Below are 45,702 nucleotides of genomic sequence, written 5' to 3' on the forward strand. Positions count from 1 at the left end.
TTCCCGCAGTTGGGGCCCCGTCCTTGGTCACCTCGGCTGGCGCCTGGGTGACGGGCTGTGGTGGCGGTGCCAGGGGCATCGCGTCGAGGCCGTAGAGCTGCTCGGCGAGCGGCTCGCCCTTGATCGGCGGCGAGGGAGTGACTCCCTCTGCACCGCTGAACACGCTGTGCGGCAGTGGTGCGCCGGGCTCGGGCGCCGCCGTGGCGGGGTCGATTGTTCCGGCGACCGAGTACAGCGACGACAGCGGCACTGGGCCGGCGTGCGTGGTGAACACGAAACGGGGGACGGGCTGGCCGTCCGGCTCGGGGAGGCCGTAGCGCATCTCGCGGATGTCACTGGCCCCGATGACGCCCAGCTCTAGGTAGATCTTGTCCGCTTGGGCTTGTTCCAGGCGGTCGGCCTGCTCCTCGCCGAGGTCGAACGCGAAGTCCAACGGCAGCCCCAGGTCGTCCTGCAGGAAAGCCGACAGGACGTTCTGGATGTGGCGCAGGAGCGGCAGGTCGCCGATGCGGTGCTGGACGTCGGCCTGCGACTCCCCTGAGCTGCGGTTGACGGACTCAGTGAAGCCCATGTCCGACGGCACGACATGGAAAGCGGCGCAGGTCTTCCTCATGAGGAACAACGAGAAGTGGTCCTGGAAGTCCTTCTCGTTGGACCACTCGATCTTGCCGCCACCGGGCATCCACTTGATCTGGGCTTTGGCGGCCTGGTCGCCGAGCATCCAGGCGTCCCAGTACGTCTGGAATGCCTCGATCTGGTCCGGGGTCCATGTCTCCGGGGCGCTGGCGAACGCCTGCGGAATGTTGCCCTCAGTGAACCTCTGCAGGAAGTAGGCCTGAAACCGGAGGTCGGTGTTGGCGTTGAGGAGGATCGTCTCCAGTGGCGCCAGCCCATACGGGCTGTTCGCACGCTTCCGGAACGGCTGGTAGATCAGGTCGTTGCGGGTGAGCTGATCCCACGGCAGACCGTTCACGTACTGCACATAGGCCGGCGCGGGCGGCTCCGGAGGGTTTCCCCAGTAGTCCAACAGCGGGGCGATGGTGGTGCCATCCACCACGCGCAGGCCAATCGCGCGGCCGCCGCGGTTGCGCAGCCGATACAGGGCGCCAGCGTCGTAGGCGAGGATGTCGTACAGCCACGCGGCCAGCCACGCGCCGAACGGCTGCTGACGGTCCGGCTTGGCGAGCGCCTTCATGGCGACGGGGATCGCGTCGGTAATGTCGCCGCCGTACCCCGAGCGCGCGACTAGCGACCAGTCGAGGGAGCGAATCGAGTCGATGCGATGCCAGATCGCCATCTGGGCCACGTCGTAGGACTCGACCAGGCCGCGGATCGTATCGAAGCTGATCCGCTCGTACGTGCGGGGGCGGGTCGCGACGTTGTAGTTGGTGACGAAGTTCTCAGTACGCGGGGTACGTGAGAAGCCGTCGTAGGGGCCGAGCGGTGTGCCAGGGCTGAACGGCGACGCCGGCGTCATCTGGGCAGCGGCCTCGGCGGCGCGCATTGCCGCGGGCACGTTCGTTCCGTAGGTCTTGACCAAGCGGCGGGGATCGGGCACCAGGACCCCCTTATGCGGCTATCTGTACTGGGAGCGGTGGGCGGCGTTCCGGGCAGCCTGGCGGGCGGCGACCGGGTCTTCGGGGCCCTGACCGGCCAGGGCGAGTTCACCGGGGCCGGGGGCGGGCGGTGTCTCCGGCGTGGCGTCAGCCGTGGCGGCTTCGGCCTTGCGGCGCGCGTATTCGATCCACGCCTGGGCCTGATAGGCGTCTGTCAGCTCGGTCACTGCCCACACCAGCGCGTCAAGACGGTCCGGGCTCGTTCCGTCCAACGGTGTCCATGTCGTCATCTGGTCTTCGAGCTTCGGCAGCGCCCCGACGTGATGCACCCGCCCCTGCTCGTACAGTGCGGCGATCGGCTCGGCACGCTGCGCCTTGCCCCTCGACGCGGAGATCACCTTCACCGGGACATTCGGATCAACCTGACGGACCGTCGATTCGACCATGTCACCGCCGTAGTTCTTCTCCACGACGATGCGGTCCGCAGAGTACTCGCGGTACGCGGCCACGGCCCGGGACGCCCAGCCGTGCGGGGACAGCGAGCACGATCGGTCGGCGAGGACGTAAATGCCGCCATCGACACCGATGCCAGCGACGACGATGCCCTGCTCGTCGTGGTTGGGGCCTGAGCCGCCGGACGGGTCGATCGCGACCACGATACGGCGCATGTCCGGTGGGGCGTCCACCCGGGATTCGTCGAGAAGTGTGATGTTCCACAGGGCACCTTCGACATCGTCGAGGAGTTCGCCGAGGAGCTCCTGGCGGCCGATGCGGGTGCCCTCGTAGGTGGCGAGCACCTCGGCGCGGAAAGACGGGGCGAGGTTGCCGAGATTGTCGTAGGTGGAGCCGCGGGTGACGACGCTGGACGCTCGACCGAGGATGGTCCGGGTCAGCGCATTGGGCTTGGGGGTGGTGGTGACGACACATCGGGGCGAACTGCCAAGACGCAGCCCGAGCATGAGGTTGTTCCACGCGGTGTCCAGCGCGTCGCCCTTGGGAGCGTCGGTCCATGCCGCGGCCTCGTCCGCCCACGCGTAGTGGTGCTGGGGTCCACGGAGCTGGGCGGGTACCTCGGCTGAGTAGGCGTGGGCCGTGGAGCCGTTGGCCCATGTGAGGCGCCGTTTGGTGGACTGGTAGATGGGCGCGTCGTCGCGAGCGACGGCGATGATCCCGGACTCGCCTTCGATCATGACGTCTCGTACGTCTGCTGGCGTGCGGCCGACGAGGGCGATCCGAACGCCGGGGTTCTGCATAGCCTTCTCGTGGACCCATTCGGACGCCGAGCGGGTTTTTCCGGCGCCGCGGCCCGCGACATAGGCCCAGGTGAGCCATTCCCCTTCGGGGGCGAGCTGTTCGGGGCGGGCGATCATCCGCCAGGCGGGGGGCCTGACGATCTCGAAGTCCCGGGCGGCGTACTCAACCCAACCTGGGGGGGCGGTCATGGGCCGCCTCCTCGGGTCAGCGAGTCAGGGACCGCAGGTGCCGGGGGACGATCTCGGGGATGCGGGCCTGCTGCTCGGCATTGAGCTGCAGGTCGTTGAGGATGGAGCGGATGACCTGTGCGACGAGCGAACCCTGCTCTTCGGCGAGCTTGACGCGGCGTTCCTCGATGCCGGCGCGGATCGCTTCGGAGCACACGCGGACGAGGTGGGCACGCTCCTGCTGGTACAGCTTGATCCAGACGTTGGGGACGGCTTCTTCTGTCTCGCCCCAGTCTTCGCCGCCGGTCTTACGCCGGACGGTGCCCCACACGATCGGGTTGGTGTGGGTGCCGTTGGTGGCGTCTTCTTCGAGCTCCTGGACACGTTCACGGAGCCACGCGACGTGGCCGGCGGTCCACTGGACCTCGTCGAGGAGTGCCTCCGTTGCTGTCGTCTCGATCTTGCGGCCGTACGTTTCGACTAGCTTGCGGGCACGCACCTCGATGGCCCTCCGTTCGGCGGCCTTGAGGTTTTGCGGGGCCTTGCCGCCGTGGCTGATGCACAGCGTCTGGCCCTTCATCACGATCTGCCGGCATCGTTCGCCCGGATACTTCGGATGGTTCTTCGAGTACGGGTGAACGCAGCGCCGGTGGTCGGGGGGAACGCCGTCGGGGCCGTGGCTGTAGCAGTAGTCCTCGCCGTTGACGACGCGCTTGGTGCAGCGGGTGCCGGCCTTGGTTGGGTGGTCCTCGCTGAGGATGCCGTGGCATTGGCGGTCCGGTGGGACAGGGTGGGCGAGGGTCATGGCATCCTCCCGTCGCGTCAGCCGCTGCGTGGCACTGAGGTGATGAACCGGCTCGGGGTGGCGGTGAGCCAACTGCGGAAGACGGTGGCGGAGTTCGGCAGGGCTTCGAGTAGGTAGTTGTGCCCGGGGCCGGAGGATCCGGTGTTGTCGAACTCGAAGTACACGGCGGCTCTCGCGATCGGGTTGGCGTCCATCCAGCCAGTGAGGTTGGACATCCAGGTTGGCGAGTCTCCGGTCGCGCCGTCACTGAGGGCCCACTCGCAGAGCATCAACGGCTTGTTGTGTGAAGTGGCGAAGCTGGACCAGTAGTTCATGCCGTAGCTGCCGGTCTGCATGTACGTCCAGTCGGCGGCGCCGCCGTAGGCGTCCATGCCGATCCAGTCCACGTAGGCGTCGCCCGGGTAGAAGTCGGTAGGGAGGTACGGGCTGGTGCCGGCGGGGTTGCCCTGGATCCACAGGTGGGGGCACCAGACGAACGAGGTGTTCGGGGCGAGGCTGGCGAAGATGCTGCGGTAGCGCCGCCATGCGTTGATGTAGTCAGACGGGGTGCATCCAGCCCTGGGGTTGTTGTTGCTGTTGTACGGAGACCAGTTGTACCACCAGCCGTTCATCTCCCATGGCGGCCTGACGAAGATCGGCCAGCCCCAGTTGTACGCGTCCTGCGCGCACTGGGTGATGTAGACGTCATCAGCCCCGGCCGCGATGGACGCCTGCGTGCCCTGAGAGCCGGGGAGATTCCAGGTCACCATCGCCAGGCCGGCCTGGGCGCCGATCTGCAGGAGCGTCGTCCACCACGAGCCCATGGGGTTGGTGAACTGGTTGTAGACGCCGACGCTGCTCAACCCGGCTACGGTGAGCCAGTTCCCCAGCCCTACCACGGGATCCAACGCCTGCGCGCCGACATACAGCTGGCCGGCAGGCGGCACCCGCGGCGGGACCCGCGCGATGGCATGCGAAACTGCAGGCTGAGGCAATGGGTATGCGGTCACGCGGGAGAGAACTGGACGGCGGGAACGATGTTGTTCTCGAACCCTGTGGGTGTTCCCAGGCTTGCGGGGAGCGCGCCCGTGATGCCCGTGTACTGATAGCCGGCAACACTCGGGAACTGGTTGTAGCTCGTCCAGCCGACGGAGGGAAGTGGTTTCGCGTATCCCTGCACTACGGGGCCGCCGGTTGTGGTGGTGCCCTGCCAGACGGCGCCGATCCACAGCCGGTCGGGGCCCGCAGCCTGACTGACCGTGATCGTTTTGACGCCGGTGGTCGCGGCAGCCACGGTGCCCGCGTCGATGATGAGGTTCCCGATGGCACCCGCGCCGTCGGAGCCGTACACGCCCATGCGAATGACGGCGTCAGCCGCCCCCGCAGTCTTGACGTTGATGGCCAGCTTGGCGAGCGTGATCGCGCGCTGGCAGTCGAACGGCCAGATCCACATCATCTGGTAGGTCATGGTGAGTGACCCGCCGCCGCCGTCCTGCGGGTAGTACCAGCCGGACTTGAGCGGGAGCCCGATGTTCTGCCAGGTGGCGGACGTACTGCTTGTGGCGGTTAGAACCTGACCTGTGCTCGGTGAAGACGGGACCGACGTGCCGTTCACCTTGGCAACAGTGACCGAGCCAGGCAGCGTGCCGGCTAGGTCTGTGCCGGTGGCAGCGCCTGACTGGATGGCCCCGGTGATGCGACTGTCATTCCCCTGTGCCGCAGTGCCGGCCGTTGTGCCGTAGGAGACGGTGAGCGTGCGGTCGGCGGTGAGATCCCCACCGCCGGTGAGACCTGTGCCGGAGAGGATCTGCCGGCTGGACGGCGGGACGGCGAGATTGGTCCGCGCGGTGGCGGCTGAGCTGACGTCGGACAGGTTGTTCGAGGCTTGCAGCGCCCCGGTGATCCGGGCGTCGTTGCCGGCTGAGACCGTCCCCGCGCTGGTGCCGATCGCAAGAATCGGTGTCCACACGGCAGCGCCAGTGCTCGCGTTGGCGCACACATACTCGACGTTGCTGGTGGTGTTGATCCAGACAGAGCCGACACTGTAGCCCTGGGTGCCGTCGCTGCCGACCGTGGGACTGGTGGTGGCGGTCAGGTTGGTCTTGGCGGTGACCAACGACGAGAGGCCTAGGTTGGTCCGCGAGGTGGCGGCGGAGGCCACATCTGCGAGGTTGTTGCCGGCCTGTAGGGCGCCCGTGATGCGGCTGTCATTCCCAGCGGCGACGGTGCCCGTAGCGGTCCCAACGTTCAGCGTCGCTGCGCCACCCAGCCCGAGGTTGGTGCGGGCGGTGGCCGTGTTGGCGAGGTCGGACAGGTTGTTGATGGCGAGGAGGACACCGCTGACGCTTTGCAGCGTGATGCCGCTGCCCGGCCACGCACCTGCGGCCCGGGGGCCGTAGAGGACGGCGAAGGACGGGTAGCTCGCGATGTTGATGTAGTAGTCGCCGTCGATGCCGACGTTCGAGGCGGGTGCGCCGCTACCGGTCAGAACCGCGTTGCCGCGCGGCCCGGACGTGCCGGAAGAGGACACGATGACAGTGACCACGACGACCTCCTCCTCAGGCTGCGGCGACGAGGCTGCTGTAGAAGGTGCCGGACACGAGGTCGGTGGCGTCCGACAGGCCGGGGTCCATCCACAGGCTGTACGGGTAGGCGTTGTTCCCGAGGAGCGCGGTCGCGGTGGGGGACAGCACGACCTGCACGGTTGAGGTTGAGGTCGTAACCGTGATGTAGCCCTGCGCGGTGGCGGCGGTGGAACTGACGGCGATGAGTGCCGGCTCGGTCACGTCGGTGGTGGTGGGCCGCACCACGAACTCGAAGCCCTTACCGACGATGTTCATCAAGGTGCCGTCGTCGTTCTGCAGCACGTACGTCTGCACCCACTGCGAGCCAGCCGCCGAGGTGGTGTTGAGCTGGTTGGGCAGCGTTGGCATGACTGCCCTCCCCGGGCTCGGCGGGTCAGACGGCGGGAGCGGCCGGCGGCTCGACCAGCTCGACCGGGACGGCCGGTTCGGCGACGTCCTTGACGTCCGTGACGGCCTCGGTGGCGAGCTGCGCGGCATCCGACTCGACCTCAGCCACGACGGGTGCCGCGTCCGTCTCGACCTGGTGAACGTCGGCCTTGGCCTCCGTCGCGAGCTGCTGCTCGTCACCGACGAGCCTGTGCCACGCCGCGGTCAGTTCGGATCCGACCCGCAGGCCAGCGGCCTCGGCCTTGGCGACGAAGGCGTGGAACTCGGCGGTGAGATCAGTGAAGGCGGACATGCGGAACTCCTTGAGGGTGGGGGCGGTCAGCTCTTGTCGCCGGCGCAGCGCTTGCAGGGGAGCTTGCGGTGGTGCGTCTCGCAGGTCGGGTTGGCGGCCGGTTCGTGGCGCGGTGCGGGCCCGTTGTAGAAGGCGTACTCGCGGGCCAGCTTTCGGGAGCCAGCGCGGCGTTGTGATCGGGTGGGAAGGACGAGCATGAAGGCACTCCCGGGGTGAGGGTCAGTCGGGCTGGAAGTCGGCGGTCGGGCCACGCGAGGGGCAGGTTGGTCCGTCGTGCCACCAGCGGCGCTCACCCAGCCACGCGTCCTGGCCGCAGCGGGAGCACCGGCCGGGGATCGGATCCCACTCGTCGGGCACGGTGAACGGGGCGTCGAGGGCACGGTGTGGGTCGTCGTACAGGGTCAAGTGCCGGTCCCCTGCTTGCCAAGGGCGCCGATGCTGAAGGTTCCATCGGCCGCGAACAGGGCCTTAACATCGGCAAACGGTAGATCGGCCAGCATTACCCAGCACGAGCAGAGCTTGGCTGCCGACGACATCTGCCCGCAGTCCTCGCAGCGCCATGGCGGGCACTCGCCGCAGTGCTCGGCCGGGTAGAAGTCGGTTGGGTCACCGGTCGGCTCTGGCTTGGTGGCGCCACAGTTCAGGCAGGTCAGGATCACAGTCATTGACTGGGCTCCTCGCGTGCGTGGAGGAGTGCACACCGGGTGGAGCAGTACTCGCCGTCCATGTCGTCGGGCAGGCGTCGCCCGCACCACAGGCAGTCAGCCATTGCCGCTCCTCCCGGGACGAGGGTTGTGGGGCCCCGCTGTTGGCGTCGGCGCCCTCGGGCCGGACAACTGCGGGACCCCCAGGCCGTCGCGCCACCCTCGGGACGCGCGGCCGTCCCACCAGACGCCCGCGGGGGGTGCAGGCCGGCGGGAGTATCAGGCAGCGAGGCGACCGCGGGGAATGGCCAGCCGCTCGGGCGCCGCGCCAGAATGGCGAACGCCATCGGCGTCCTCCCACTCCGAGTGGAGCTCCAGAAGGTCGTAGCGGACCTTGCCGCGACCGCTGCCGTAGCGGGTGAGAAGACCCCGGACCGCCCAAGTGCGGATCGTGGCCGCCGGGTGGCCGCTGTACTTCGCGGCGACCTCAACGTCTACCAGGATGGCCATCGTGCACCCCCTGAGCATGCAAAAAGGGCCACCCGGATGGGGTGACCCTCAGACAAAGATCGCGACCATGATGAACGATAGGTTGCAGCAGGTCAGGACGTCAAGTCGCGCCGCAGTCAGCTGCTGGGCTGCACTAGCTTGACGAGCGCCACCCCGGACCGGGCGAACAGCATCCGGTAGTGCGAGCCAGGGTGCCGGGACTCCTCGGACCCGGCCAGCCCGGCCGTTTTGCCGTCGGCCGGCACGATGAGCGCGTATTGCGGTGGTCGTGGATCCCCGCCGATCCAATACACGGTGTCCCGCGCGGCCAGAGCGGCAAGCCCGGGGTGCCATGATTCGACTGTCACGCCGGACGGCACCATCCCCACCGCCGCTTTGATCGCCCGCCCTTCCGGCCCGGGATCCCAGGCGGCGCGGGTGAAGGCGGTAGCGCTTGGAAGCGGCCACGCGAAGAGTACGGTGGCGCCGATGCTGGCGATGACTGCCGGGCCTTGGATCGCGAAGCTGCGCATCCTGGGGTGGGTCGAGCGCCTCCACTGGGCGAGTGCGTCTGCGGCGGCCAGGAACATGATGGGCATCAGGACGGCGCTGTAGTGCCAGTAGGCCGTCCAGTATTGGTCGTCGGCGCCGAGCATGCGCCAGGCGAGGGTCGGCGCGGCGGCAAGGGCCAGCGGGGACCGTAAAGCGGTGAACGCGACGATGCCGAACGTCCAGCCCACGGTCTGCCACTTCACTAACTGGGTTACCTCCCAGCCGACAGTCCACCAGAAGCCGTGGCCGTGCGGGGCGAAGTGCCAGTAGTCGTAGCGGTAGCGCGGGTTGAATGCCGGAATGAGGACCGCGACTTCAAGGACGGTGCCGGTGATGCCGGCCGCTGCGGTGATCGCACCGAGTAGCCTGCGGCGGCCCCGCCACCAGATCAACACGCCCACTATGGCCACAGTCAGCCCGAGGTCCTCCTTGACGAGGAGCAGCGGCAGCGCCCACCAGGTGGCCCGCGCCCACTGGCGGAGCAGGAGTTGCCGGCAGGCCATAGCGATGAGGGGGACGGCGAACGCGATCTCGTGGAACTCCGCGCTGACTGCCCACTGCAGGCCGAAGCTGACGGTGTAGGCGGCGCCGAGGAGGAGCCCGTTACTGTGGCTCAGGATCCGGGCCGCCGTGTCGGAGACGATGCCGGCTGACCAGCCGAACAGGGCGCACTGCGCGGTAAGGAGCATCAGCGGGGACGGCCACAACCACCAGGCGGGCGTCAGGATCGCTAGGATCGGCGACCAGTGATCGCCGAGCAGGTTGAAGCTCGGGCCCTTGATGTCAACGGTCGGGGTCCCATGTGTGGCCCAGCCTTTGACGGCTTCGGTGAAGATCCCGAGGTCCCAGGATGCGGCGTCGGCCCGATGCCAGCGTGCTACGGCGGCGAGGAGATAGAGGGCGCCGGCGGCGAGGGCAAGAAGGACGTGGGGTTGCCAGGTGGCTTGGCGTCTTCGGGGGAGGCCCCAGGTGGGGCGCGCAGGTATGGCGGCGGCCATGCCAACTCCATTGGCTGGGCGGAGGGTTGAGTAACACTACCGCCCAGCAGGGACCGGTGGTGGTCAGTCGCCGGGTGCCCATTCGCTGCGGTAGTCGGGGTGGGCCTGGTGGGCGGCAGCCAGCTTCAGTAGGATGGGCCTGAGCGCGTATTCAACCGCGGTGGCGCCGGGCATCTCGGGAGCGAGCTTGGCAGCCTGGGTGTAGGTATCCAGGAGAAGCCGCTCCGCCTCGACCTCGGCCAACACCCGTTGAGGACTGTAAGTCTCGATCAGGGTGACTGCCGCATCCCCGTTGGGCACGTACGTGGCCCATTGCGCGTACCTTGCTCGGACACCTGGCAGGGGCCAGAAGGGTCGTCCCAGGTCTTCGGATTCTTCGTTACGGACGACGTGAGTGCTGGCGACGCGCTGCGCCAGGTCGGCTTCTTCGTCGAGCCGGGCCCGCAGGAACTCCACCAGATCGGCCGACATCAGTACTCCTGCGGGTAGTCGAAGGGCCGCAGGGCCTCAGCGAGCGACTCACTGAGACTGGGCGTAGGCATCGTCACAAGAACCTCGGGCGCCAGGTCCTTGACGATCGCATCGGCGAGAACCCGCAGCGTCTCGGCCTTCATGGCGTCCCGGTACTGCGTGCTGTCGTTCCAGTGATGCACGCTGGCGGTCGTAGTGGCCTGGAGCCTGCGCCCGTTGATCTCCACGGTTGAGTGCAGGACGACTTGGTCAGGGCCGAAGGAGGGCTGCTCGTTCATGCTGCTCATCCTTTCGTGGAAGCCCCGCGCTGGTCTCCGTCTTCCGGGGCGTCCAAGGCTATCTTGAGCAGCGCGTCCTGAATGCCCTTCAGGCCCTGTGCTGCTTCGCCGACCTGGGTCACGAGTTTGTCCATCGCACACTTGAAGCTGTCGGCGGTGTGCAGCCCGGTGGCCAGCTCGCGGGCCCTGCTGAAGTCTTGACCGGTCGGGGTGCTTCCGGCCCACGATCCCTGCGCCTGCTCGATGATCTCGTCCGCGCGCTCGCGGGACATGCCGAGCGCTTCGGTGAAGGCGTAGTAGTCCTCGGCTTCCGCCAGTCCCCGAGATGCCCAAGGGAGAAGGATCTTCTCAGGTCCCACCAGGTCCGCGGCCTCCTCCAGCGCGCCGCGGTACTGCCCCGTGGTGAGCGGCTCGACCGCGACCTCAGCGCCATGGGTTCTCTCGGCGTTCAGGAGCCACAGGTACAGGTCCGTCGCGTCGATGCTGTCCGGTGGCGTCAGGACAGCGAGCGCCGGGTGCTGCTGCAGGAGCCCGGATGCGCAGGCGTCCGTAGCTCGCGGCAGTTGGTGGGTTGCCAGGTTGTCGCCGGTCATGTGGTTGAGCAGCTGGTAGACGCCGGTCATGTGGTCGTGGGACAGCAGCTTGCCGGTGGTGATGCTCAGCACGTCGGCCAGCGGAAAGAACTGGGTGCTCATGGGCTCATCCTCTCGTAGAAGTGCCGCCGTGGCGCATCCCTTACGTCGGGCCTGTGCGGCTGGTCCAGCCGCCGAGCACATTGTCGTGGTGGTCGGTCCCTTCGTGGGGCGCCCAGTTGCAGATGACGACGGTGGGTTGCCCGTCGAGGGTGATGGTGCCGGTGGCGGTGCAGTCGGTCATGCGGTGCATCATCTCGCGGCTGCTGACCCCGGCGTTGGCCAACGTGCGGAGCCCGAGGAAGGCGTTGGCCGTGGAGCCCGGCTCGACTGGGATGCCGTAGAGATCGTGTTCGAGAACCTTGATCGCCGCCTGGCTGGCGCGGGGCTTTGGGGCCGAACGGCGGCGGTGCCACCAGCGGAGCCTCACCCCAGGGCCCGAAGGGCGAGATCGATGGCGATCGGGTTCATGTCGTGGATTCTCTCAGTTCCAGGGCGCTGGTCCGCCGCTTGCCCAGTTGGCGAGGGCGTGTTGGTCGTAGGTGCGGATGCCGACTCGTGTGGCGAGGTCGAGCGCGGGTTGGGTGAACCGGGACGTGGTGACGATCGCGGCGACCTGTGCGTGGTGGACGTCGCGGTAGGTGCCGTTGACCTTTTGGACATCGCCGCTGCCGACGGTGCTGCTCGGCCCGAACCGCTTCGCCTGGATGACGATCCGTCGCCCGTCGGGGGTGGTGGCTATGACATCGGCGGCGAGGTCGCCTGCGCCGCCGACGACTTGAACGTTGCGGCAGCCGTCGCGGCGGCACAGGTCGGCGAGGGCGTGCTCGAACTGCCCGGGGGTCATTGTCTGGTAGGCGGCGATGCTCGCGGGTCGGCGGCCGCCGAGGCGGTGCTGCTTGGTGCTGGGGCGGGTGAGCGACAGGCCGGCGACGATCAGCAGGAGGACGGGTATGCCGTAGGTGGGGGATCCGATCGCGAAGAGCAGTGCGACGCCGATGATGGCGGGCTTCCCGGAGGAGGTGCTTCTCCTCTTCGCCGGCCTGCGCCGGACGGTGCGTCGGCGTGCCAGGCGGTAGTACGTGCGACGGCGGCGCGGTGCCACAGATGTCCCCCTCAGGTCAGGGCCCATTCTCGTTCACCGCGCCGGCGCTCGGCGGCCGTTCAGTTGATCGTGCTGCTGGTCGTGTGGCTGCTGCTGGTGTTGATCGACCCGTTGGCGCGGCCGAACCAGCCGGTGGCGGTGTTGGTGACGTGCTGGTGGTATTCCTCGCGGCTGCTGATGTGGTTGGTGATCCTCTTCGGGGCTTTCAGCTTGGCGACGACGGCGAGCGCGGCTACGGCCAGGATCGTGCCTGTGCCGGCCCCGGCAATCGCTCCGACGACCTCACTCATTCCGAACCCGGCGCCGGCCGCGAACGCGCCACCACCAAGCATCTGGACGCCCTGGCCGATCCGGTCCACAGCGCGGGCCAGGGCCTGCGGGTCCGCGAGGAGTTGGGGCTGGGCGTAGATGATCGGCGCGTGCCCGTAGTAGGGGACGCCGTCTTCGGCGACGACGACACCGGGCTGCCCGTTGCGGCCGGGAATCACGGTCGGCTGCGGGGGCGGCACGTAGGGGGCGAGCTGGGCGGGGATCGTCGTGTTCGGCTGGATCAGCGCGGTGATCGCGGCGGTGTCGGTGTTCATGAGGGTGGTCTCCTGGTTAGTCATCGGAATCGGTGGTGGTGTTGGGGAGGTAGAACTGCTCGGCGCGGCCGGCCTTGCGAACGAGTACGCCGCGGGTCAGCCACATGTCCACGGCCCGGCGGACGGTGTCCCGCGAGTCGTAGGGGCCGTGCTCGACAAGGTCGTCCTTGGTGGCGTGGCCCTGCTCGGCGCACAGCTGGCAGAACACCCGGTACAGGTCGAGCCAGTCAGACCTGCCGACCTCACTGCCGTCCGGGAACAGCACCTTCGGCGCCGGCGCGGCCTTCGGGGGCTCCGACTTCACCAGCCGGATCGGCGGCACCGCCAGCAGTGGCTTCGCCGGAGCGGCCATGTAGTAGCTGGCCACGTCCTCCGCAATGTCCTCGTCCCGCACGAACTCGGCCCGGTGCCGCGGCGGGTTCTCCTGCGGCTGCTCTGCCGCCGCCAGATAGAACTCGCCCGGCCGGGTCAGCCTCTCAGGCGTGAACCCGTGCCCCTTGGCGCCCTCACCGAACACGAGCCGACCGTGCCCGGCCTCCCCCGCTCGGGTCGAGAGACGGTTTCCGTAATTCCCGCGGGCATCCGTGTTGCCGCCGAAGATCCGACTGCTGGGCTGCTGAGTGGCGGAAACGAACTGGAGACCAAGGAAGCGCCACATTGCCAGGGCTGACTCATAGCGGATCGGCAGCGGAACCTCGATCGGTGGGCCGAACTCGGGGTCGGCCTTGCGCATCTCGGCTTCCTGCTTGCGGAGCGCATCGTCCTGGCGGACCAGCTCGCCGAGCTCGTCGGTGATGATGAACGTGGTCGGTCCGTGGCCCCAGTCGGGGCTGCCGGCCGGCGCGGTCGGATCGCCGGGAATCCACTTCCGCAGTGGGGGCTTGCCGGCGGCGAGGGCCAGTTGGCGCTCTCGTTCCAGTTGGGCTCCCTGGCGGGTGGCTTTTGCTTCCAGCTCGTCGAAGAGCTCGCGGGCCTCCTCGGCAGTGCGGGCGAGCCGCTTCAGCTTGGGCTCCCATGATCCGAGTTCGGGGGCTCCGGGCTTGAGGTCGATGCCGTAGATCTCGACGTGCTTCTTCTTGAGGAGCTTCTTGATGATCAGGTTGATGATCCCGGACTTGCCCCAGTCGGAGGCTCCGGCAACGAGGGTGTGCCGGTACAGCATGACCATCTCGGTGCGGTTGCCGAACTCGTCCCAGCCGAGCCGAAGCGGGACGCGAATGTCGTCACTCGGGTCGTCCTCGTAGGGGATCACTTTGTCGTAGAACGGGTTGCGGAGCGAGGTGATGGGGGCGGTGGCGGGCAGGTAGACGCCGTCATCGTCGGGCTCCCCGCTGGGCTGGGCTGTTCCTTCGGCCTGCACGGTCGGCTGCGCGCGGAGGCTGGGAGCAGCTGTGGCGGTGCCGCCTTCGGCCCGCGCCGACGCCTGAGCGTGGGTGGCACCCTTCCGCTGCTCCTTGCGGTGCTTGATGAGCCACGGCACCAGGGCCGCGTAGCCGAGCGCGATGCTGATTGCTGACACCGTCATGGATGCGGGGGTGGCCCCGAAGTCGGTGGCGACGGCCACGTCGATCAGGGCGACGGCCAGTCCCGCCCCGCCGGCGAATAGGTGGTCGTGCTTGTGCTTGAGGCCGTGTGCTGCGGCGGTGCCGGCGAGCGCGGCGAGTGCGGCGGCACCGAGCGCCTCGAAACCGGCGTGGGCGGTGTAGTGCTGGAGCCAGCCGAGGCCGGTGAAGGTGGCCACGGCGGCTGCGGGTGCCGCTTCGAGACTGTAGGTGCGGGCGAGGGTGACGGTCGTGGCGCAGGCGGTCTTGAGGTGGGCTCGCGACGATTCCGACGTGTCACTCTGGGCAGCTTTCGGCGCCCGGTTTGTCACAGTAGGTGACTGAATATCCGGCGTCGTCGTCGGCGCCGTCGCCACGGTCGTCGGAATCGTCACGCGGGGGCCCGGCACGTCGGCGGGCGCCGGTGCGAGGCCGATGTACTGAGCCATCAGGAGTTCTCCTCGGTCGAATCTGGCGGTCAGGAGCCGGTCAGGGGACGGACGTTCTGGGAGCCGAGCGCGGCCAGCGCCGGATGATCCCTCTCGATCTCAAGCCGGCGGGCGTTAGCGAACTGGCGGGAGTGCGGAAGCTTCGCGGCCTTCAGTGCCGCGACCATCTCGGACTCCAGAGGGCGCTTCTGATTGGTTTCGTAGAGCGCCTTGATGGCGTCGCGCGCGGCGTCCCGAAGGTTCCCCTTGGGGCGCTTTGTGGCGACCGGTCGTGGCGCCTTGGAGGCGCTTGTCGTGGCGGGGGCGCCCGGCTGCGGGGGCGCCACGGTGGGCGCTGTGGTGGCGGCTGGCTGGGCGCTTTGGTGGCGCTTCGTCAGGCTCACTGGGGCGCTCTGGGTGGCGCCTTGGGGGCGCTTCACGAGACTGACGGTGGCGCTTTGCGTGGCGCTCTGAAGCCGAGGTTGGGGCGCTACCGTGGCGGTGACTGGGGCGCCCTGGGGGGTTGCCGCGCTGCCGCTCTGGGGCGCTTTGGTGGCGTTCGCTGTGGCGCTCTGGGGGCCCGACTGGGGCGCCCTGGGGGCGTCGGGCGTGGCGTCCGGAAGGTGCTGCGATCCACGGCTGTCGGGCGCCACGTCGTTGTGCTCGGAGAGCAGCGAGTGGACCTGGCGCATCAGGGCACCGAAGGCCAGGAGCGCGGCGGTCGGCGGGACCGCGGCGGTGACGTAGGCCAGTGGGTCGCTGCCGCCAACACCGAAAACGTTGAGGGCGATGGAGCCGCCGGAGCCGACGACGGTCAGGCCGATGGCCCACCAGTCGGTGGCGCGGGCGAGGGACGCACGGAGCATGAGCAGTTCGCCGGCAACGATGAACAGGTCGAGCGTGGCGGGCCATGCCCAGGATCGGGCGGGGGATTGACCGAGGCCGTGTTCGGCGGCGACGGCGTGCAGGTGGGCGTAGGAGAGCCAGAACGCTGCGACTGTGAGGGCGATGATGACGAGCGCTGCGCCGATGGCGAGGCGTTCGCGGTGGGCGGTCACGGCGGTGGGTCTCCTTCGGGTGGCTGGTGGTGGGTTAGGCGGGGATTTGGGGGCCGGTGGCGGGGGCGTGTTTGATGAGCGGCGCGGCGGCCGGGGTCTTGGGTTTGTGGCCGGTGATGAGGCCGGCGACCGAGCGGTGGATGCGGGCGGTGGTGAGGGCTTTGTGGCTGCCGGCGGGGTGGACGCGCAGGAGGAGAATCCCGGCGGCGACAAGGGCGAGCGCGACGATGTGCTGGAACGCGATGTTGAGCGGGGTAGGGCAGAACGTGGCGATGATGGCGAGGGCGGCGACGGCTTTGCGGGCGCCGGGGGAGAGCTGGCGGAAGTGCTTCATCGGGGGGTCTCCTTTCGGGTCGCGGTGGCGGGTCTGAGTGCCTGCGGCTGCCGCACAGGGATCAGGCTGTGCGGCGCCGTACGGCGATCAGGCCGGGCGGGTGTCAGCGGGGGCCACTGGGACCTGCGGCTTCGGTCGGGTGATGGCTTCGGCGGCGGCGAACAGCATGCCGAGCGCGATGGTGTACCAGCCGGCAACGGCGAGTAGAGGCCGGCCGTGCGAGCCCATGTCAGGCCGCCACGAGGTGTTCGACGGAGGCGGGGTACAGGTTCCGCAGCTCGGCCATGGCTTCGGCCGAGAACTTGCGGAACGCCCTCTCGTCCTCGGCGCGGTGGTCGGCGGCGGTCGGCATGCGCTTCGTGGTGAGCGGGCCGTTCTGGAACCAGATCGCCCACGAGTAGCCGCCGTGTTCGGCGACGAGCTGGTCGGCGTAGATGCCGCCGCCCCATCGGGTGAACATGTAGGGGGTGTGGACGGGTCGCTTGGTAAACGGGTCGTAGGTGGTGAACGGCTTGAGCGTGTAGTAGGTGGTGCCGAACTTGGCTTCTCGTACCCACTGGTCGTGTTCGCGTCGGATCTGCGTCTCGTGCTTCTGGATGGCCCGCGTGTCGATGGCGCGGCCGATGAGGCGGTGGGTGGTGTTGAGGAACGACATACTGGTGCTCTCCGATGCTCGTGATGGGTGCTCGGGGGTCCGGGGCGGCCGGCGGATCCGGCCAGAGAAGACGGCCGCCCTGGGCGCTCAGCCCTCGGAGGTGCGGCCCGGGAAGCGGAAGGCGGCATCGACGAGGAGGGGCCGGAGCGGCGGCTGGTCGGGGTGGGCCCGATCGTGCTCGGCCGCGTCCCGGAGGATCTCGGTGACCGTGGCGGTATCGCCCTCCATGCGGGCCCAGGTGTAGCGGTCGACAATCTGGTCGTAGCTGTCCATCGGGATCTCCTACGTATCGGTGGCGGTGCACGTTTTGGCGTGGACGAGTGCGGCGCTGTTGGTGTCGTACTGGCTGGCCACGATCTCGTCGGCGACGTGCGCGGGGTCGGTCTCGGTGTAGGTGGTGACCAGCTCGGTGGTGCCGCAGCCGGTGCAGGCGATCAGGCCTTCGATGACGACCCGCACGTGGCTTGTGGTGCGGCCGCCCGCCCGGGTGGGGTGACCGTCGAACGCGGGCGGCGGCGGGGTCTGGGGCACCTAGCGTCAGCTGTGGTCGTGGTCGGTGCCGCAGGTGCAGTCGCCGCCAGCGAGGCCGCGGATCGGGCTGATCACCGTGTTGACGATCGCATCAGCGACCCGGCCACCGGTCTTACCGGCGATGTTGGTGCCGGCCTCGTGGATGTCACGGGCGGCTGTGTCGAGGGCTTGGGCGGTCTTCTTGCCGAACATGGGTATCTCCTCTGCTGCTGAATGGTGGATCGGGCGTCAACGGCCGCGCAGGTACCAGGGAAGGTCGGGGTCCTTCGCGGCCGCGTCGGCGGCGGTATTCAACTCGCGGTAGGTGTCGGTCTCGTAGTCGATGCTGGCGTCCTGCTCGGCCCGCTGGTTGGCGTGGAGTGCGGCGTGTGTCTCCCGGTAGCGGGCGACGGCGGCGGCGCGGGCGGGGTTGGTCATGAGGGCGTCCTCGATGTGGTGGTGGTGTCGGCGCCGTAGCGGCGCAGGAGTTCCTGCGCGGCGGCGAGCGGGTCGAGATCGTCCTGGCCGACGGCGTCGTACAGGACACGCAGCTCCTTGTCGTGCTCGGCGACGGTGCTCACCGAATGACCTCGACCCCCTGGCCGTGACCGGTCTTCATGTTGAGGAACGCCTGGCCGGCGGCGATGAGGGCGTGATGGACGGTCGTCAGGGCCCCCCAGGCCGGGCACACTGGGATCGCCTTCTGCATGGCGTCGATCTCGTCGATCAGCCGGTACACGTCGGCGACGTGCGCGTCGATCTCGCTGATCGTGATGCTGGTCTTCTGCGCGGGCATGACGTCCCCTTTCAGGCAAGTCGGGCGAGGATGCGGTCGGCGCGGGCGCCGATGGCACGGTCGGTGGCGGTGACGCTCAACTCGGACTCCCGGAACGGTTCCTGGTCGCCGTCGTCGAGGCCAACGAGGAGCTGCTCGTCGCAGTAGGCGACGGTGCCGGTGAGACCGGCGAACTGGGCGTTGTGGGTCAGGGGATGGGCGATGGTGACGCGAACGCCGGGGCGGATGGTCACTTCGACTCCTGCGGGCTGGGCAGGGCGCGGCACGTCTCGGCGTGGGACTGAGCCCACTGCCGCACCGAGAATGGGTAGTTGGGGTTCTTCCAATCGCGGCCGCAGCCACGGCAGATGGCCGTACCGCCATCGTCGATGAGGTCAACGGCGATGGAGGGGTCGGCGAGGGCGACTCCGGCGACGGTCAGGTAGCGGGCGATCACGCCCTCGGGCCAGGTGCTGCTGCTCACCGTCCACCCCCGAGGCGAGTCGTCATCGTGGCCTCGAACAGCTCGGCGGCCTCCGACCCGTCAGTGGTACGGGTGTCGAACCGGGCCATGACCTCCGCGACGATCCGGCTCGCGGCGTCAGCGTCACCGGCCTCCTTCACCTCGATGTACTGGCGGACTGACTCATGCTGGGCGGTCACTGCTGCTCCTCTGTGGGTTCGCCGAACGCCCGCCAGGCGGCCGGCCGGGTGTCAGGGTCGAGCCAGAAGGTCTCGTCGTCGTCGGGCGTCTCGGCGAGCTGCTGGGCGATGTCACGTGAGGTGAGGCCCATCGTGCGGGCCCGATCCACGCTCACCGCAGGGCCCGCTCGATACGGGCAACCTCGGCGGTCGCGGCCTGAACGTCGTAGGCGAGATCGGCGCGCTGATCGGCGGTCAGGGATCCGTCGGTACGCAAACGCTCCGCGAGAGACGTCGCGCGGGACTGGGCATCCGTGAGGGTGATGCTGGGGTCGTCTTGGGGCCCCTGGACTGTGCTACGGGACCTGGCAGCACTACGATCGGTCATTGGATCGGCCTTCCTGTTGACGCAGGGTGTGCTGATCTAGGCCCCGGCTGGTGCGCTACCACCTGCCGGGGCTGTTCTGTTCGTGCAGTACGACACTAGCACCACCTAGCAATGGTGGACTAGTCTAGGAGAAACTTTCTTGGACACCCTGAAGGAGGGTCGATGACTGGGGATACATCCCGCCGTATCGCGGACGCCCTTCGCGCCGAGATCGAGACCGGCGAGCTCTCTCCTGGTCACGACCTGCCGAAGACGAAAGACCTGATGGAGCGCTTCGGTGTCGCGCGCGACACGGTCTACAAGGCGCTCCGCCTGCTAGCAGCAGAGGGGTACGTGCTCGTGGCACATCGTCAGAACGCGAAGGTGCGTGAACGGCCACGCAGTCGAATCGTCGTCCGGGACCGCACCGTCTACCGTGACGAGATCGGCTACTTCTTCGACCAGAACGCCAAGGACTGGGCGGCAGTTGAGACCCCAGCGCGCGGCGTCGCTATCCCACCGGATCACGTCGCCGACCTGCTCGGCATCCCCCGCGGACAGGACGTCCTCGTGCGGGACCGCCGGATGGGCCCCCGCGAACCGAAGCAGATACTGCAACTCGCCAGCAGCTACATCTCGATGTCACTCGTAGGAGAGATCCCATCCGTGGGCTCCGCCGATCCTGGGCCAGGCGGGATCTACGACCGCATCGAGGAGCACTTCCAGGCCCCGATCGAGTGGGATGAGACCGCCTGGACGCGGTCGCCAACGGAGGTGGAGCAGGCTCTCCTGAAGATCTCGAAGGCGATCCCGGTGCTCGTCGTAACCCGCACCAGCAGGATCCGGCGCGAGGACGAGATCATCACTGTCGAGGTCAACGAGACCCGCATGTCCGGCGAACGGTTCGCCCTCGCCTATCAGGTGCAGCGGGACTCCAGCGCTACGTGGCCCCGCGCGTAGCCATCCAAGTACGAAGGCGCCCACCGCGAGCTGCGGTGGGCGCCTTCTGCTGTGCCTACTTCGCCAGCGGGAGGAACCAGCAGAGCCGCGGGTCCTCGCCGTTCTCCTTGGCCTCCTGCTGCGCTTCCCGGTACTTCTCGACCAGGTCGGCGTGCTCCGGGTTGATCCACTCCTCGATCATTAGCTCGCCCTCACCCGGTTCTCGGGACTGTCCAGCCACGGGTGCTGTCCATCGCCATCGATGGTGAGACCGAACCGACCAAACTCGGGCCGGCCCGCATCCGTCCACCACTGGTAGGCGGCCTCGACCTCGTCCCACAGCCGGCGCGGACCGGACTGGCGGACGTCGAACTCCGTGTCACCAGGAACAGAGTCAACCGTCGCCCACGAGGTGACGCCGGTGTCGAACAGCCACCACGTCCAGCCGTCCCCATTCGGTGCCCGCCGGTAGTACACGTCGGGCAGCTGAAGGCCGATCGCGAACTGAGCCAGCCAGCTGATCGTCTCCGGATCCAGCGTGGTGCCGGACTGGTCGGCGTCGCCAGGCCATTCCCCAGGCAGGTAGTCATCCACGGGCGGCGCCAGGTAACGCTGCTGACGGAGCCGCATGAAAGACGCGGCACCCGTGAACGACCCGCTGGCAGCGCTGCCCTCGCCGACAGTGAGCCGGGCAACCGCGCCACCGCCGAACAGTGTGGCCATCGGGGTCACGATCACACCGCCCGGGCGGGTCTGCTCAATCCATGCCGGCGGAATCCGGGTCACGGAGCACGTGGCGATGACCGCGTCGAACGGGGCGTCCGAGGGGCTTCCGTTCGCGCCGTCACCCACGATGACCCGCGGCTTCAGCCCTGCCTCGGCGAGGTTCTCGCCAGCCGCGGCCGCCACGTCCGCATCGACCTCGACCGTCACCACGTTGTCGCCGCCCAGGCGGCGCGCCAGGAGCGCCGCGTTGAACCCCGGGCCGGTGCCGATCTCCAGGACACGCTGCCCGTCGCGGATGTCGAGGTGGCCGAGCATGAGGGCGACCATGGTCGGCATCGACAGGGACGAGGTGTAGTCGGCGTGCCCGGCGGTTTCGTCGCCGTCGTCCCACTGGGTCACCGCAGGGATGTCCTCGTAGGCCGACGCCAGCCACCGCTCCGGGTCGGCATCGCGGTCGCGCACCTGGGTCTCGCCGTTGACGAACGCCCAGTACACGGGCGGCAGGAAGAGATGACGCGGTACTTCTTCGAACGCCGGCCGCCACTCGGGCGGCAGGACGCCGGAGGCGGTCAGCGTGTCGGCGAGCGCCTTGCGTGCGACGGCCGTACCGTCGGCGCTGGTCACTTGTGCTTCGGGTCGGGGGTCGGTCCCTGCCCGTCGGGGCTGGGTTTCTCCCCGATGGACGGGCCGCCGGGCTTGGCGTGTCCGCCGCCCTTGCCATCGTTGGCGCCGCCCTTGTTCTGGTCGCCCATGACTGTCCTCCGCTGTGAGCGTCCGGTTACTGCCTGTCCGGGCCAGCCTTTCGCGACCGACAGCCAAGCGGTAGGGCGCGCAGGGAGCACATAGGGGCGTGCCGTCAGCCCAGGTGCGTGATCTGCAGGACGTGGACGTGCCGGGTGGCGTGATTGAGGAGCACGACAGCCATCACGGAGGTGAGTGCGAGGGTGCGCATCACGCCGTCGTCCTCCCCGTACGCGGTGGTGGTGCCGAGCGGATCCTCGCAGACGGCGATCATCGCGTGGGTGAACTCGGCGCTGGCCGAGTCGGGGAGCGCATCCCACGCGAGCTGCATCACGGCGTCGAGGCGCAGGATGTACGGCATGCGGCGAGCCTAGGGGTGCCGCGGCCGGCCTGTTCGCGGAACAGGTGAAACAGGACCGATCAGGCGGCGTTCGTCCGAAGGCGATCGGCACGGGCGCGCAGGTCATCAACGGTGAGCTCGATCCACTCGCCTGGCAGCTCGCCGTCGGGGCCGGCCAAGGCGGCGTCTGCACGGGCGCGGGCGACTGCTTCGAGGATTCGCTCCGCGATACCTTGCCACTTCGCGAAGACGGCCATCAGCCGGTAGGCGGGCGCCTTGTTGATCTCGCTAATACAGCGCTGCGACAAGGTCGGGTTCCCGAGGGCGGTGCAGATCCGTTCGATCGTCCACTCAGTCTCGCTCATCAGTTCTCCCGGGTCCGCACTGAGGGGCAGCATGCTCGTGCCGCCAGGCCGCCGGCCCGGCATACCGCCACGATATCGCGGACCACCCCTAGGCAGGTCTCGAATCCGATACGTGCCCGGGGCGGCCTCGGGGCGCGGTGAAGCATGTCAGGAAGTTGCAGGGCCGTGGCGAGTCCGGTCGCGGTGACGTGTCAGGCGCATCGGTGCGATGCGAGTTCGGTAGCGTCGCCTGCATGGGCCACTCCCGCTACAACGACGATGACCTCGACCGCCACATCACCGGGAACTGGGGCGAAGACAGTGCCCCGGACGACGGTGATTCCGAGGAGGAGGGCAACGACGAGCCTTAGCGGCGCAGGATGTTGACGAGCTTGTCTGGATCGAGGATCGGCGCGCCCTCCGGGCCCTTGACGTGGTCGTCGATCCAGATCGGCCGCCTGTCGTTCCGCGACGGATAGAACTGGTTGCGCCAGTGACCACGAACGACCCACCGGTGTTGGTACCGGGGGCCGGTGCCGTCGCTGGCGCCCCGATCCTGGGGTGCGGGGCTGCGATGGCGCAGCTGCACGTAGCGGACTGCGGTAAGGAGGCTGGCGTCCAGGCGGGCGATCCGCCTCGCGGACGCCTTGCTGGCGAAGTGCGTTTCGGTGGTGGCGAGCGTCTGGCCCATGAGTAGCCATGTGACGACCAGTGCGCGCTCGGCCTGTTCCAGCTGACCGAAGGCCTGTTCGTGGGACGCGAGCTCGATCAGCGTCATTCCGCTGGTGTCCTCGGGAACGCCCCGCAGCCAGCCGGGGATCTTGCCGAACGGCAGATAGGAGGCGTGCAGGCTGACAATCGGCTGCGGGTGATGTCGGCGGAGGGCCTTGATCTCTGTCGCGGTGAGCTCGCGAAGGCCGGCCCGCGCGTCACCGGCGCCCATGAACCGCAGCCAGTTCTCGCGGGTGGCCCAGGTTCGGATCTGAACACCATTGCCGGCCACGGCCCAGGTCGCTGCAGTGATCGGGGCGCCCGTGAACTCGCCGCCTTCGTAGGCTTCGGCGACCGATTCTTCCCAGGCGACGAGGCCGTTTCGGGCTGGCAGGTCTTCGGGGTGCAGCCCGTAGGAGGGGAGGGCCGCCCCGGCGCTGACGGCGAGGCGTGCCATGTCCGCGTTGGCGTAGTAGAGATCGGCGACGCGCAGGGACCGGGCCCAGTCGGCGGCGGCGATGCGTTCGCGGGCGGCCTCGGCCGGATCGAAGTGGTCGGACCAGACTACGGGGCCACCAATCGGACCCGGGTCGGTAAGCCACACCGCGAGCTCGGCGCGGATCTCTGGCAGGTCCCGGGCGGTGATGGCTGTGGGCAGTCGGGTGGCCATGGCGCTGCTCCTGCTGGTGTGGTCGGGCGGGAATAGCGTGTCAGGGCATGGCGGGGCGTGTCATGGCATTACGGACCCGTGATGCGATCGGTCGCTGGTGAACGTGTCAGTGACGGCGTCGATGAGATCGGCCCAGTGATCGAGTCGATCGGCCGGTACGCCACGTCGCAACCCGTAGGCGCGAACGTCGAGCTCCGACGCGGGCACTACCGGCTCGTCGAGGTCCGCCTGATCGATCGTCCCGGACCGTACGAGCATGACTGCCATGGGGATCTCAAGGGCGTGGGCGATGGCCCGAAGCGTGCCGATGTCGGGCTTCGCGGTCCCGCTGAGTGCGCGCTGCACCTGGGAGAGGGCGATTCCCGCGTCGTTGGCGAGCTTGCTCTTCCCGCCGGAGCGCTGGCTGCTCAGGTCGTAGCCGGCGGCGACGACCTGGCCGTGGAGCCAGTCTGCGAATGTCTTCATGTCGGCCATGGCTGTCCTCCGTCGTTATCGACCGCGCGAGCAAGTTACCGCCAGGTTAGACGAAAAGCGCACCATCTTGAGCATGCTCGGGCGGGTCGATTCCGCCTCTAACTTGCTTGCGCGGTCGTTAAGGAGTAGTTTTGACCTGCCGCGCAAGAACCGACCGGTGCACCAAACCCCGCCACAGCCACGCCCAAGAGGTGCCCATGCCCAACTTCCGACTCTCCCGCGACGTCGTCGAAAAGCACGCCCGACGCAGAGGAGACACCAACAACCGGCTCATCGCCGCCCGCACCGGAATCCACGAGGCGACCCTGTCGCACCTGTTCAACGGCCGACGCAGCCCGTCCCTCGAAGCGGTAATGCTCATCTCCGCCGCCTACGGAACCACGGTCAACGAGCTCCTGCAGACCGCAGCCTGACCCCAAAACGAAGAGAGGCCCAGCGCGCTAACGCCGAGCCCCTCGAACACTCGACGCACCCACCAAGGCCTAGACAACCCAGGGTGCAGATCGGAGATGTCCCAATCATGGCACGCGTTGCATGCACGGAACAGCCCACCCCGCCGCAGCTGGCCGCGCTCGCCCCGGCCCTGCCCGCCGACGCCTACGTCCCGATCCGGTTCCTGCGGACCGCCGAGGGTATCGTCGCCGCCTACAGCCCGGCCCAGCTCGACCGGCCGTCCGCTTGGCAGATCCTCGCCGAACTCTTCGGCGACCTCCGCGACGTCACCCCCGACTGGGTGGTGAGTGCCGCATGAACACGACCGCCCCGCGCCCGACCGAGAACGCCGCGATCGGCAGTATCAAGCCCCGCCCTCTCGGGCCGATCGACCGGCTGCGCGCCCTCCTCGCCCACGCTGTCCGCTGCCACGACCGCAACGGCGCGAACCTCCTGCGCCACGCGATGGCCCGCGCGCTCGCTGGCGGACAGGTCGGTGCGCTGTGACGCTGTTCCGTATCGCCGCCAGCAACACCAACGCGGCAGGACGAACCGTCGAGAAGGCCCAGCAGGCCCGCGAGTTGGGCTACACCGACGTCCGGACCGGCTTTGAGCCCGCCCACGACGGGCACGCCGCCGCGCACATCGTCACCGGCACCGCGCCGCGCATCCCCGACGCACCCGGCCACTGAGGCCCCAGCCGCCCGACACTCCAGCCGGGCGGCACCCACCCCTGCACCCACCCCGCGGCAGCGCCGCGCACAAGCTGGAGACCAGCAACCCGTGATCGAGAACATGCGTGGGCGGAGCACCGAGACGAAGTACGGCCGGATCCCCCTGTGGCTCTACGAAGCCGGCGTCTCCCTCCAAGCCATCGCCACCTATGGCTGGCTCCATGGCAAGTACGGCCACTTCGAGCGCGTCGTGCCCAGCTACGCCACCCTGGCGAAGGAGTTGAAGGTCAGCCGCGGCAGCGTCATCGCGTACGTGAAGGAGCTGACTGCGGTCGGCGCCGTCCGGATCGTCACCTCGGGTGCGGCTGGCCAGACGACGAACCTGTACGAGATCGCGTTCAACGAGCCCTTCCCTGTCCAGAGTGTCCGTCTTTGTGGTGGTCAGAATGCTGACCAGGTGGTCAGCGGGCTGTACTCGGCTGGTCAGAATACTGACCAGGGTGGTCAGCCCACTGTCCAGGAAGAAGACGTTTCTAAGAAGACGAAGAAGACCACCTCCTCCCGGATGCCGAAGCCGCGAGCCGTGCCCGACCCGGCGCCCGAAACGACGGAGGCGGGGGAGGACTTCACTCCCAGCCAGACCGACAAGGCAGCGGCGTTCCTGCAAGCCCTGCCCGGCCGCTGGGCAGCCGGACGCCGAACCGCACAGGATCTCGCGCCGCTGCTCCTTGAAGCCGCCCACAGCCAGGGCTGGCAGCTGGACGACGAGCTGGCCGCGAAGCTCACCGAAGACCTCGGACCCGTCCGCAGCCGCACCGGCGCCCTGAAGTACCGCATCGAGGACCTCCCGCCGAAGCCGGCTGCCGCCACGCCCCGACCGGCCAAGACGGCCTGGGCCGACCCCACGTTCTGCGGCGAGAACGGCTGCGACTACGGCCAGATCGAACAGGCCGACGGCTCCTATGCCCCCTGCCCCTGCACCCGAAAGGCCACCGCCGCATGACCGCCGACACCGAGACCATCCCCGGCGGCTACGCCCCGACCCCGGCCGTCCTCATGGCCGAACGGGCCCTCGCCGGCGCCGCGATCAGCCGCCGCGACCTCGGCGAGGTCGCGTCCGAGACCGTCAAGCCCGAACACTTCCACCAGCTGGACTGTGCCGCCGCCTACCAGGCCGCGATCCGCCTCGCCGAGGCTGGCGCGTGGATCGACCCGCCGTCCGTGGCCCGCCAGTTGGAGCAGAGCGGCCAGATGCGCCTGTTCGGGCACGACATCGGCCGGATCGCCGACCTTGCCAGCCACGGCGTCATCGGTGGCCCCGAAGGCGTTCGCTGGCACGCACACCAGGTCACCGGCGATGCCGCGCGCCGCAAGCTGCACCAGGCCGCAGTGCGGATCCTGCAGCAGGCGTCCAGCCCGGAGTTCGACGCGGATCGGGACATGGACGCGGCGATGGCCGAGGTGCAGGCCGCGGCGGCGAACGTGGAGGAGCAGGAACTCGGCTGGGTCGCGGATGACTTCGACGAGTGGGCGGATCAGGCAGGGACTCGGCCGGAGGCGTCGGTGTTGCTGCCGTGGCGGGACCTGAACAGCGAGATCACGTTGCGGGGCGGCCAGATGATCGTGGTGGGGGCGCGGCCGGGCAACGGGAAGTCCCTGATCGGGATCGGTGCGGCGCAGGACATTGCGATCGGCCAAGGCAAGCCGGCGGCGATCTTCTCGCTGGAGATGGGTCGCGCCGAGATCTACGAGCGGATCGCCGCCTATCGGGCGAAGGTGCTGCTGGAGCGGTTCACGAAGCCGAACCCCAACGGACTGACAGCAGAGGAACGGGCCCGGCTGGACAAGGTGCGGCCCGAGGTCCGCAACGCCCCGCTTCTGATCGACGACAGTCCGGCGATCACCCCGCAGCGGATCCGTGCCCGGCTGCGGTGGATGGCCGGGCAGGGACGCCCCGCGAAGATCGCCGTCGTTGACTACCTGCAGCTGATGGAGGCCTCGGAGCGGTTCGAAAACCGACAGCAGGAAGTCGCCCACCTGTCCCGGCAGATGAAGCTGATCGCCAAGCAGTTCGACATCCCGGTGATCGCACTCTCCCAGCTGAATCGCGGCCCGGAGAATCGCGCGGAACCGCGCCCGAAAGCATCCGATCTGCGCGAAAGTGGCGGATTGGAGCAAGACGCCGATGTGATCTTGCTCCTGCATCGCGAGCGGGACGAAGAAGGCGGCTACTCAGGCGCCGGCGCAGGCGAGTTGGAGGTCCACATCGCGAAGAACCGCGGCGGATCCTCCGGCCTCATGCGCCCCCTCGCCTGGCGTGCCCACTACGGAACCCTCTCCGACATGGCCCGCGAGTGATCACCCACACCAATCCGGAAGGAACAAGCCCATGACCGAGCCCCTGCCCACCCCGTGGCCCGACCTGAACGCCCACATCGCCCTGCACCCCGGCGAACTCGTCCTCCTTGCCGGCCCCGTCAGCTCCGGCACGTCCATGACCGCGCTGAACATGGCCATCCACGTCGGCTTCGACCTCAACCACCGCACCCTGCTGTACTCCACCGAGATCAACCACCACCAGACGATGACCCGCATCATCTCCGAACGCCTCGGCATCGACAGCGCCAAGATGCACAACCACACCCTCAGCGACGACGAACTCGCCCGCATCAAGGCCTTCGGACCCGAGATCGCGGACACGCTCGTCGAGATCTGGGAGGACTCGCCAGCCAACATCCCGGCCATGCGCAAGAACCTGGCGACGCGCGCGGCCGGCACCAAGCCGACCCGCCTGGTGATGGCCGACGGCTTGGAGCTCGTCGCCTTGACCTCAAACTGGCGGTCCGAGGACGGCACCGGGCGCGGGCGGCAGCAAATCCAGGCCCTGCGTGACCTGGCGCAGGAGTTCGGGGTGACGATCGTCGCGACCGCTCACCTAGCGCGCCGGGTCGAGGGGGAACCGCAGCCGACGGATCTGGTCGGCGGTCTGATGGAGGCGGCGGACACGGTACTGCTGGCGCATTCGCCGGCCGAGGACGAGGTGGTGCTGACGGTGGCAAAGAACCGTCGCGGTGGGACTGGCGGCCGGGTCCGCTTGTCGTGGCAGCCCGAGCTCACCCGCCTGCTCCCGTACGCGAAGTCCTGACGTCGTGATGGGGCCGACCGAGCCGGTCGGCCCCATCCCAGAGAGGAGCATCATGCCCACCACGATCATCGCGACCGGCTTGTGTCCGGTGTGCGAGGAGACGATCCGGATTCGCAACAACGGCACCCTGTACAAGCACCAGCAGCCGTACGACCCCGATGGGCCGATCGTCGGGACTGTCACCGCCGACGGGTTCGTCTGGCATACGCGCTGCGTCGGTTCGGGCCGCAAGCCGGCCGTGGTGTTGCCGATGACGTTCGCCCGCTGGCTGCATGGGCATGTCGCCTGGCGTGACGCCCGCGAGAACCCGGTGACGTACCTCGCGCAGCGCATGTTCCACGGATGCAGCCGCTCGCCGGTCCGCGGCCCAAGCGACGTCGGCTGGACCACCGTAGACGAGCTGCACGAGGAGCTGCACCTCGAAGGCTCCGGCCGGGACGGCGGCTGTGACTGGCTGTGCGGGTACGTGGCTCAGGCCGGCGACGCTTTCACGGCGTTGACCCGCGGCGAGCCGAACTAGCGGATCCTGGAACGACTTCACCCCGACGGGAGAGCAACCATGACGAACGCCAACGACGCCAACGACGAGTTCGAGTACCGGGAGACCAGCATGTGGGTGGACGGCGAGCTCGTACCCATCGTGGCCCGACTCCAGAAGCCCCGACCGACCCGACCGCTCCCCCCGCTCCCGAAGTTCGAGAGCTGCAGCCGCGGATGCCCGGACGACGAGTGCTACTGCGCCGAGCCCATGACGTCCGACTTCCTGTTCCCCGACGGGGACGAGAACGGTTGGGAAGGCGACTACGAGTAGCGCGCCAACTACTGACGCGCCCACACCGCCGGCACATCCCGCCGGCGGCCCCACCGCCTGCTCCTCGTCCGCGAGTTGAGCGCAAACCGACAGGTCACAGGGGTACCCGTGTGCCCCGAGGCACGAGACAACAACCACAAACCACCGCGAAAGGAACGCCACCATGGGCGTCACGATCAAGGCTGAACTGTCCTACGGCTACCGGCTCCAAGGCAGCGACGGCCGCTGGCTCGTCCGCGAGGTCCACCCCGACGACTCCGACGAGTGGGGCCTGAACCTCGACTGGCTCGACGATGAGGAGTCCTTTGACGAGGCGGCGAAGAAGCGACTCCTGGCCTCCGTCGGCTTCTTCGAGGGCGACTACACCGTGGATGGCTACTTCGACCGGCTCCGCGCCGCCGAGGCACGGCTGGGCGTGCAGTTGGAGCGCACCGGCCACGAAGCCGAGGATCTGCTGCTCGTCACGAAGCAGTACGGCGCGTACCTCGGCGAGTCGGAAGAGATCGACCCGGCCATGCTGGTATTGGAGGCTGGTGGCGGCGCGGACAGCCGGCTCCGAAAGGCGCTCAAGGTGTTGGGCCTGACGCCGCTGCAGGAGCAGCCTGCGTGGCTCCTGACCGCCTACCGGGGCTGAGGGGCTGACTCATGACCGAGCCGGAGGAGTTCATCGAGTGGGGCTATCTCATCGAGTACCCGGACGGGGCTCGCGACATGGTCTCGCCGCTGGCATCGGCGCCCTGGCCGTCGAAGCGGGCGGAGTACGAGCAGGAGTCGGCCCTCGGTATGTTCCGCGCCATCCAGCACGGCGAGCCCGAGACGCGGTACGTGTTCGCGTCCCGCCGCGTGACCTACACCCCATGGACCGATGAGGAGCAGTCGTGATGTTCAACAGTGGTGACAAGGTGCTGGTGGTGGCCTGCAAGGACGATCCGCGGGCCGTGGGCCGGGTGGGGTACATCGTGGATGAGAAGGAGCCGGGCGGGAAGACGCAGGGCCGGTGGACGGTGCGCGCGTTGGGGTTCTTCATCGGGTCGGCGCTGTGTGAGGCGTCGGAACTGCGGAAGGTGGGCGACGGTACCTGAGCGCGCCGGGTGGATCGCGTAGCGGCCCGTTCTCGCCCCGGATGCCCCCGGGGCTGCCTGCGGGCCGCGTTCGGCCGCCAGAGGGGCCGCCACGGGCCGGGACGGGGCATGCGGGCCCCGGCTGTCACTGGCCGATGGCAGACTGGCCGCATGACAACCCCTGAGGACCGGCTCGCCGCCGATCTCATCCGCACCTTCGACGAGTTCGACGCAGGCATCCGACGGGAACGGCAGGCAGCAGCCGCCCCACGCCCCGCCCGGCAAGGCCTTCCCGTCCCGCACATGGCCACCCTCGGACTCCGCAACGCCGAGTGGTGGCTGCGCATCGACGGGCCCAGCGGCCAGGTCGGCGACATCCTGACCCTCGACGTGAAGCCGGTCTACGAGATGGCCGACCCCGACGGGCCCGGCCGCTACCTGATCGCGCCCGCGGACGAGCCGACCGCAGTCCCGCCGATCACCGATGCCATCGTGGTGTTGGGCGAGGCCGGCTTCGTCATCGACTCCTGTGCCGCAGCAGACCCGAAGACCTGGGCCGGCTGGACCCAGATCACCTACCAGCACTGGACCACACCCTGCCAGCCTGCGGATCCGGCCCCGGACGACAGCCCCCGCCGCTAGCCTGAGACCATGACCGAGACCCAGCCGCCCGTGATCGGCTACATCCGTGTCGGATCCCCGAACCCCGGCTTCGCTGGCGAGAAGCAGAAGCAGCTGATCGAAGCATGGGCGGCCACGACCGGCCACGCGATCACGGAGTGGGTCGAGGAGTACGGCGTGAGCTGCGCCGGCCCTGTGTTCGACCGGGCCGTCGCAGGCTGCCGGGGCAAGCTGATCATCGCCGTCGCGCCCAGCAGAATCTCCGGGGACCCGATCGAGGCGCAGGCGTGGAACGCGCAGGTGACCGCTGCGGGTGGCTGGCTCGGATTCGTCGAGACGTGGCCCACGTCGGAGTCGAACTCGCCGGATGAGGTGACGGTCCGGTGGACTATCGGGATGGCCGCCGCCGCGGCCGACAGTCCGCGCATTGCCACGTACCGCGGGCGCCCCAGGCGATTGATTGGGACCAGGAACTCCCAGCAACAGGCCGCCGCCGTATGGGACGCGGCGGACAAGGCCGGCTACGAGATCGTGTCGATCGACGGCGCCGAGCCCGGCCGTGACCCGCGCGAGCCACTCGGGGACTGAGGCACCCAAAACCACCCCAACGGGTGGCGTTCGTGCGGCCCCATGGGGCAAGCGGTCCTCATGACATCCGACAGCGCCCTCGTCGTCGCGGACTCCCTGCCGTGTTTCGTGTGCCGGGAGCCGGCAGCCCGGGCGACCGAGACGAGCGTCGCCGAAGGCGGGGTACGGGTCGTGTTCGAGCCGTGCGGGCATCGACTGCGGGCGACCGGGCCGTTCCTTCAGGGCTGGAAGCTTCTCTATGCGGTTGCGTTGCCGTTGAGCGCGGAGCAGCGGGCCGCGTTTGAGCGGCCAGGCTGACCCATCTTCGACGTACCGTCCGTCTCGGCCTGACCCGGACATGCGAAAGCCCCCGCCACGGCGGGGGCTTCGTCGTGTCAGGCGCCCGACTCCCGGTCCCTCCGCGCTGCCTCCTCCCACGTCAGCGTGAACTGCTGGTAGGGCCGGTCAACACCCTCGTCCAGGACGCGCTTCAGCTCGACCTTGGTGCGCTCGCGTGCCTGCTCGGCGGCCTGCTCGGCGCGCCACTCGACGATCTCCTCCGGGGTGGCGTCCACGACGATGAACGAGTCGCTGATGCTGGAGAAGACGGCCAGTCGGCCGTCTGGCTGCCTGATGATCTGCTGTCCCATGTGGTGATCCTGTCGTGTGCTCGGGCGGGGCGGGTCAGGGGCCGTCGGGCTCGGCTGGGCCGGGCGAGGATTCGGCTTTCTGCCTGAGCCGGCGTAGGTACTCGCGGGTCCAGCCAGTCTTGTGGACGACTTCGACCTGCTTGACGCCAGCTTGGAGCGCCCTGACGGCCTCGGCCTGGAGTGCGCGGCGGGCAGCATCCCGCTCTGCTAACGCTTGGGCATAGAGGTGCGCCGACCTGTCCAGCTCCGCACTGTTCCAAGGTCGAGCCGGACGGCTCGGGATGCGCTCAACCCTGCTCGGTCCTGGACAGTGGCCCGTGTTGTGCACCTCGTTGTACAGAGGCCCCTCCGACTTGATCGCAGCGGCTTCGGCGAGGGTGGCGAGGCCTCGCGTTGCGATCCATTCGACTTCCCGGCGGGCGACCTGCCCCCACCACTCTGCGCTGCTCGCGTGCTGATACCAGCGAATCTGTGGGTCGAAGGCGATTCCGATGTACAGCAGCCGATCGGCTTGGTCATAGAGCCGGTAGAGGGCTGTTCGGCGGTTGAGATCGGTGCTCAATGTGTCCCACTCAGGTGCTCCTTGAGGATGCCTGCCGCCTTGTCTGGGCCGCCGGCGCGTTCGACCAGTTCGCCCAGCTCGGCCGGTACGACGGCGGCCTGTCGCTTGCCGCGGCTGGTGAGGAAGTAGGAGCGGCGCAGCATCCGAACGGTGGTGATGAGTTCGGAGAGGTTGGCGCGTGCGGTGGCAATGGGCTGGTCGGCGGCGTTGGTGTCCATGGAGTCGATATTAGCATCGCGGCTTGACGTACATAAGGGCGTGATGTACATTTGAAGAGTAGGAAGCTGCCCCTCGGGAAGGACTCCAATGCCTGACCTCGGCACCACCCCGCCCCATCGGCCCAGCCACGACGCGGCCGCCCACTACGAAGAGGCGACCGGCCGCATCCCGGACAGCTTCAACAGCCTCACCGGCGGCAGCATCCGCGAAATCTCCAACGAGATCGACCGCACCACGCGCGGCACCTACCCGCTCGCCGAAGCCAAGAAGATCATTCGCGGCCACCTCGACATGCTGTCCACCTGGCATGGCGCCCTCGACAAGCTCGACAGTGAGATCCGCGCCAACGCGCCCGCCGACGGGATCCCCGCCTGGGTACAGCAGTACCTGAAGACCGAGGCTCACGCCCTGTTCGCCGCCCAGCAGACCCTCCTCCGCGCGATCGCCGAGTACCACCACGGATCCGCCGGCCCGCTCCTCGACCCCGAGTACGGGTACGCCTACCGGATGTCGAACAGCGCCATCAGCCCGTTCTGACCTGGTGGCCGTGCCCGGCGGCCACCCCAACCCGAGGAGCCCCACGTGTCAGAGCGTCACACCGCGTGCTGCATCAAGCAGCAGTACTACGCCCTCCCGACATCGCCCTGCACCTGCCCGCCCGGCGCCGGCCTCGACCCGGACGGCGAATACGTCATCGACTGGACCGATGGTGTTCCGCGGATCGTCGAGGCCCGCGAGAGTGACCCTGACGAGGCGGTCATGTGCCTGTCCGACGCCGTGTTCGAGGTGCAGGAGTGGCGGGATGCCCAGTGGAAGACCGCCACCACACAGCCCACCAACTGACCGCCCCCGCCCGGCGGCCCCGGCGGCCGGGCCCACCCAACCGAAGGAGCGCGCCATGCCTGATCTGCCCTACACCGACGCCAACCTCCACCGTGAGGCCGCCCGCCAGTTCGACATCAACGCCGAGGACCCGGACTACATGGGCGTCGGCGAGATGATGGAGGGCGACGACCTCTGGGACAGCCTCGGCGGGGGAGACTTCGACGCCGCCCAGCTCAAAATCCACGACCTCCGGCGGAAAGCCGCGCCCCTCGGCCACTGGGCCGTCCAACTCGGCGCCGACGGACTGCAGCCCGACACCGACGCCGAACTCACCCTCGACGCCAACGGCAAGCCGATCGCCAGAATCCTGTTCGCGTTCGCCCCGGACATGGATGACGACATGCGCGCCTCCCTCGTGGCGGGCATCGGCGAGGCCATCGAACAACACCTCTAACCGTCCTGGCCGCCCGGTCAACGCACCGGGCGGTCCACCCGAAAGGACCCGACATGGGCTACGACTCCCATCACACCGGCCGAATCGCCATCACCCCGCCACTCACGTGGACGCAGATTCAGGGCTGTACGACACGAGGCCCACGAGGAGGCCAAAGGCTCCTCGGTCAGGACCTCCGACTCGCCACTATCGAGACCGTTCAGGGCACCGCGACCGGGCGCGTCACCGTCATTACCGCCGACGCCATCGTGCCGCTCACCGCCAGCCCGTACTCCGGCTACGAGATCCAGGCCGAACTGCAGTCCATCATCGACGCGTTCCCCGCCAACGACTTCGCCGGCAGCATCGAAGCCCGGCCCGAGGACCCATCCGGGATGCCGTGGAGGTTCGTCATCCGCATCCTCGACCGCACCGTGGTCCGGCAGGAAGCCCGCTACGAGTGGCACGACGCCAACTAACCGCCCCGGGCTGTGCGTTCACCGGCAGCCCACCCACACCAAGGAGCAGCACCGTGTTCAAGGACTACACCGCCAGGCAGATGGCCAGCGAGCTCGATCGGGTCAAGCACTTCGACCCGCAGTACACCGGCCCGCTGTCCATGCTCGACGAAGCCACCCTGTACTGGGCTCGACGCTATCCCCAGCTGGCCCCCGCCCAGTCGGCCTTCGCGCAGGCCCGGAGCCGTCACAATTTGGCGGCTGCCCGCAACAACTGGCCGAACATCCTGACGGCAGCACAGGAACTCGCCGACGCCCTCCGCCCACTTGGGGATGCCGTGCTGACCTTCTGTACTGAGCAGTCGGTCCACGGCTGGGGTTGCACCGGCGTCCTCAACGAGAACGGTCAGTGCCCGTACGCCAGCGACCACGCCAACTGAGGAGCAGCATCATGTCCACCGCCACGCACGCCCCGAATCGTCCCGACACTCTGCCCGAGTGGGCGCGACGCCAACTCGCCGACCAGGGCATCCCGTTGGGGTCCGTCACCCATTGGATCGGCAGCCGCGACGGGCGCACCATCGGCGCCGCGGTCAACGGCCAGCCCGTCTACCTGAAGCGCGCGTGAGGAGCAGCAGTGACCAGCACCCGGCCCGAGGATGCCGCCTACAACGCGAACTATCAGGCCCACGTTCAGGCCTGCAAGGAGTTCACGGCATCGAACCCCAACTACGACCCGTGGGACACCACCTCGGACCAGCACGCCGCCTACGACACGTACGCCAACGCCCGGGTCGCCGAGATCACCAGCCACACCAACCCGTAGGAGCAGCACGATGACCGACACCACCCCGCCGAGCGACGAGCAGGGCACCCACTTCTGGTTCATGACCATCCAGGCCCCGAATGCGTACGGCGCCCGCCTCGGGAGCTACCAGGGCACCCGCAATCCGGGGCCCGGCCAGACCCGCCTCGACCTCTTCAACTCGATCCGCGACGAGATCCGCGAGCTGTACCCGGAAACCCGTGGGGGCGCCGTCACCGCCTTCGACATCCAGCCCAACAAGCTCTGAGGGCCCGCCATGACCGACACCCAGATCCCCGCCGTCGAACTGGCACACCCACAACACGACCGCGCCCGGCTCGATGCCGACCTGCCGGCCTGACCACGGCGACGACGACACCGAGGAGGAGCCCAAGTGACCGACCCCGACCGCGAGTACGGCATCCAACTCCCCAACGGCGAAATTGCCGACCTCGCCCCAACCCTGGACCAGGCCGAGAACCGCCTCAAGCCATTCCGTGCCGCGTATCCCGGCACCATCATCGTCGAGCGCACCATCACCTACGGGCCCTGGGTGCCCACCGAGGAGCAGCAGTGAACCGTCCCACCACATGGAACATCGACAAGCCCCACCGATGCCCCGTGTGTCACACCATCGCCGTCGCCATCAATGGCGAGCAGCCCCGCCCGTGGCGTATCTACACCTGCTGCCGCTGCGCCGCCCGTTTCACCCGATGGCCGCGCCTCGCCCGACTCCTGCCCGAAGCGGGTGTGTGCTGCGGCATCCCCGACCACAATCCCAACCGCGACACCATCCGCAACGAAAACTGAGGAGGCCGCAATGGCCACCCGCAAGTCGAAGCCGATCCGCACCGAACACACCAGCGAGGCCAAGGCGTACGAGAAGGTGCGCTACGAGGCCGATCTCGTCAAACAGGGCGTCTCCCGCGTCACCCGGATCCACGTCAAGCAGTGGGAACCCGCCGGCAACCGGTGGGTCCTGTTCGAGGCCATCAACCCCAAGGAGTGGTAATGACCACCAAGCCGACCGAGCAGGCCGCCGCCGACGCCCGCGCCCAGCTGGAGAAGTCGTTCCGGTTCATGCCCATCGATGCCGCCGCCAAGGCCCGGCGGCGGCTCGCCACCCTCGCAGCCGCGATCGAGGCCCACGTGCGCGAGCAAGTCGCCCAAGAGATCGAGAGTGACTTCACCGCGTCGCCGTGGCACCTGCCGCCGAAACCCCGAATCGGCGCCGGCGATCAGTGGATCGACTCGCGTGACTGCACGAAGGCCGCCGCCATCGCCCGAGGCGGGGCCGCTGAGTGAACCCCGATCGCCGTTCCTGGCTCGACGGCCAGCCCGAGCACGTCTGGGTCGGCACCATCCGCGACGACGACGTGTACGTCACCGACGACCCCGACTGCGGCGAATGCTTCGGCATCCACAACGGACCCGAGGGACCCGTCAACTGCGACGGACAACCCATCTGACAAGGAGCAGCACATGCCCATCCAGCCCGGCCAGATCTACCGATCCTGCGACCCGCGTGGCGGACCGCTCGTCCGAATCGTCGAAGTCCACGCCGATAGTGCGCAGGTCGTTGACGCCCAGGACGGCAAGCGGCCCCGCCGGATCCTCGCCAAGTTCCTCCACGACTCCCCGACCACCAAGACCGGCAAGCCCCGCCGCACCGGATACGCACTGGAGACGAAGTGACCATCACGCCCCGCCAGCTCGACCAGAAGCTCGCCCTCCGCGATCGCCTCCTCAACGTCCTCACCGCCGCCCAGGCCGAACGCTCGGCCCGCGAGGACATCGTTGACGGCGAGCCCGAATGGGTCTTCCACGAACGCGCCGTCATGCACCAGGCCGGCGCCGAGGACGGCAGGAAGCCCCTCCCGATCGCCGCCATCGAGCGCGTCGAACAGCAGGCTGTCGGCCACTCCGACTACAGCAGCAAGTACGCCCTGTACTGCGCCGAACTCGTCCACCAGGAGCAGAAGTGACCATCCCCGCCCCGATCGTTCTCCCCGCCGACGACACCGACCCCGACGAATGGTCGATCGTCACCAACCGGCGGCAGGTCCAGGCTGCCGTGCGTGCCTGGCTCGCCGACGCCAACCCCGACTGGCTGCACGACCTGGAGAACAGCACCACCGACATCCCCGGCAACCGGCACAACTGCCTCCCCAACGCCGTTGACGAGATCCTCGACCACCTCAAGGACCAGCCGTGACCGAGTCCCTGAGCGGCGAGCAGCTCCGCACGCTCCGCGAACACGGCAACCGGCCATCCCAGTACACGGCCGCCACCATCCGCCGCGACTACGCCGACATGCTCGGCGAGATCCTCCGGCTGCGCGGCGAACTCGGTCAGGCCGAGGACGTGCTGGAGTACAGCCGCAAGGAGAACACCGAACTGCGCGACCACATCGGCAAGCTGATCAAGAGGATCGGAGAAGCGAAGTGACCAACGAGCCGTCCCGCTTCCACGCCACCCCCGCCGACATCAACACGTTCCTCCGCCACCACTTAGCCGAGGACACCCTCCTCCGCTACCAGCAGGCCATCGGCGGACGAGCCGTCACCGAAGCCGCGAAGGACATCCGCGTCGAGTCCAACAGCCCGATGACCGTCCAGCAGTTCCAGGACGGCATGCAGTTCGCCGCCAACCACATCGACCCGCTCAAGGGCGGCGGCCACTGGCCGTCCAGCCTGATCGTCTTCGCCCCCGAGGAGCAGCAGCCGTGAGCAGCCACTACGCGACCGCCGACATGTGGATCGGCAACCTCGACAGCGACAGCGAGGACGAGGCCGAGCACATCACGGACCTGCTCAACGCCGCACTCGCGGGTGCCGGCTACCACGCCACCGTGGACGTCACCGTCAACGCCTACCCGGAGAAGCAGTGACCGACAACCCCACGCCCCGCTACCAGGTCGGCGACATCATCGGCGAGACCACCGAGGAAGGCGGCAGGCTCGACCTGGCCCTCGCCGTCGGCAAAGAGTCCTACTTCATACGGCACCTCGGCGGCCTCGGCGCGTTCGAGGACTTGCCCGACGCGGAGCCGCGGGAAGCCGCCTGGGGGATTGAAGGCTGCGAGGCTTTCACCTACCTGCACGAACGGCCCGCGACGCGGCCAACCACTGAGCCGTGCCCGGTGTGTGACGGAGCCGGCGACCACCAGATCGGATGCCAGCCGTGACCAACCGCAGCCTCTGGCGCCAGTTCGCCGACGCCATCACTCACACCGGCCCCAGCCACCAGCCCGAACCGCTGCCCCGCCGCGGAGACCAGGTCGAGCAGTGGCTGAAGGCGCACCGCGACCGCTTCGACCGCCACGGGGAGAGTGAAGAGTTCTGGCACGAGTTCGACAGCATCCTCGACGACTACCGGCTCCACGCCGACACCGGTACCCCACTCAACCAGCACTGCTGCGAGAACGGAACTGTTGACGACTGCTACGGCTGCTACCAGGAGAGCCAGAGATGACCGGGAAGGGCGACTCGGGCTGGCTGTGGGAGTTCCACGCCGAGGACTTCGTCCACGCCCGCCTCCGCGAAGACCTCACCGAAGCCCAGGCATTGCCGGCCGGACCCGAACGCGACAACGCCACCGTCCGCATCGAGTCCCTGCGCCTCGCCGTCGTCCAACACTCCCCATACATGGACCACAGTGGCCGAAGCTGGGCCCGCTGCGTCACCTGCGACCCCGCCCACGGATTCCCCTGCTCCACCATGCGGTACTTCACCCGCATGTGGCGCCACCATCCCGACTATCAGCCTGGCTGGAGCGACACCCTCGACGGGCCCGACGGACCAAGTCAGTGGCAAGCCGGCCAGGTGCGCATCGCCGAACTCGGCGGCTACCGGCACGAATACCTCGCCAACAACCCGGAGGAGCAGCCATGACCTTTCCCGAAGAGGTTGACGGCTACAGCATCTACGGCCCGGCCGACACCGGCGGCGGCTGGACCATCTCCTGCGACGGGCTGTGGCTCCCCGTCATCTGCACCGACAGGGACGCCTGCCAGGCCGTCATGGATCTCGAAGCCCACCCCGACTGGTGGGAAATCATGGGCGAACTGGAACAGCTCATGAAGACCACCAGCCGCCTCAGCGCCGACGACATCCGGCAGCACCTTGAGAAGCACGACAGCAGACAGGAGCAGCCGTGATGCACAAGGCCGGAGACTGGCTGACCGTCCTCGACGGCCCCGACAAGGGCCGTACCTTGCAAGTGACCCGCGTCCGCATGTACGCCACCGATAACGGCTACTACCTGCACGACGGCTGCGGTCTCTACAGCCCACGCATGGTGACGCTGGCTTGTGAACGCACCGACGGGAACCCGTGCGGCAAGCCATGCGACGAGCCCCGCCACGAGCTCATCGGCACCTGCGATCACTGCCGCGGCGTGTGCTACGACGAGGCAGGCCAGCCGTGACCGTCACGTCCCGCGTGAGGCACCTCATCGAGCTCGACACCGACCGCGGCCGACTCGTCTTCGAGGTCGAGTCCCGCGACATCGGCCACACCCAAGGCACCACCATCCGGCACGGCAAGGACGTCCTCGTCCGCTACCAGCCCCGGACCCGTCATTGGGATACGGCCCTTGAGATCGCCGAACAGGCCCTGGTCAAGGCTGCCCAACGTACCCTCGACAGCAGCCGGCCGTGGCGCCTCGTGCACCTCGCCAGCGAACTGGAGACCGTACTCGCCGAGGACGGCTGCACCCCGTGGGACGGGAAAGACCCCAACGAAGACGAGGAGTGGTAGCAATGCCCATCACCCGCACGTTCACCATCGACGAACTCCGTGCCCTCGAACTGCCACCCGAGGGCCCGAACGAGCCCGAGTACTTCCCCGATCACATCCTCGCCGACGAACCCGTCAGCATCCTCAAGTACACCCAACTGCGGCGCTGTGTCTTCGAAGACGCAAACGGCGACACGTGGGCCATCGAGTACGAGACCCGCATCGACATGGGCGACTACGAGGTCGATGAGTACAGCCCTGACGACCACGGCTGGTACGGCGACACCGTCGAGGCGACCATGGTTGAGGAACAGCTGGTGACCGTCATCAAGTGGCTGCCCGTCGAGGAGGAGTCGTGACCGACCGGCCCATGGACCAGACAAGCATCATCAACCGGCTCCGCTGCGCCGTCGCCTCCGACCTGCACTTCGAAAACCGGGGCGGCGAGATCAGCGACGCCCCCGACCCGCTTCCGTTCCTCAATGAACTGATTGAGGCGTACCGCGCCGAACTCGCAGACCTGCGGGAGGAGCACGCCGAAGACGTCGGTGTGATCAAGGCGCTGCGCCGGCAGCGGGGCGAGGCCGAGTCCTCCGTGCAGCGCGTACGGGAGTGGCTCGACGACTGGGGGCCGCGACTTCCTGACGGTGCCTGCTCGGCACTCGACCGGGCAATCGGCGGACTGGACGAAGCGGCCTGACCTGCGCGTATTCCCGTGTTGCCTCACGGGCAACATGTTCGCCTCGCTGGCCGGCGGGTGTTAGATAGGACAGATTGCCCTACCGGCCAGTAGTGAAAGGTTCAAGCGTATGCCCACCACATGCCCCCGCTTCGAAAAGGTCCTCATCCACTCCGCGATCATGCCGCAGGTCGGCGAATTCCTCCGCCAACACGGCCTCCACCTTCACCCCGCCGACGACATCCGCGACGGCCCCGTCCACATCCTGGCCGTCACCCCGCGCGGTGCCCAGACACTCCGAGGCCAGTAAGGCGGCAGGCGCTACACGCCGGATCGGTCAGCCGCCCCAGTGGGTGTCTGTCACACGTTCCAGCCCGAGTCGGCCACGATGCCACCCCACGACGAGTCCATCGTGAAACCGCCCCAGATCGTGTCAGCACACATCAGCGCCTCCCAGCGTCAAGATCGTGACGCCACCATAGGCGCCCCCACCAGCAGAAACCAGCCCCCGGACAACGCCGGGGGCCACGGGCTACCTACGCTCCCCGCCGTGATGCGAACACGTCCCCCGGCCACGCGAATGCGACACCCAGCCATCCACACACACAATCCCGGGCGCCGCCGAGAACGTCGGCAGTACCCACGTGTCGCTCGACATCGGCACCGGGGTCGCCGGGGGACGAACCAGTGTGGGGCCAAACACCGAGAAAGCCAGCAAACCCACGAAGCCGAGCACAGCGGCCCAGAAGACTCCCACCGCGACAATCGCCAGCGCCGGCGGCCGTTGCGGGCGCGTAGGTGAGTAGGTCTCCGGCACGCCGAGCTGCTGGTAGACCGACTGGGCAGGCTTCGAAGGACGTCCATGAGGCACGGGCCGGCACCCTACCGCACCCCGCGCTGCCGGCCCCGTCTCCGCCGCGCCCACGCCGGCAGACCCATCCGGCGCTCACGCCGGAACGACACGCCCAACCCGACCATGCAGGCGACGAACGCCGGGACACCAAGCAGCCACCAGATCACCCCTGCTCACCGTCCCCGATCCCACCGCTGAACAGCCATGCAAACGGCGCCCCGAACACGGCACACAGCAGCCAGAACACCACCACGAACGAACCCGGCATCGACGGGCCCGCACCGCCAGCGATGACGCCCACCGCGGCCGTGGCAATCAACCCGCACGACACGACCGCGCCGGCAACAGCGAACAGCTGCACGGTCTTCCAGAGGCGATAGGTCGTCGTCACCGCTGCGCCTTCCGGCCGAGAAGTTCGTACAGGTCAGCCGGTGTGCAGTAGCCCGGCCAACGCCCGTCCCGGAAGAGATGCACCCCGGCGTCGGCGTAGATCTGGTCGACTAGCTGGGAGCAGATCTCGTGCCCCGTGGACCCCACGTACCGGCACAGCCACGGCACAGGCAGCCGGAAGCGGTGCGCAGCGATCGCCGCGTAATCGAGGAAGCTGTACTTCGTCCCGACGTACTTGGCGGCCGCGGCGCAGATCGCCGCCCGCTGCACGTCCGTCAACCCTGTCGGCGCCACGTACACGACGCGCCGGCCCGCGTAGTCCGACAGCGGCCGGATGACCGCGCCGCCCGGCTGCGCCTCGATCAGCCGGCCGCCATCGAGCACCAGGAACGCGTGCTCGAAGGTCGAGAAGCCCGAGCCGTTGAGCCACTGACCGACGCGGATCCCCAGGCCCACCGGGCCATCCACGTCCGTCAGACCGATATCACCCGGCCGCGGTTCCTTCCCGATCACGACGCCTCCTTGTGGCAGTTACATGGGCACGGGCCGTCCAGGCAGTCCCCGGCGGTTCCACAGGCGCCGACACACCCCAGTTCAGCGCCGCACGGGTTGAAGACCTTGCCGTCGAGGCACCACGGCGGGATCGGAGTCTCATCGTCGCCACGCTCGGGGAAACACTCGTGCTCTACGACGGGCGTGTGACATTCGCACCGGCACCCAGCCGGACAGAACTTGCAGGTACGCCGACAGTCAGCGTGAAGCTGATGCTGGCAGGCGGTAGAAACATACTCGTGCGATCCGTTCACAGTTCACCGCCGGGGATCCAGTCCGCCGGCACCGTCAACTGCCCGGCCTGCGCCTGGGCCTGCGCGATCGCCCGGTATCCGTCCACGTGCGCCTGAGCGTTGTGCTTCGCGACCTCGACCCGCGCCACCACGGTCTGCTCGAGGCCCGTCACCGATGCCACGCTCCCGTCGCGATCAGCACCAGGCCCGTGACGATCGCCGCGTTGATCAGCACGGTGACGGCCGCGACCCCGCCGGTAGTTGGCTGCTTCGGCTGGCCAACCTTCGCGACCGACAGAAGCGCCCCCCAGGTCATAACGCCTGCGACGATCCAACAGAAGATGGTCATGCTGCTGCTCCGAACTGGTTGGCCTCGCGGGCCACCCGCATGTAGGTCTCGCGGTCCCAAGGTGTCCCGCACTCCGGGCACCACCGCGGCTCGATGGACACGCCGACCCGCACCTGCCCTGCACACTCAAACCCGGCCACGTACGGTGCCAGGCAGCGTGAGGGCACCAGGCGAGCGGGTGCCTCACCTTCCGCGGCCTTCTTCAGCGCGCCGACGATCGGACCGAGCGCTTCACTCAGCGCCTGCACGTCGGGAAGCAGCTCGGATCCGTCTTCGAGGAGTGGCGGGTTCTTGTGCGCGCTGCACGCCCACGGCAGGTGCCGGCGAAGGAACTTGAGGACGAGTGGCATGGCCACCGTCGGCCGGCCGTACTGCTCCCGCAGTCGGTAACCGGCCGCGCGCCGCCAGTCGTCCTCGACGGCAATGAGCTTACCGAGTGGGGTGTCGTCGCCGCCTGCGGTCAGGTTGATGACCTGGGCATTGCCGGGGATGCCGGGGTGCACGCTCATGCTGCGGCCGGGCTGGCGCTCACCGACAGGCCGGAGCGCAGAATCCGGGAGCTTGGCCCAGTACTTCCCGACCTCGTTGAGGCGCTCGTACATGCGCTCTTCGCACTTCTCGCAGGCGAGCCGGCCGTAGTCGGCGCCGTACAGTTCGCGCGGGCAGCAGGAGCAGTGGGGTATGTCGATGGGGGCGTCGGCGGTGTCGAACATGCGCAACTCCAAAGGTCGGAGTACCGTCGGGTTCAACAGCCGTGGCGAGCTGCAGGTTGGCGGGTCGGCGGGGCGCTCTCGCGAGGAGCGTCCCGCTCTGCTGTGTCAGGACGCGAGGAGCTCGCGGACGAAGACGAGCACGTAGTCCGGGAGTTCGCGCAACTGGGCGGGCGTCAGCTCCAACACCTCAGCGAGCAGGTCATCGTCGATCGGGGTGGCGACGGGCATTCAGTTCTCCGGAGGGCAGAGGAGTACCATCGGTCCCGGCGAACAATTTCATCAACACGAACTCCCCAGCTGGCCGGCGGGGAGTTTCGTGCGTTACGGGCCATTGTACACGAACCCAGCGTCAAGTGGACGTTAGTACTCCGCCGGGTCGATGAACGGCGGCAGATGCACGTCAACGAACGGACGATGCACCGGCTCCTGTGCGCACGAGCAGCTACACAACTCCGACACCGCCCACTCCTCACCCGCCGACAACTGCCCGTCATCCCAATACGGATGAGCCTGCGGCTGCTCCATATGCCGATCGATCAGGCACAACGGACAGACCCGGGCCGACGTCATGCCGCACCATCGGCCGGCTGCTCGGCAGGACCGTCGAGAGCGCCCGTCAACTGGGGCAGGACGGGAATGACCCCGCCCAACCAACCGCCAGGCTCGGCCGTGAAGTGTGGCGCACCGACGGTCTCCCACCAGGAACGGACCGCCGTGGTCTGCACGGTCTCACCAGTGCGCCGATCGACGTACTCGACATCCCGGCCGCCAGTCTGCCGGACCGTCACCCGGCCGCGCTTGAAGCCGTCGTCGTAGTGGTTCCAGTTGATGCCGTGCTCGGACCACAGCATGTCCTGCATCTGTCCCGTGTTGACACCGTGGAGCCGCCGGTGGGAGAAGCGGGCCTGTGCGGCCATGCTGATGCTGTTGCGGACGGCGTCGCGCTGGCGCCACAGGAAGTAGTTCGCGACCTCGACCGGGTTAGCCAGGGTGAAGACCCGGGCGTCGAACAGGGCACGCCGGCCGGGCCGCAGAGCGTTGAGCTCGGCCGTGGCCAGCGCGGCGGCTATCGACACCTGCTTGGCGACGACGCCGCCGAACCACGGCTGCGTGCTGACGCTGCCGAAGTCGGTGGAGAGCACGGAGATCTCGTCGGACTGGGTGTAAGCGAACACCGCCCCGGTGATCTCCTTGCAGAGGGCTTCGGCGACGTGGTTCATGTCGTCGGCGAACTGCGTGTCGAACGGCTTCTCGGCGCCGCGCAGGTAGGCGTGGAAGGAGCGGCCGTCTACGCGCAGCACCGTGTAGGTGCGGCGCGGCAGGACGGCCCGGTAGGCGGCCTCGTGCTGCTTCATGCGGTCGCCGAGGGCGGTCGAGTCGGTCATGCTGCTACTCCCGGAGTCGAGGGGTCATCGAGGGCGGCGATCACCCGGTCAACACAGAACCGGTAGCCGCGCTCCCACTCGGTGGTGTCATCCCCGTCCGCGATGTGCGCCGCGGCCCGAACGGCGGCGATCCGGGCCTCGGACGCGGAGAGTGCCCGCTCCGTGGTGCCGTGAGCCCCGACCTCCCCGGTGTACGCCTCCTCCCAATGGCTGGTGGCCTTCTGCCCCGCAATGAGAAGCGCCTCCAGGCCGCTCACCTTCGCCTCGTGCCGTTCGTCGCAGCAGATCAGCGGCACGCCAGCGGCAAAGCTGTCCCGCTCGGCGAGGGCGGCGCGCAGCTGCGAGTACGCCTTATCCAACTCCTCGTTACCCCGCTCGATGTGCTGCTCCGCAATGACCAGATCGGCCTCGGCCTTTTCGGCGCGGGCGAGCGCTGCCTGACGGTCCTGGTCGTACTCAGCTATCCGCGCCTCGTGGAACATGCAGGCCATCGCTCGGGCCACGGCGGTCAGCA

Annotated in this window: 93 protein-coding genes (2 of these 93 cut by a window edge); 43 read left to right on the forward strand and 50 right to left on the reverse strand. The window is 68.4% G+C overall.

Annotated elements, in window-relative coordinates; all coding sequences use genetic code 11:
• From AC060L_RS24280 to AC060L_RS24435, 32 genes are all read right to left on the reverse strand, one after another.
• Positions 1-1,558: the 5' portion of a phage portal protein gene (locus AC060L_RS24280; RefSeq protein ID WP_483801005.1), read on the reverse strand. It extends 1,508 nt beyond the left edge of the window; only the first 1,558 of its 3,066 coding nucleotides appear in the window; the start codon lies at positions 1,556-1,558; its stop codon lies beyond the left edge, outside the window.
• Positions 1,559-1,576: 18 nt separating this feature from the next.
• Positions 1,577-2,998 carry a DNA-packaging protein gene (locus tag AC060L_RS24285; RefSeq protein WP_483801006.1) on the reverse strand — a complete coding sequence of 474 codons (1,422 nt, stop codon included), beginning with the start codon at positions 2,996-2,998 and terminating at the stop codon, positions 1,577-1,579.
• A 16-nt stretch (positions 2,999-3,014) separates the two neighbouring features.
• A complete protein-coding gene (locus tag AC060L_RS24290; protein WP_483801007.1) occupies positions 3,015-3,782 on the reverse strand; it encodes a hypothetical protein in 768 nt (255 codons plus the stop codon).
• 17 nt (positions 3,783-3,799) lie between these two features.
• On the reverse strand, positions 3,800-4,624 hold the full coding sequence (locus tag AC060L_RS24295) for a glycoside hydrolase family 26 protein (RefSeq protein ID WP_483801008.1): 825 nt from the start codon (positions 4,622-4,624) through the stop codon (positions 3,800-3,802).
• A 143-nt stretch (positions 4,625-4,767) separates the two neighbouring features.
• Positions 4,768-6,306 (reverse strand): hypothetical protein, encoded by a 1,539-nt coding sequence (locus AC060L_RS24300; protein WP_483801009.1) that lies wholly within the window; start codon positions 6,304-6,306, stop codon positions 4,768-4,770.
• 13 nt (positions 6,307-6,319) lie between these two features.
• Entirely contained in the window at positions 6,320-6,694 is a 375-nt protein-coding gene (locus AC060L_RS24305) for a hypothetical protein (RefSeq protein ID WP_483801010.1), read from the reverse strand.
• A 25-nt stretch (positions 6,695-6,719) separates the two neighbouring features.
• Positions 6,720-7,025: a hypothetical protein gene (locus AC060L_RS24310; protein WP_483801011.1), complete on the reverse strand. Its 306-nt coding sequence runs from the start codon at positions 7,023-7,025 to the stop codon at positions 6,720-6,722.
• A 26-nt stretch (positions 7,026-7,051) separates the two neighbouring features.
• Positions 7,052-7,222 carry a hypothetical protein gene (locus tag AC060L_RS24315; RefSeq protein WP_483801012.1) on the reverse strand — a complete coding sequence of 57 codons (171 nt, stop codon included), beginning with the start codon at positions 7,220-7,222 and terminating at the stop codon, positions 7,052-7,054.
• Between the two features lie 22 nt (positions 7,223-7,244).
• The gene (locus AC060L_RS24320; protein WP_483801013.1) at positions 7,245-7,430 is read right to left on the reverse strand and encodes a hypothetical protein; all 186 of its coding nucleotides are present in this window, start codon (positions 7,428-7,430) and stop codon (positions 7,245-7,247) included.
• Positions 7,427-7,690 carry a hypothetical protein gene (locus AC060L_RS24325; RefSeq protein WP_483801014.1) on the reverse strand — a complete coding sequence of 88 codons (264 nt, stop codon included), beginning with the start codon at positions 7,688-7,690 and terminating at the stop codon, positions 7,427-7,429. Before AC060L_RS24325 ends, AC060L_RS24320 begins: the two co-directional genes overlap by 4 nt.
• Positions 7,691-7,948: 258 nt before the next feature.
• Complete coding sequence (locus AC060L_RS24330) at positions 7,949-8,179, reverse strand: hypothetical protein (protein ID WP_483801015.1); 231 nt, start codon at positions 8,177-8,179, stop codon at positions 7,949-7,951.
• 116 nt (positions 8,180-8,295) lie between these two features.
• The gene (locus tag AC060L_RS24335; protein WP_483801016.1) at positions 8,296-9,708 is read right to left on the reverse strand and encodes a DUF2079 domain-containing protein; all 1,413 of its coding nucleotides are present in this window, start codon (positions 9,706-9,708) and stop codon (positions 8,296-8,298) included.
• A gap of 63 nt (positions 9,709-9,771) precedes the next feature.
• Positions 9,772-10,179, reverse strand: coding sequence for a DUF6221 family protein (locus AC060L_RS24340; protein WP_483801017.1), 408 nt, complete (start codon positions 10,177-10,179; stop codon positions 9,772-9,774).
• On the reverse strand, positions 10,179-10,457 hold the full coding sequence (locus tag AC060L_RS24345; RefSeq protein ID WP_483801018.1) for a hypothetical protein: 279 nt from the start codon (positions 10,455-10,457) through the stop codon (positions 10,179-10,181). Before AC060L_RS24345 ends, AC060L_RS24340 begins: the two co-directional genes overlap by 1 nt.
• A gap of 5 nt (positions 10,458-10,462) precedes the next feature.
• A complete protein-coding gene (locus tag AC060L_RS24350; protein WP_483801019.1) occupies positions 10,463-11,152 on the reverse strand; it encodes a DUF7736 domain-containing protein in 690 nt (229 codons plus the stop codon).
• Positions 11,153-11,192: 40 nt separating this feature from the next.
• Complete coding sequence (locus tag AC060L_RS24355; RefSeq protein WP_483801020.1) at positions 11,193-11,333, reverse strand: hypothetical protein; 141 nt, start codon at positions 11,331-11,333, stop codon at positions 11,193-11,195.
• A 240-nt stretch (positions 11,334-11,573) separates the two neighbouring features.
• Complete coding sequence (locus AC060L_RS24360; RefSeq protein ID WP_483801021.1) at positions 11,574-12,194, reverse strand: restriction endonuclease; 621 nt, start codon at positions 12,192-12,194, stop codon at positions 11,574-11,576.
• A 59-nt stretch (positions 12,195-12,253) separates the two neighbouring features.
• On the reverse strand, positions 12,254-12,778 hold the full coding sequence (locus tag AC060L_RS24365) for a hypothetical protein (protein WP_483801022.1): 525 nt from the start codon (positions 12,776-12,778) through the stop codon (positions 12,254-12,256).
• Positions 12,779-12,794: 16 nt separating this feature from the next.
• Positions 12,795-14,519 carry a hypothetical protein gene (locus tag AC060L_RS24370; RefSeq protein WP_483801023.1) on the reverse strand — a complete coding sequence of 575 codons (1,725 nt, stop codon included), beginning with the start codon at positions 14,517-14,519 and terminating at the stop codon, positions 12,795-12,797.
• Positions 14,520-14,797: 278 nt separating this feature from the next.
• A complete protein-coding gene (locus AC060L_RS24375; RefSeq protein ID WP_483801024.1) occupies positions 14,798-15,805 on the reverse strand; it encodes a DUF2637 domain-containing protein in 1,008 nt (335 codons plus the stop codon).
• Positions 15,806-15,839: 34 nt separating this feature from the next.
• A complete protein-coding gene (locus AC060L_RS24380; RefSeq protein ID WP_483801025.1) occupies positions 15,840-16,139 on the reverse strand; it encodes a hypothetical protein in 300 nt (99 codons plus the stop codon).
• Positions 16,140-16,368: 229 nt separating this feature from the next.
• Complete coding sequence (locus AC060L_RS24385) at positions 16,369-16,794, reverse strand: hypothetical protein (RefSeq protein WP_483801026.1); 426 nt, start codon at positions 16,792-16,794, stop codon at positions 16,369-16,371.
• Between the two features lie 87 nt (positions 16,795-16,881).
• The gene (locus AC060L_RS24390) at positions 16,882-17,067 is read right to left on the reverse strand and encodes a hypothetical protein (RefSeq protein ID WP_483801027.1); all 186 of its coding nucleotides are present in this window, start codon (positions 17,065-17,067) and stop codon (positions 16,882-16,884) included.
• Positions 17,068-17,076: 9 nt separating this feature from the next.
• On the reverse strand, positions 17,077-17,325 hold the full coding sequence (locus AC060L_RS24395) for a hypothetical protein (RefSeq protein ID WP_483801028.1): 249 nt from the start codon (positions 17,323-17,325) through the stop codon (positions 17,077-17,079).
• Positions 17,326-17,331: 6 nt separating this feature from the next.
• Positions 17,332-17,517 (reverse strand): hypothetical protein, encoded by a 186-nt coding sequence (locus AC060L_RS24400; protein WP_483801029.1) that lies wholly within the window; start codon positions 17,515-17,517, stop codon positions 17,332-17,334.
• 36 nt (positions 17,518-17,553) lie between these two features.
• Positions 17,554-17,742, reverse strand: a complete 189-nt coding sequence (locus AC060L_RS24405; protein ID WP_483801030.1) for a hypothetical protein — start codon at positions 17,740-17,742, stop codon at positions 17,554-17,556.
• The gene (locus AC060L_RS24410; RefSeq protein ID WP_483801031.1) at positions 17,739-17,885 is read right to left on the reverse strand and encodes a hypothetical protein; all 147 of its coding nucleotides are present in this window, start codon (positions 17,883-17,885) and stop codon (positions 17,739-17,741) included. The genes AC060L_RS24405 and AC060L_RS24410 overlap by 4 nt, the downstream gene beginning before the upstream one ends.
• Positions 17,882-18,100: a hypothetical protein gene (locus tag AC060L_RS24415; RefSeq protein ID WP_483801032.1), complete on the reverse strand. Its 219-nt coding sequence runs from the start codon at positions 18,098-18,100 to the stop codon at positions 17,882-17,884. The genes AC060L_RS24410 and AC060L_RS24415 overlap by 4 nt, the downstream gene beginning before the upstream one ends.
• 11 nt (positions 18,101-18,111) lie before the next feature.
• Positions 18,112-18,333, reverse strand: coding sequence for a hypothetical protein (locus AC060L_RS24420; RefSeq protein WP_483801033.1), 222 nt, complete (start codon positions 18,331-18,333; stop codon positions 18,112-18,114).
• On the reverse strand, positions 18,330-18,563 hold the full coding sequence (locus AC060L_RS24425; protein WP_483801034.1) for a hypothetical protein: 234 nt from the start codon (positions 18,561-18,563) through the stop codon (positions 18,330-18,332). The genes AC060L_RS24420 and AC060L_RS24425 overlap by 4 nt, the downstream gene beginning before the upstream one ends.
• A complete protein-coding gene (locus tag AC060L_RS24430; protein ID WP_483801035.1) occupies positions 18,560-18,742 on the reverse strand; it encodes a hypothetical protein in 183 nt (60 codons plus the stop codon). The genes AC060L_RS24425 and AC060L_RS24430 overlap by 4 nt, the downstream gene beginning before the upstream one ends.
• Positions 18,739-18,897, reverse strand: coding sequence for a hypothetical protein (locus AC060L_RS24435; RefSeq protein WP_483801036.1), 159 nt, complete (start codon positions 18,895-18,897; stop codon positions 18,739-18,741). The genes AC060L_RS24430 and AC060L_RS24435 overlap by 4 nt, the downstream gene beginning before the upstream one ends.
• Before the next feature lie 374 nt (positions 18,898-19,271).
• Here AC060L_RS24435 and AC060L_RS24440 point away from each other — a divergent pair, with 374 nt between their 5' ends.
• Positions 19,272-20,048: a GntR family transcriptional regulator gene (locus AC060L_RS24440; protein WP_483801037.1), complete on the forward strand. Its 777-nt coding sequence runs from the start codon at positions 19,272-19,274 to the stop codon at positions 20,046-20,048.
• A 55-nt stretch (positions 20,049-20,103) separates the two neighbouring features.
• Here the strand turns inward: AC060L_RS24440 and AC060L_RS24445 are convergent, their stop codons facing one another.
• The 7 genes from AC060L_RS24445 to AC060L_RS24475 form a co-directional block, all read right to left on the reverse strand.
• Positions 20,104-20,229: a hypothetical protein gene (locus AC060L_RS24445; protein ID WP_483801038.1), complete on the reverse strand. Its 126-nt coding sequence runs from the start codon at positions 20,227-20,229 to the stop codon at positions 20,104-20,106.
• On the reverse strand, positions 20,229-21,377 hold the full coding sequence (locus tag AC060L_RS24450; protein ID WP_483801039.1) for a methyltransferase domain-containing protein: 1,149 nt from the start codon (positions 21,375-21,377) through the stop codon (positions 20,229-20,231). The genes AC060L_RS24445 and AC060L_RS24450 overlap by 1 nt, the downstream gene beginning before the upstream one ends.
• Positions 21,374-21,505, reverse strand: a complete 132-nt coding sequence (locus AC060L_RS24455; protein ID WP_483801040.1) for a hypothetical protein — start codon at positions 21,503-21,505, stop codon at positions 21,374-21,376. The genes AC060L_RS24450 and AC060L_RS24455 overlap by 4 nt, the downstream gene beginning before the upstream one ends.
• A gap of 104 nt (positions 21,506-21,609) precedes the next feature.
• Positions 21,610-21,855, reverse strand: a complete 246-nt coding sequence (locus tag AC060L_RS24460) for a hypothetical protein (protein WP_483801041.1) — start codon at positions 21,853-21,855, stop codon at positions 21,610-21,612.
• 59 nt (positions 21,856-21,914) lie between these two features.
• Positions 21,915-22,199 carry a hypothetical protein gene (locus AC060L_RS24465; protein WP_483801042.1) on the reverse strand — a complete coding sequence of 95 codons (285 nt, stop codon included), beginning with the start codon at positions 22,197-22,199 and terminating at the stop codon, positions 21,915-21,917.
• A 346-nt stretch (positions 22,200-22,545) separates the two neighbouring features.
• Positions 22,546-23,559, reverse strand: coding sequence for a hypothetical protein (locus AC060L_RS24470; protein ID WP_483801043.1), 1,014 nt, complete (start codon positions 23,557-23,559; stop codon positions 22,546-22,548).
• Positions 23,560-23,619: 60 nt separating this feature from the next.
• Complete coding sequence (locus AC060L_RS24475; protein WP_483801044.1) at positions 23,620-24,033, reverse strand: hypothetical protein; 414 nt, start codon at positions 24,031-24,033, stop codon at positions 23,620-23,622.
• A gap of 197 nt (positions 24,034-24,230) precedes the next feature.
• Here AC060L_RS24475 and AC060L_RS24480 point away from each other — a divergent pair, with 197 nt between their 5' ends.
• From AC060L_RS24480 to AC060L_RS24545, 14 genes are all read left to right on the forward strand, one after another.
• Entirely contained in the window at positions 24,231-24,446 is a 216-nt protein-coding gene (locus AC060L_RS24480; RefSeq protein WP_483801045.1) for a helix-turn-helix domain-containing protein, read from the forward strand.
• Positions 24,447-24,553: 107 nt separating this feature from the next.
• Positions 24,554-24,784 (forward strand): hypothetical protein, encoded by a 231-nt coding sequence (locus AC060L_RS24485; RefSeq protein WP_483801046.1) that lies wholly within the window; start codon positions 24,554-24,556, stop codon positions 24,782-24,784.
• A complete protein-coding gene (locus AC060L_RS24490; RefSeq protein WP_483801047.1) occupies positions 24,781-24,972 on the forward strand; it encodes a hypothetical protein in 192 nt (63 codons plus the stop codon). The genes AC060L_RS24485 and AC060L_RS24490 overlap by 4 nt, the downstream gene beginning before the upstream one ends.
• On the forward strand, positions 24,969-25,157 hold the full coding sequence (locus tag AC060L_RS24495) for a hypothetical protein (protein ID WP_483801048.1): 189 nt from the start codon (positions 24,969-24,971) through the stop codon (positions 25,155-25,157). Before AC060L_RS24490 ends, AC060L_RS24495 begins: the two co-directional genes overlap by 4 nt.
• 91 nt (positions 25,158-25,248) lie before the next feature.
• Positions 25,249-26,142 (forward strand): hypothetical protein, encoded by an 894-nt coding sequence (locus AC060L_RS24500; RefSeq protein ID WP_483801049.1) that lies wholly within the window; start codon positions 25,249-25,251, stop codon positions 26,140-26,142.
• Positions 26,139-27,497, forward strand: a complete 1,359-nt coding sequence (locus tag AC060L_RS24505; RefSeq protein ID WP_483801050.1) for a replicative DNA helicase — start codon at positions 26,139-26,141, stop codon at positions 27,495-27,497. The genes AC060L_RS24500 and AC060L_RS24505 overlap by 4 nt, the downstream gene beginning before the upstream one ends.
• A 31-nt stretch (positions 27,498-27,528) precedes the next feature.
• Positions 27,529-28,284 carry a DnaB-like helicase C-terminal domain-containing protein gene (locus AC060L_RS24510; RefSeq protein WP_483801051.1) on the forward strand — a complete coding sequence of 252 codons (756 nt, stop codon included), beginning with the start codon at positions 27,529-27,531 and terminating at the stop codon, positions 28,282-28,284.
• A 52-nt stretch (positions 28,285-28,336) separates the two neighbouring features.
• On the forward strand, positions 28,337-28,804 hold the full coding sequence (locus tag AC060L_RS24515) for a hypothetical protein (RefSeq protein WP_483801052.1): 468 nt from the start codon (positions 28,337-28,339) through the stop codon (positions 28,802-28,804).
• A gap of 39 nt (positions 28,805-28,843) precedes the next feature.
• Entirely contained in the window at positions 28,844-29,095 is a 252-nt protein-coding gene (locus AC060L_RS24520) for a hypothetical protein (protein WP_483801053.1), read from the forward strand.
• A 163-nt stretch (positions 29,096-29,258) separates the two neighbouring features.
• Complete coding sequence (locus AC060L_RS24525; RefSeq protein ID WP_483801054.1) at positions 29,259-29,729, forward strand: hypothetical protein; 471 nt, start codon at positions 29,259-29,261, stop codon at positions 29,727-29,729.
• Positions 29,730-29,740: 11 nt separating this feature from the next.
• The gene (locus AC060L_RS24530; RefSeq protein ID WP_483801055.1) at positions 29,741-29,977 is read left to right on the forward strand and encodes a hypothetical protein; all 237 of its coding nucleotides are present in this window, start codon (positions 29,741-29,743) and stop codon (positions 29,975-29,977) included.
• Complete coding sequence (locus tag AC060L_RS24535) at positions 29,977-30,177, forward strand: hypothetical protein (protein ID WP_483801155.1); 201 nt, start codon at positions 29,977-29,979, stop codon at positions 30,175-30,177. The genes AC060L_RS24530 and AC060L_RS24535 overlap by 1 nt, the downstream gene beginning before the upstream one ends.
• A gap of 150 nt (positions 30,178-30,327) precedes the next feature.
• Positions 30,328-30,798, forward strand: coding sequence for a hypothetical protein (locus AC060L_RS24540; protein ID WP_483801056.1), 471 nt, complete (start codon positions 30,328-30,330; stop codon positions 30,796-30,798).
• Between the two features lie 9 nt (positions 30,799-30,807).
• The gene (locus AC060L_RS24545) at positions 30,808-31,365 is read left to right on the forward strand and encodes a recombinase family protein (RefSeq protein ID WP_483801057.1); all 558 of its coding nucleotides are present in this window, start codon (positions 30,808-30,810) and stop codon (positions 31,363-31,365) included.
• A gap of 374 nt (positions 31,366-31,739) precedes the next feature.
• Here AC060L_RS24545 and AC060L_RS24550 read toward each other — a convergent pair whose 3' ends face one another.
• From AC060L_RS24550 to AC060L_RS24560, 3 genes are read right to left on the reverse strand one after another with little or no spacing between them, the layout of a single operon-like run.
• Positions 31,740-31,994 (reverse strand): hypothetical protein, encoded by a 255-nt coding sequence (locus AC060L_RS24550; RefSeq protein WP_483801058.1) that lies wholly within the window; start codon positions 31,992-31,994, stop codon positions 31,740-31,742.
• A gap of 34 nt (positions 31,995-32,028) precedes the next feature.
• The gene (locus tag AC060L_RS24555; protein ID WP_483801059.1) at positions 32,029-32,556 is read right to left on the reverse strand and encodes a GIY-YIG nuclease family protein; all 528 of its coding nucleotides are present in this window, start codon (positions 32,554-32,556) and stop codon (positions 32,029-32,031) included.
• Positions 32,553-32,774, reverse strand: a complete 222-nt coding sequence (locus AC060L_RS24560; protein WP_483801060.1) for a type II toxin-antitoxin system prevent-host-death family antitoxin — start codon at positions 32,772-32,774, stop codon at positions 32,553-32,555. Before AC060L_RS24560 ends, AC060L_RS24555 begins: the two co-directional genes overlap by 4 nt.
• Before the next feature lie 88 nt (positions 32,775-32,862).
• On the opposite strand from AC060L_RS24560, the gene AC060L_RS24565 reads away from it, so the two are divergent.
• The 28 genes from AC060L_RS24565 to AC060L_RS24700 all read left to right on the forward strand — a co-directional run bounded on the left by AC060L_RS24565 (position 32,863) and on the right by AC060L_RS24700 (position 41,023).
• The gene (locus AC060L_RS24565; protein ID WP_483801061.1) at positions 32,863-33,312 is read left to right on the forward strand and encodes a hypothetical protein; all 450 of its coding nucleotides are present in this window, start codon (positions 32,863-32,865) and stop codon (positions 33,310-33,312) included.
• 45 nt (positions 33,313-33,357) lie between these two features.
• Positions 33,358-33,618 (forward strand): hypothetical protein, encoded by a 261-nt coding sequence (locus AC060L_RS24570; protein WP_483801062.1) that lies wholly within the window; start codon positions 33,358-33,360, stop codon positions 33,616-33,618.
• 55 nt (positions 33,619-33,673) lie between these two features.
• Complete coding sequence (locus AC060L_RS24575; protein ID WP_483801063.1) at positions 33,674-34,054, forward strand: hypothetical protein; 381 nt, start codon at positions 33,674-33,676, stop codon at positions 34,052-34,054.
• Positions 34,055-34,107: 53 nt separating this feature from the next.
• On the forward strand, positions 34,108-34,512 hold the full coding sequence (locus tag AC060L_RS24580; RefSeq protein WP_483801064.1) for a DUF6205 family protein: 405 nt from the start codon (positions 34,108-34,110) through the stop codon (positions 34,510-34,512).
• Positions 34,513-34,565: 53 nt separating this feature from the next.
• On the forward strand, positions 34,566-34,931 hold the full coding sequence (locus AC060L_RS24585) for a hypothetical protein (protein WP_483801065.1): 366 nt from the start codon (positions 34,566-34,568) through the stop codon (positions 34,929-34,931).
• 11 nt (positions 34,932-34,942) lie between these two features.
• On the forward strand, positions 34,943-35,119 hold the full coding sequence (locus AC060L_RS24590) for a hypothetical protein (RefSeq protein ID WP_483801066.1): 177 nt from the start codon (positions 34,943-34,945) through the stop codon (positions 35,117-35,119).
• A 9-nt stretch (positions 35,120-35,128) separates the two neighbouring features.
• Complete coding sequence (locus AC060L_RS24595; RefSeq protein ID WP_483801067.1) at positions 35,129-35,317, forward strand: hypothetical protein; 189 nt, start codon at positions 35,129-35,131, stop codon at positions 35,315-35,317.
• Between the two features lie 10 nt (positions 35,318-35,327).
• Positions 35,328-35,564 (forward strand): hypothetical protein, encoded by a 237-nt coding sequence (locus tag AC060L_RS24600; protein ID WP_483801068.1) that lies wholly within the window; start codon positions 35,328-35,330, stop codon positions 35,562-35,564.
• Between the two features lie 126 nt (positions 35,565-35,690).
• Positions 35,691-35,873 carry a hypothetical protein gene (locus AC060L_RS24605; protein WP_483801069.1) on the forward strand — a complete coding sequence of 61 codons (183 nt, stop codon included), beginning with the start codon at positions 35,691-35,693 and terminating at the stop codon, positions 35,871-35,873.
• Positions 35,870-36,106, forward strand: a complete 237-nt coding sequence (locus AC060L_RS24610; protein ID WP_483801070.1) for a hypothetical protein — start codon at positions 35,870-35,872, stop codon at positions 36,104-36,106. Before AC060L_RS24605 ends, AC060L_RS24610 begins: the two co-directional genes overlap by 4 nt.
• Before the next feature lie 10 nt (positions 36,107-36,116).
• Positions 36,117-36,308, forward strand: coding sequence for a hypothetical protein (locus tag AC060L_RS24615; protein ID WP_483801071.1), 192 nt, complete (start codon positions 36,117-36,119; stop codon positions 36,306-36,308).
• A complete protein-coding gene (locus tag AC060L_RS24620; protein WP_483801072.1) occupies positions 36,308-36,601 on the forward strand; it encodes a hypothetical protein in 294 nt (97 codons plus the stop codon). The genes AC060L_RS24615 and AC060L_RS24620 overlap by 1 nt, the downstream gene beginning before the upstream one ends.
• The gene (locus AC060L_RS24625; RefSeq protein WP_483801073.1) at positions 36,598-36,765 is read left to right on the forward strand and encodes a hypothetical protein; all 168 of its coding nucleotides are present in this window, start codon (positions 36,598-36,600) and stop codon (positions 36,763-36,765) included. Before AC060L_RS24620 ends, AC060L_RS24625 begins: the two co-directional genes overlap by 4 nt.
• A gap of 13 nt (positions 36,766-36,778) precedes the next feature.
• Positions 36,779-36,991, forward strand: a complete 213-nt coding sequence (locus AC060L_RS24630) for a hypothetical protein (RefSeq protein ID WP_483801074.1) — start codon at positions 36,779-36,781, stop codon at positions 36,989-36,991.
• Positions 36,988-37,281 (forward strand): hypothetical protein, encoded by a 294-nt coding sequence (locus AC060L_RS24635; protein ID WP_483801075.1) that lies wholly within the window; start codon positions 36,988-36,990, stop codon positions 37,279-37,281. The genes AC060L_RS24630 and AC060L_RS24635 overlap by 4 nt, the downstream gene beginning before the upstream one ends.
• Positions 37,278-37,511, forward strand: coding sequence for a hypothetical protein (locus AC060L_RS24640; protein ID WP_483801076.1), 234 nt, complete (start codon positions 37,278-37,280; stop codon positions 37,509-37,511). Before AC060L_RS24635 ends, AC060L_RS24640 begins: the two co-directional genes overlap by 4 nt.
• Positions 37,508-37,744, forward strand: a complete 237-nt coding sequence (locus AC060L_RS24645; protein WP_483801077.1) for a hypothetical protein — start codon at positions 37,508-37,510, stop codon at positions 37,742-37,744. The genes AC060L_RS24640 and AC060L_RS24645 overlap by 4 nt, the downstream gene beginning before the upstream one ends.
• On the forward strand, positions 37,741-38,025 hold the full coding sequence (locus AC060L_RS24650; protein ID WP_483801078.1) for a hypothetical protein: 285 nt from the start codon (positions 37,741-37,743) through the stop codon (positions 38,023-38,025). The genes AC060L_RS24645 and AC060L_RS24650 overlap by 4 nt, the downstream gene beginning before the upstream one ends.
• On the forward strand, positions 38,022-38,186 hold the full coding sequence (locus tag AC060L_RS24655) for a hypothetical protein (protein WP_483801079.1): 165 nt from the start codon (positions 38,022-38,024) through the stop codon (positions 38,184-38,186). Before AC060L_RS24650 ends, AC060L_RS24655 begins: the two co-directional genes overlap by 4 nt.
• Complete coding sequence (locus AC060L_RS24660) at positions 38,183-38,482, forward strand: hypothetical protein (protein WP_483801080.1); 300 nt, start codon at positions 38,183-38,185, stop codon at positions 38,480-38,482. Before AC060L_RS24655 ends, AC060L_RS24660 begins: the two co-directional genes overlap by 4 nt.
• Positions 38,479-38,769 carry a hypothetical protein gene (locus AC060L_RS24665; RefSeq protein ID WP_483801081.1) on the forward strand — a complete coding sequence of 97 codons (291 nt, stop codon included), beginning with the start codon at positions 38,479-38,481 and terminating at the stop codon, positions 38,767-38,769. The genes AC060L_RS24660 and AC060L_RS24665 overlap by 4 nt, the downstream gene beginning before the upstream one ends.
• A complete protein-coding gene (locus AC060L_RS24670) occupies positions 38,766-39,188 on the forward strand; it encodes a hypothetical protein (RefSeq protein ID WP_483801082.1) in 423 nt (140 codons plus the stop codon). The genes AC060L_RS24665 and AC060L_RS24670 overlap by 4 nt, the downstream gene beginning before the upstream one ends.
• Entirely contained in the window at positions 39,185-39,454 is a 270-nt protein-coding gene (locus AC060L_RS24675; RefSeq protein ID WP_483801083.1) for a hypothetical protein, read from the forward strand. Before AC060L_RS24670 ends, AC060L_RS24675 begins: the two co-directional genes overlap by 4 nt.
• The gene (locus AC060L_RS24680; protein ID WP_483801084.1) at positions 39,451-39,723 is read left to right on the forward strand and encodes a hypothetical protein; all 273 of its coding nucleotides are present in this window, start codon (positions 39,451-39,453) and stop codon (positions 39,721-39,723) included. Before AC060L_RS24675 ends, AC060L_RS24680 begins: the two co-directional genes overlap by 4 nt.
• Before the next feature lie 14 nt (positions 39,724-39,737).
• The gene (locus AC060L_RS24685; protein WP_483801085.1) at positions 39,738-40,055 is read left to right on the forward strand and encodes a hypothetical protein; all 318 of its coding nucleotides are present in this window, start codon (positions 39,738-39,740) and stop codon (positions 40,053-40,055) included.
• Positions 40,056-40,057: 2 nt separating this feature from the next.
• Complete coding sequence (locus AC060L_RS24690; RefSeq protein WP_483801086.1) at positions 40,058-40,393, forward strand: hypothetical protein; 336 nt, start codon at positions 40,058-40,060, stop codon at positions 40,391-40,393.
• Positions 40,390-40,734 (forward strand): hypothetical protein, encoded by a 345-nt coding sequence (locus AC060L_RS24695; protein ID WP_483801087.1) that lies wholly within the window; start codon positions 40,390-40,392, stop codon positions 40,732-40,734. Before AC060L_RS24690 ends, AC060L_RS24695 begins: the two co-directional genes overlap by 4 nt.
• 109 nt (positions 40,735-40,843) lie before the next feature.
• On the forward strand, positions 40,844-41,023 hold the full coding sequence (locus AC060L_RS24700) for a hypothetical protein (RefSeq protein WP_483801088.1): 180 nt from the start codon (positions 40,844-40,846) through the stop codon (positions 41,021-41,023).
• Positions 41,024-41,729: 706 nt separating this feature from the next.
• On the opposite strand, the gene AC060L_RS24705 is transcribed toward AC060L_RS24700, so the two are convergent.
• The 8 genes from AC060L_RS24705 to AC060L_RS24740 all read right to left on the reverse strand — a co-directional run.
• Complete coding sequence (locus tag AC060L_RS24705) at positions 41,730-41,957, reverse strand: hypothetical protein (RefSeq protein WP_483801089.1); 228 nt, start codon at positions 41,955-41,957, stop codon at positions 41,730-41,732.
• Positions 41,954-42,469, reverse strand: coding sequence for a C40 family peptidase (locus AC060L_RS24710; protein WP_483801090.1), 516 nt, complete (start codon positions 42,467-42,469; stop codon positions 41,954-41,956). The genes AC060L_RS24705 and AC060L_RS24710 overlap by 4 nt, the downstream gene beginning before the upstream one ends.
• A 289-nt stretch (positions 42,470-42,758) precedes the next feature.
• Entirely contained in the window at positions 42,759-42,914 is a 156-nt protein-coding gene (locus tag AC060L_RS24715; RefSeq protein ID WP_483801091.1) for a hypothetical protein, read from the reverse strand.
• Positions 42,911-43,090 carry a hypothetical protein gene (locus tag AC060L_RS24720; protein ID WP_483801092.1) on the reverse strand — a complete coding sequence of 60 codons (180 nt, stop codon included), beginning with the start codon at positions 43,088-43,090 and terminating at the stop codon, positions 42,911-42,913. Before AC060L_RS24720 ends, AC060L_RS24715 begins: the two co-directional genes overlap by 4 nt.
• The gene (locus AC060L_RS24725) at positions 43,087-43,803 is read right to left on the reverse strand and encodes a hypothetical protein (RefSeq protein WP_483801093.1); all 717 of its coding nucleotides are present in this window, start codon (positions 43,801-43,803) and stop codon (positions 43,087-43,089) included. The genes AC060L_RS24720 and AC060L_RS24725 overlap by 4 nt, the downstream gene beginning before the upstream one ends.
• Positions 43,804-43,908: 105 nt before the next feature.
• Positions 43,909-44,031, reverse strand: coding sequence for a hypothetical protein (locus AC060L_RS24730; RefSeq protein ID WP_483801094.1), 123 nt, complete (start codon positions 44,029-44,031; stop codon positions 43,909-43,911).
• A 338-nt stretch (positions 44,032-44,369) separates the two neighbouring features.
• A complete protein-coding gene (locus tag AC060L_RS24735) occupies positions 44,370-45,188 on the reverse strand; it encodes a tRNA(His) guanylyltransferase Thg1 family protein (RefSeq protein WP_483801095.1) in 819 nt (272 codons plus the stop codon).
• Positions 45,185-45,702, reverse strand: partial view of a hypothetical protein gene (locus AC060L_RS24740; protein ID WP_483801096.1) — the 3' portion only. 181 nt of this gene lie beyond the right edge of the window; only the last 518 of its 699 coding nucleotides appear in the window; the start codon falls outside the window, past its right edge; it ends in the stop codon at positions 45,185-45,187. Before AC060L_RS24740 ends, AC060L_RS24735 begins: the two co-directional genes overlap by 4 nt.

The organism is Kitasatospora sp. NEAU-69, assembly GCF_057158765.1.

Excerpts from the sequence above, each read along its gene's own strand:
- AC060L_RS24355 (WP_483801020.1), bottom strand. The coding sequence starts at position 11,333 with ATGACCGACTGCACCGCCACCGGCACCATCACCCTCGACGGGCAACCC.
- AC060L_RS24470 (WP_483801043.1), bottom strand. The coding sequence starts at position 23,559 with ATGGCCACCCGACTGCCCACAGCCATCACCGCCCGGGACCTGCCAGAG.
- AC060L_RS24690 (WP_483801086.1), top strand. The coding sequence starts at position 40,058 with ATGCCCATCACCCGCACGTTCACCATCGACGAACTCCGTGCCCTCGAA.
- AC060L_RS24545 (WP_483801057.1), top strand. The coding sequence starts at position 30,808 with ATGACCGAGACCCAGCCGCCCGTGATCGGCTACATCCGTGTCGGATCC.
- AC060L_RS24480 (WP_483801045.1), top strand. The coding sequence starts at position 24,231 with ATGCCCAACTTCCGACTCTCCCGCGACGTCGTCGAAAAGCACGCCCGA.
- AC060L_RS24675 (WP_483801083.1), top strand. The coding sequence starts at position 39,185 with ATGACCTTTCCCGAAGAGGTTGACGGCTACAGCATCTACGGCCCGGCC.
- AC060L_RS24700 (WP_483801088.1), top strand. The coding sequence starts at position 40,844 with ATGCCCACCACATGCCCCCGCTTCGAAAAGGTCCTCATCCACTCCGCG.
- AC060L_RS24305 (WP_483801010.1), bottom strand. The coding sequence starts at position 6,694 with ATGCCAACGCTGCCCAACCAGCTCAACACCACCTCGGCGGCTGGCTCG.
- AC060L_RS24720 (WP_483801092.1), bottom strand. The coding sequence starts at position 43,090 with ATGACCATCTTCTGTTGGATCGTCGCAGGCGTTATGACCTGGGGGGCG.
- AC060L_RS24485 (WP_483801046.1), top strand. The coding sequence starts at position 24,554 with ATGGCACGCGTTGCATGCACGGAACAGCCCACCCCGCCGCAGCTGGCC.
- AC060L_RS24345 (WP_483801018.1), bottom strand. The coding sequence starts at position 10,457 with ATGAACGAGCAGCCCTCCTTCGGCCCTGACCAAGTCGTCCTGCACTCA.
- AC060L_RS24385 (WP_483801026.1), bottom strand. The coding sequence starts at position 16,794 with ATGTCGTTCCTCAACACCACCCACCGCCTCATCGGCCGCGCCATCGAC.
- AC060L_RS24510 (WP_483801051.1), top strand. The coding sequence starts at position 27,529 with ATGACCGAGCCCCTGCCCACCCCGTGGCCCGACCTGAACGCCCACATC.
- AC060L_RS24365 (WP_483801022.1), bottom strand. The coding sequence starts at position 12,778 with ATGAACACCGACACCGCCGCGATCACCGCGCTGATCCAGCCGAACACG.
- AC060L_RS24315 (WP_483801012.1), bottom strand. The coding sequence starts at position 7,222 with ATGCTCGTCCTTCCCACCCGATCACAACGCCGCGCTGGCTCCCGAAAG.
- AC060L_RS24390 (WP_483801027.1), bottom strand. The coding sequence starts at position 17,067 with ATGGACAGCTACGACCAGATTGTCGACCGCTACACCTGGGCCCGCATG.
- AC060L_RS24575 (WP_483801063.1), top strand. The coding sequence starts at position 33,674 with ATGCCTGATCTGCCCTACACCGACGCCAACCTCCACCGTGAGGCCGCC.
- AC060L_RS24325 (WP_483801014.1), bottom strand. The coding sequence starts at position 7,690 with ATGACTGTGATCCTGACCTGCCTGAACTGTGGCGCCACCAAGCCAGAG.
- AC060L_RS24440 (WP_483801037.1), top strand. The coding sequence starts at position 19,272 with ATGACTGGGGATACATCCCGCCGTATCGCGGACGCCCTTCGCGCCGAG.
- AC060L_RS24445 (WP_483801038.1), bottom strand. The coding sequence starts at position 20,229 with ATGATCGAGGAGTGGATCAACCCGGAGCACGCCGACCTGGTCGAGAAG.
- AC060L_RS24335 (WP_483801016.1), bottom strand. The coding sequence starts at position 9,708 with ATGGCCGCCGCCATACCTGCGCGCCCCACCTGGGGCCTCCCCCGAAGA.
- AC060L_RS24465 (WP_483801042.1), bottom strand. The coding sequence starts at position 22,199 with ATGAGCGAGACTGAGTGGACGATCGAACGGATCTGCACCGCCCTCGGG.
- AC060L_RS24460 (WP_483801041.1), bottom strand. The coding sequence starts at position 21,855 with ATGCCGTACATCCTGCGCCTCGACGCCGTGATGCAGCTCGCGTGGGAT.
- AC060L_RS24505 (WP_483801050.1), top strand. The coding sequence starts at position 26,139 with ATGACCGCCGACACCGAGACCATCCCCGGCGGCTACGCCCCGACCCCG.
- AC060L_RS24530 (WP_483801055.1), top strand. The coding sequence starts at position 29,741 with ATGACCGAGCCGGAGGAGTTCATCGAGTGGGGCTATCTCATCGAGTAC.
- AC060L_RS24405 (WP_483801030.1), bottom strand. The coding sequence starts at position 17,742 with ATGACCAACCCCGCCCGCGCCGCCGCCGTCGCCCGCTACCGGGAGACA.
- AC060L_RS24330 (WP_483801015.1), bottom strand. The coding sequence starts at position 8,179 with ATGGCCATCCTGGTAGACGTTGAGGTCGCCGCGAAGTACAGCGGCCAC.
- AC060L_RS24620 (WP_483801072.1), top strand. The coding sequence starts at position 36,308 with ATGACCACCAAGCCGACCGAGCAGGCCGCCGCCGACGCCCGCGCCCAG.
- AC060L_RS24535 (WP_483801155.1), top strand. The coding sequence starts at position 29,977 with ATGTTCAACAGTGGTGACAAGGTGCTGGTGGTGGCCTGCAAGGACGAT.
- AC060L_RS24670 (WP_483801082.1), top strand. The coding sequence starts at position 38,766 with ATGACCGGGAAGGGCGACTCGGGCTGGCTGTGGGAGTTCCACGCCGAG.
- AC060L_RS24475 (WP_483801044.1), bottom strand. The coding sequence starts at position 24,033 with ATGGCCGACATGAAGACATTCGCAGACTGGCTCCACGGCCAGGTCGTC.
- AC060L_RS24560 (WP_483801060.1), bottom strand. The coding sequence starts at position 32,774 with ATGGACACCAACGCCGCCGACCAGCCCATTGCCACCGCACGCGCCAAC.
- AC060L_RS24600 (WP_483801068.1), top strand. The coding sequence starts at position 35,328 with ATGACCGACACCACCCCGCCGAGCGACGAGCAGGGCACCCACTTCTGG.
- AC060L_RS24285 (WP_483801006.1), bottom strand. The coding sequence starts at position 2,998 with ATGACCGCCCCCCCAGGTTGGGTTGAGTACGCCGCCCGGGACTTCGAG.
- AC060L_RS24455 (WP_483801040.1), bottom strand. The coding sequence starts at position 21,505 with ATGGGCGACCAGAACAAGGGCGGCGCCAACGATGGCAAGGGCGGCGGA.
- AC060L_RS24725 (WP_483801093.1), bottom strand. The coding sequence starts at position 43,803 with ATGTTCGACACCGCCGACGCCCCCATCGACATACCCCACTGCTCCTGC.
- AC060L_RS24615 (WP_483801071.1), top strand. The coding sequence starts at position 36,117 with ATGGCCACCCGCAAGTCGAAGCCGATCCGCACCGAACACACCAGCGAG.
- AC060L_RS24540 (WP_483801056.1), top strand. The coding sequence starts at position 30,328 with ATGACAACCCCTGAGGACCGGCTCGCCGCCGATCTCATCCGCACCTTC.
- AC060L_RS24400 (WP_483801029.1), bottom strand. The coding sequence starts at position 17,517 with ATGTTCGGCAAGAAGACCGCCCAAGCCCTCGACACAGCCGCCCGTGAC.
- AC060L_RS24565 (WP_483801061.1), top strand. The coding sequence starts at position 32,863 with ATGCCTGACCTCGGCACCACCCCGCCCCATCGGCCCAGCCACGACGCG.
- AC060L_RS24490 (WP_483801047.1), top strand. The coding sequence starts at position 24,781 with ATGAACACGACCGCCCCGCGCCCGACCGAGAACGCCGCGATCGGCAGT.
- AC060L_RS24520 (WP_483801053.1), top strand. The coding sequence starts at position 28,844 with ATGACGAACGCCAACGACGCCAACGACGAGTTCGAGTACCGGGAGACC.
- AC060L_RS24735 (WP_483801095.1), bottom strand. The coding sequence starts at position 45,188 with ATGACCGACTCGACCGCCCTCGGCGACCGCATGAAGCAGCACGAGGCC.
- AC060L_RS24380 (WP_483801025.1), bottom strand. The coding sequence starts at position 16,139 with ATGAAGCACTTCCGCCAGCTCTCCCCCGGCGCCCGCAAAGCCGTCGCC.
- AC060L_RS24590 (WP_483801066.1), top strand. The coding sequence starts at position 34,943 with ATGTCCACCGCCACGCACGCCCCGAATCGTCCCGACACTCTGCCCGAG.
- AC060L_RS24415 (WP_483801032.1), bottom strand. The coding sequence starts at position 18,100 with ATGCCCGCGCAGAAGACCAGCATCACGATCAGCGAGATCGACGCGCAC.
- AC060L_RS24580 (WP_483801064.1), top strand. The coding sequence starts at position 34,108 with ATGGGCTACGACTCCCATCACACCGGCCGAATCGCCATCACCCCGCCA.
- AC060L_RS24630 (WP_483801074.1), top strand. The coding sequence starts at position 36,779 with ATGCCCATCCAGCCCGGCCAGATCTACCGATCCTGCGACCCGCGTGGC.
- AC060L_RS24310 (WP_483801011.1), bottom strand. The coding sequence starts at position 7,025 with ATGTCCGCCTTCACTGATCTCACCGCCGAGTTCCACGCCTTCGTCGCC.
- AC060L_RS24290 (WP_483801007.1), bottom strand. The coding sequence starts at position 3,782 with ATGACCCTCGCCCACCCTGTCCCACCGGACCGCCAATGCCACGGCATC.
- AC060L_RS24525 (WP_483801054.1), top strand. The coding sequence starts at position 29,259 with ATGGGCGTCACGATCAAGGCTGAACTGTCCTACGGCTACCGGCTCCAA.
- AC060L_RS24515 (WP_483801052.1), top strand. The coding sequence starts at position 28,337 with ATGCCCACCACGATCATCGCGACCGGCTTGTGTCCGGTGTGCGAGGAG.
- AC060L_RS24550 (WP_483801058.1), bottom strand. The coding sequence starts at position 31,994 with ATGGGACAGCAGATCATCAGGCAGCCAGACGGCCGACTGGCCGTCTTC.
- AC060L_RS24730 (WP_483801094.1), bottom strand. The coding sequence starts at position 44,031 with ATGCCCGTCGCCACCCCGATCGACGATGACCTGCTCGCTGAGGTGTTG.
- AC060L_RS24350 (WP_483801019.1), bottom strand. The coding sequence starts at position 11,152 with ATGAGCACCCAGTTCTTTCCGCTGGCCGACGTGCTGAGCATCACCACC.
- AC060L_RS24340 (WP_483801017.1), bottom strand. The coding sequence starts at position 10,179 with ATGTCGGCCGATCTGGTGGAGTTCCTGCGGGCCCGGCTCGACGAAGAA.